This window comes from Pseudomonas sp. JH-2, from assembly GCF_036231725.1.
Classification (GTDB): Bacteria; Pseudomonadota; Gammaproteobacteria; order Pseudomonadales; family Pseudomonadaceae; genus Pseudomonas; species Pseudomonas delhiensis.
Genome location: NZ_JAZAQP010000050.1, coordinates 1 through 48,720, shown reverse-complemented (window position 1 = coordinate 48,720; position 48,720 = coordinate 1). Strand labels below are relative to the sequence as shown.

Here is a 48,720-nt window from a genome sequence, read left to right as displayed (position 1 = left end):
GCAAGCCTTTTTGGTTCCTTTTTGCGGGGGTGGCCTTCCACCGTTTGACAAAAGGGACTCGCCCGAGGGGGCGAAACGAGAGACATCAACGCACTCGGAGCGGCGCGCTACACCCAAACCTGACATCTTTTTTGGGGCCCGCGTTCGCGGGAGTGACAAGGTCAAGGGAGGAGCGAGAGGGCAAGGTTCGCGAGCAAGCTCGCTCCTACAGGGGCTTTTGTTCCAGCCGGGTACGAAAACGCCGTTCCCCCCTCACGGAAGAAACGGCGTTCTCGCCTAGCCCACCCGCGCCAGGCGGGGTCAGCGCCTCAGGCGCCGTGGCACTTCTTGAACTTGGCGCCGCTGCCGCAGGGGCAGGGATCGTTGCGGCCAACGTCCTTCAGCGGGTTGCGCACCGGCTCGTGGCTGTGGTTGCAGTGCGGGCCGTGCACGTGGTGGTGATGGTCATGATCATGGTCGTGGTTGCAGTCGGGACCATGCACATGGGGTTCCTGGCTCATGGGTGCCTCACTCCGGGATGAAATCGCCGGGGATTATCTCGCCATTGCGCGCGATATGCACGGTGCGGCCGAACAGCAGGCCGGTCTTCACCTCGCCTTCGAGGCGGTACTTGATCGGCTTGTCGGGGGTTTCCAGCAGCTTGACGATGTACTTCATGTGCCGCCAGAGGTTGGTGTTCACCGGCACCTCGAAGTTCTGCCGGCCGTTGGCGGGCACGGTGAACCACAGGCTGGACTCGCCTTCGGCCAGGTCGACGTCGTTGAGCTTGACCTTGTAGGCCAGGCCGCGCACCGGCAGGCTGAAGTCGTTCGGATTGTCGATACGGAAGTGCAGTGTGAATTGTTGCTCGAGCAGGCGGGCCTTCACCACGTCCACTTTCATCAGCTTCACGTCGGGGCTTTCGAAGCTGCCGGTCATCCAGCTGCAGCCGGAGAGAAGCGCGAAAACCCAGACTAGGCTGATAATTCTTATCGTTTGCGCCTGATAATTCATGTCAGTCCCCCAAGACGCCCCAGTGTACCAAGCGGCTGCTTGGCCGCAAGTTGTTGTTACGTTAAAAGAAGTTGTCCCATACTGGGCCGGCCCTCGGCAGACGGGCAAACACAGGAGTGTGATGGATGAGCCGTTACGAAATCGTCTTTTCCGGTCAGACGCTTCCAGGCGCCGATCCGGAAGCGGTGAAGGCCAACCTGGCCAAGCTGTTCCAGGCCGATGCGCAACGCATCGCCCTGCTGTTTTCCGGCCGCCGCCTGGTGCTGAAGAATAACCTCGACGCGGCCGCTGCCGACAAGTACCGCGGCGCTCTGGAACGGGCCGGCGCGCAGGTCGAGGTGGTGGACATGGCCCCCGCGGTGGAGGAGATCGAGCTGGCTCCGCCGCCGGCCGAGCCCGCAGCAGCACCGGCCGCGGCCACCCCGGGGCGCCTGAAGGTGGCCCCGCGCGACGAATACATGGCGGCTTTCGCCGAGGTGGACGCACCGGACTTCGGCCTGGCCCCCGTGGGCGCGGACCTGCAGGACGACAGGGCCGAGCCGCGAGCGCCGCAGGTCGACCTCAGCCAGTTCAGCCTGGCCCCGGTGGGCAGCGACATGGGCCAGGCCAAGCCGGACCCCGCCGCGCCCGCGCCCGACACCAGCCACCTGAAGCTGGCCGACTGAGCGCGCTCAGCCGTTCTGCTGGGGATCGTCCTTGTAGACGAACTTGGGCATTTCCCAGTGGAAACGGATCGCCAGCAGGCGGAACAGGAAGCCGGCGAACAGGGTGATCAGCATGGCCTGCTCGTTGGGCAGCTCCAGCTGGATGCAGATCAGGTAGCACCAGGCGCTGGCGAAGGACACGCTGGCGTACAGCTCGCGGCGGAAGATCAGCGGCACGTCGTTGCAGAAGATGTCGCGCAGGATGCCGCCGAACACTCCGGTGATCACCCCGCTGACCGCGGCGATCAGCAGGCTGTGGCCCACTTCCAGGCCGACCTGGCAGCCGATCAGGGTGAAGGCCACCAGGCCAATGGCGTCGAGCACCAGGAACAGCGAGCGCAGGTGGCGCATCAGCGGTGCGATGAACACCGTGACCAGTGCAGCACCGGCGGTGAGTACCAGGTACTCCGGGTGGCGCACCCAGGTCAGCGGGTAGTGCCCCAGCAGCATGTCGCGCATCGAGCCGCCGCCCAGCGCAGTGACGCAGGCCACCAGCACCACGCCGAACAGGTCCATGCTGCGGCGCCCGGCGGAAAGCGCGCCGGTCATGGCCTCGGCGGTGATGGCGATGATGTAGAGAACGGTCAGCAGCATGGCGGGGCCCGCGAAAAAGCGCGCATTCTAGCCGAAGGGGAACATGCACCCAATGGGTGCACGCCGTGTCGCTCGTTGGTAGGGCGTACAACCGTTCGCGATCGTACGCCCTACGCTCCCTTCAGCCGATCCACGGCCCGCAGCATTTCTTCAGCTTGCCGCCGGCACCGCACGGGCAGGGATCGTTGCGCCCGAGCTTGAGCGGCACCGTCGGGTCGAGGAAGTACCAGCGCCCGTCGCGCTGGACGAAGCCAGAGCACTCGCGGTGGCTGTGCTCGCCGTTGGCGTCGTGCCAGCGCGCGGTGAAGGTCACCCGCGCATGCTCCGGCGTGCCGCCGAGCACCTCGTGGCCTTCCACCTCCAGGCCCAGCCAGGTGCTGCCCAGGCTCCAGGCACGGATGGCGTCCAGGTCCAGGCCGGCCTGCTGGGCCGGCAGCGTGGTGTCGCGCAGGTAGTCCACCAGGCCCAGGGCGTAGGCGCTGTAGCGCGAGCGCATCAGCGCCTCGGCGGTGGCCGCCGGCTGGCCGGCGTGCAGGCGGCCGCAGCAGTCCGCCAGGGGCAGGCCGCTTCCGCAGGGGCAGCTGGGCTCGGTCATGGTCACCACCAGTACTTGCCGAAGTTTTCCGGGTTGGCCCAGAACTTGGCGTTCAGCCAATCCGGGACCTGCTTGTATTCACGCAGATCATAGGTGAACAGCGTGAGTGTCTGATCGTCGCGCTGGAAGCGTTCGCTGGCCTGCATGCCCAGGGCATAGAAGTCGATCTCGGCGACGCCGGCCTCGGCCAGGTCGACCAGCACGGCGACGCGGCTGCTGTTGAGGTTGCGGATGCCGCCGACCAGTTGCAGCGCCGCGCGGCGCTCCAGGTGTTCCAGGCAGTCGGCCAGCAGCGCCAGGTCGTAGCGCTGCGCCGCCAGTTCCGCCGGCAGGGCGCCCGCGGCGGCGCCGTGCACCTGGCAGTCGGGGTGGGCCTGGCGGAAGGCTTCCACGGCGGGGATGCCTTGGGCGCCTACCAGCAGCAGGCGTTGCGGGGCGTAGCGGTCGAGCAGGGCGGCCAGCGCCTGCTGGGGCGTGCGATCGGAAATCATCGGTGTGCGCAAACTCTCGTTCGGAATGCGCAGAGACTAGCCTGTGAACCCCTTCATGGCCTAGTGCTGGCGTATTCGTGCATCGCCGTCTTTACTCGGTAATTGTCGGTTCAGACCCATCTCACAGGAGAGACTGATATATGAGCATCAAAAGGACCGCTTTACCCCTGCTGCTGGTAAGCACGCTGCTCACCGGTTGCGCAGGGTTGCAGAAGTCCGACTGGCCGACCTGCGCTTTGGTCGGCGGTGTAGGGGGCGCTGGCCTGGGCTCCATCGAGAGCAGTGCCTGGGCGGGCTGGGGCGCGCTGATCGGTGGCGTGCTCGGCGCGTCCTACTGCTGGGTTCATGGCGAAGGCGAGAAGGTGGTCGAAGCGCCGCCGCCCGCACCGGCTCCCGAACCGGCTCCGTTGCCGAAGGAAGAGACCATCGTGGTCAGGGACCTGCACTTCGCCTTCGACTCGTCGAAGATCGACAACCGTGACAAGGACAAGCTCGACACCATCGCCACCCGCCTGAAAGGCGAGGCTTCCACCACCACGCTGGACATCTCCGGCCACACCGACAGCGTCGGCACCGACGCCTACAACCAGAAACTGTCCGAACGCCGCGCCCACGCGGTGGCCGACTACCTGGTCGATGCCGGTGTATCCGCCAGCAGCATCAAGTCGGTGGAAGGTTACGGCGAAAGCAAACCGGTCGCCGACAACAAGACCAAGGAAGGCCGCGCGGAAAACCGTCGCGTGGAGATCCTGATCAAGCGCCAGTGACATCCGGCGTGCGTTGAAGCGAAGGGGGCCGTTGGGCCCCCTTCGTGTTTGCGCGGCAGGCTATGGCATCGTCACCCGCCTCCGGGGTATGGTGCCGGCACAAGAAATCGGGGGAGCATCTTCATGAAGGCTTTCGTAGGGCTGGGCAAGGTCGTTGCCCTGTTGTTCTGGCTGGCGGTTCTGGCCAATCTGCTGCATTCCTTCGCCCATCCGTTCGCGACCCTGCTGCAGGTCGCCGGGGGCCTCGTCCTGCTGATCCACATTGTCGAACTGCTGGCGCTCGGCGCGCGCCTGAAGGGGCGGGCGCACCCCTGGCTGGACCGCATCCAGGTCCTGCTGTTCGGCGTCTTCCATTTCCTCTCGCTGCCGGCCCAGGCCAAGGAGGGCAGCCATGCGTAAGCTGCTGCTGGGCCTGATGCTGCTGGCGCCGATCGAGGCCGCCAGCGCGGCTTCCGTGCAGGTGGAGGCCAATACCGTGCTGCGCCTGCCGGTGAAGGGTGAGTCCCTGAGCCTGGAGCGCGTCCGCGTGGCGGAGGGCGGCGCGCTGCTGATCCCGTCGCGGGTGAAGGTGCTGCACATCGACGAACTCGACCTGCAGAAGAATGCCCGACTGGGTGTGTTCCCCGGCGAGCAGCCGCTGCGTATCGAGGTCGTCCACGGCACCCTGGCCGACGGCAGCGTGATCGCCGCCCAGGGCGCTTCCGGCAGCTTCCACCGCCCGGCCAGCCCGGGGCGCACCCTGACCCTGCGCCTGCAGGACGTGCAGGTGGAGAACCTGATGGTCGACGTACGGGGCGGCGTCGGTGCGCCGGGCTACGACGGCCTCGACGGCGCCAGCGCGCGCAGCGGCGGCTGCCTGTGGGGTGGCGCGCAGCAGGGCGGCGACGGCCAGGATGCCGGTGATGGCCAGACCGGCGGCGCCGGCGGCGTGGTGCGCCTGGAGGTGCCCCAGCAATTCCCCGTGGAACAGGTGAAGGTGCGCCTGGAAGGCGGCGCCGGCGGTGCCCCGGGCAAGCCGGGCAAGGCCGGCGCGCGCAGCGGCGAGAAGGGTTGCTTGCTGTACTCGGTGGACGGCGGCAAGGCCGGCCACGACGGCGGGGCCGGCAAGGCCGGCCCCGGTGGTGCCCAGGGCCGCCTGGACGTGGTGCGCTTCTGAACCCGGCCGGCGCGGGCCCGGCCCGCGCCAGTACCTACCAGTGCGGGCGCGCGGCGACTATCGCCACCAGCGCCAGGCCCAGCAGCAGGTTGCTGCCCACGGTGCGGCGGATGCGCCCCAGCACCGCGCCGCCGGCGGGCCAGTCGGCCGCCTCGATGGCGCGGCGCAGCTCCGGCAACTGCAGCGCCTGCACCCGCAGGAACAGCGCCAGCATGGCCACGTACAGCCCCATCATTACCTGCACGTAGCGCGGCGCGCCGGCCACGCCGTTGAAGCTCAGCTGCAACATGCCGATACCGGTTACCGGCAGCACCAGCACCGCCACCCAGACCCACGCGAAGAAGCGCCGGAACACCTCGCTCCACAGCTTCAGCCGCGCCGGCGCATCCAGCGCGGCGACGGCCGCCGGGCGCAGGATCACCCAGGCGAAGAACATGCCTCCGACCCAGACCAGGGCGGCCAGGACGTGCAGGGCGTAGACGGGGGCAAAGGCGGTCATTCGGCGATCTCCGCTGGCGGTTGGAAATAAGCGCGCTATGATAGCGGCCCAATCGAACCACTGAAAATTTATCCAGCATCGGAATGTGTTCCGATGCCCGGGAACTCCATGCTCAGCAACGAACTCAAGGCCACCATCCAGGGCGCCTACACGCGCTTCCTGGAAGCCAAGGAACTCAAGCCGCGCTATGGCCAGCGCCTGATGATCGCCGAAGTGGCCAAGGTCCTGGGCACCATCCAGGCCGACGAGGAAGGCCACCGCACCGGCGAGGCCGCGGTGGTCGCCGTGGAAGCCGGCACCGGCACCGGCAAGACCGTGGCCTACAGCCTGGCCGCCATCGCCTGCGCCAAGGCCGCCGGCAAGCGCCTGGTGGTCGCCACCGCCACCGTGGCGCTGCAGGAGCAGATCGTCCACAAGGACCTGCCCGACCTGCTGCGCAACAGCGGCCTGGCCTTCAGCTTCGCCCTGGCCAAGGGCCGCGGCCGCTACCTGTGTCTGTCCAAGCTCGACCACCTGCTGCAGGAGGGCCAGGCGCAGAACGCCACCGCCCAGCTGTTCGAGGAAGAGGGCTTTCGCATCGACGTCGACGAGAGCGGCACCAAGCTGTTCAACCAGATGATCGAGCGCCTGGCCGGCAACCGCTGGGACGGCGACCGCGACTCCTGGCCGGAAGCCATCGAGGACGCCCACTGGGCACAGTTGACCACCGACCACAGCCAGTGCACCAACCGCCACTGCCCGAACTTCCAGCAGTGCGCCTTCTACAAGGCGCGCGAGGGCATGACCAAGGTCGACGTCATCGTCACCAACCACGATCTGGTGCTGGCCGACCTGGCCCTGGGTGGCGGCGCCATCCTGCCCGACCCGCGGGAAACCCTCTACGTCTTCGACGAAGGCCACCACCTGCCGGACAAGGCCATCGGCCACTTCGCCCACTTCACCCGCCTGCGCGCCACCGCCGACTGGCTGGGGCAGGTGGAGAAGAACCTCACCAAGCTGCTGGCGCAGAACCCGCTGCCCGGCGACCTCGGCCGGCTGATCGAGCAGGTGCCGGAGCTGGCCCGCGAGCTACGCACCCACCAGCAGTTCATGTTCACCGCCTGCGAGGAGATCGGCGACTTCCGCGCCGGCGAGGACATGGAGGGCCGCGAACGGCCGCGCCACCGCTTCGAGGGCGGGGTGGTCCCCGAGCACATCCGCGAGATGGGCATCGAGCTGAAGAAGGGCTTCGCCAAGCTCACCGACCTCTTCACCCGCCTCACCGAACTGCTCAAGCAGGCCATGGACGGCGAGGGCACCGCCGGCGTCGCCAGCTACCAGGCCGAGGAGTGGTACCCGCTGTTCGGCAGCCTGCTGTCCCGCGCCCAGGGCAACTGGGAACTGTGGACCGCCTTCACCTGCGAGGACCCTGAAGACAGCCCGCCCATGGCGCGCTGGCTGACCCTGGCCGAGAGTGGCACCTTCTACGACATCGAGGCCAACGCCAGCCCGATCCTCGCCGCCGAGACCCTGCGCCGCAACCTGTGGAACGTCGCCTACGGCGTGCTGGTGACCTCCGCCACCCTGACCGCCCTGGGCACCTTCGACCGCTACCGCATGCGCGCCGGCCTGCCGCGCGCGGCGGTCACCGCCGTGGTGCCCAGCCCCTTCCACCATGCCGAGGCCGGCGTGCTGCGGGTGCCGGACCTGAAGGCCGACCCGCGCGACGCCGCCGCCCACACCGCGGCCATCGTCCGCGAGCTGCCGGCCATGGTCGAGGGCGCGCGCGGCACCCTGGTGCTGTTCGCCTCGCGCAAGCAGATGCAGGAAGTCTTCGACGGCCTGGAGCGCGACTGGCGCAAGCGCGTGCTCATCCAGGGCAACCTGTCCAAGCAGGAGACCCTCAACAAGCACAAGGCCCGCGTGGACGACGGCGAGCCCAGCGTGCTCTTCGGCCTGGCCAGCTTCGCCGAGGGCGTCGACCTGCCGGGGGCCTACTGCGAGCACGTGGTGATCGCCAAGATCCCCTTCGCGGTGCCGGACGACCCGGTGGAGGCGGCGCTGTCGGAGTGGATCGAGGCGCGCGGCGGCAACCCCTTCATGGAGATCGCCGTGCCCGACGCCTCGCTGCGCCTGGTGCAGGCCTGCGGGCGCCTGCTGCGCACCGAGCAGGACCGCGGCACCATCACCCTGCTGGACCGTCGGGTGGTGACGCAGCGCTACGGCAAGGCCATCCTCAACGCCCTGCCGCCGTTCCGCCGCGAGATCGCGTAGGGCGCGGCACCCGGTACAGGGGGGCGGCGCGCCGTCCCCGCTCGCAAACCCCGGCGGCGCCCGGCGCCGCCCCAAGGACAAGGTTGCATGCGTTCACTCCGTTGGCATCTGCCCCTGCTGTTCAGCCTGAGCCTCGCCAGCGCCCCGCTGTGGGCCGCGCCCAGCGACGACACCCTGTTCAACTTCGTCAAGCCGATGGCCGTGGTCAACGTCGGTTTGCAGGACGCCGACCTGCCCAGCGCCACCGCCGAGGCCACGCCCGAGGGCGAGGTCCTGCGGCGGGTGAAGTTCCACCCGGCGGCCCGCCCCACGCTCACCCTCAAGCCCGCCAGCGGCAGCTGGGACTGGTCCCGGGCCGACGCCATGAGCCTGCGCATCCAGAGCGCCATGGGCTGGGCGCTGACCCTGGAGATCGACATCGACAACCTCGACGGCACGCCCGGCCTGCATGCCAGCGTCGCGCTGCCCGCAGGCCCGGCGCAGACACTGCTGGTGCCGCTGCAGGCCACCGCGCCGCAACTGTTCGGCATGCGCGCCGGGGTGCCGATGCCGATGACCCTGGATGGCCAGCGCGTCATCGTCGCCCCGGTGGTCACCGGCGAGCTGCAGCGCAACAAGGTCGGCGCGGTGCGCATCTACCTGAGCGGCCCGAAGGCGGCCCAGGACATCCTCGTCGGCCGCTTCGGCACCCGTTCCGGCGGCGACGAGCTGCGCCGGGCCTACACCGGCATCATCGACGCCTACGGCCAGTCCACCCGCAGCGACTGGCCGGAGAAGGTGAAGAGCGTCGAGCAGCTGGCCAACGCCTGGAAGGCCGAAGGCGAGCAACTGAAGAAATGGCAGGCCCAGGCGCAGCCCAGCGACACCTTCGGCGGCCTGCTGGAGGGCCCGGACTTCCAGGCCACCGGCTTCTTCCGCACGGAGAAGCGCAACGGCCGCTGGTGGCTGGTGACGCCGGACGGGCACCCGTACTGGTCCCTGGGCGTGAACACGGTGAACAGCGAAAGCAGCCAGACCTACGTCGAGGGCCGCGAGTACATGTTCACCGAGCTGCCCGCCGAGGGTGAACCGCTGGCCGACTTCTACGGCCAGAGCGACGACCGCGACGGCGTTGGCGCCCAGCAGGGCAGGGCCTTCGGCCACGGCCGCTGGTACGACTTCTACGCTGCCAACCGCTACCGCGCCACCGCCGGGCTGAGCGGCCAGCAGGCCGCCGACGCCTGGCTGGAGCGCACCCTGGCGCGCCTCGACGCCTGGGGCTTCAACGGCCTGGGCAACTGGAGCCAGCCGGCCTTCGCCGGCGCCTCGCGCATCCCCTACAGCCTGCCGCTGGCCATCGGCGGCGACTACGCTACCGTCAGCACCGGCTACGACTGGTGGGGCGCCATGCCCGACCCCTTCGACCCGAAGTTCGCCATGGCCGCCGAGCGCGCCATCGCCATCGCCACCCGCGACCACCGCGAAGACCCCTGGCTGCTCGGCTACTACGCCGACAACGAGCTGGCCTGGGCCGGGCAGGGCAGCGACCCGCGCAACCACTACGCCCTGGCCTTCGGCGCGCTGGCGCTGTCCACCGACAGCCCGGCCAAGCGCGCCTTCATCAAGCAGCTCAAGGACAAGTACCACGAGCACGAGGCCCTGGCCGAAGCCTGGGGCGTCGAGCTGGGCGCCTGGGAAGACCTGGACGCGCCGGGCTACCAGGCCCCCGCGGTGCAGGCGGAACACCCGGCCATCGAGCAGGACTACAGCGCCTTCCTGCGCCTGTACGCCGACCAGTACTTCAGGACCCTGCGCGACTCCCTGAGCTGGCACGACCCCAACCACCTGCTGCTGGGCGGGCGCTTCTCGGTGAACACCCCGGAGGCCCTGGCTTCCTGCGCGCAGTACTGCGACCTGCTGAGCTTCAACCTCTACGCGCCGACGCCACAGCAGGGCTACGACGCCGCCTACGTGCGCAGCCTCGACAAGCCGGTGCTGATCAGCGAGTTCCACTTCGGCTCGCGCGACCGCGGCCCGTTCTGGGGCGGGGTTTCCGAGGTGTACAACGAACAGCAGCGCGGCGAGCGCTACCAGCAGTTCCTCGCCGCCGCGGTGAAGGACCCGCAGATCGTCGGCGCGCACTGGTTCCAGTACCTCGACCAGCCCGCCAGCGGCCGCCTGCTCGACGGCGAGAACGGCCACATCGGCCTGGTCGGCATCACCGACCTGCCGTTCGCCGGCTTCATCGACGCGGTGCGCAAGGGCAACCAGCAGGTGATGAAGGCCATGCTGGAAGAGGCCCGCGCCGCCGCCAAGGCAGCGCCCGAGGCGCCCACCCCGCGGGTCGATCCGGACGCCACCGCCAGCGCCGCGCAGCAGGCGCCGGCGGTGCAATAGAACGGCATTCGCCGCGGCCATGATGGCCGCGGCCCTACCCTGGTCGGGTTCACAAGCCGGCGGGGTGCTGGAAGAATGCGCCTTTCGTCCCCAGCCTGGAGTGCCCCATGTCCCTGCAAGGCCATTGCGACAGCCGCTTCACCCCCGTAGCCGACGCCTTCGCCGCGCTCTTCGAGGACCCGCAGGAGCGGGGCGCCGCGCTGTGCATCCAGGTCGGCGGCGAGACCCTGGTGGACCTCTGGGCCGGCAACGCCGGCAAGGACGAGGGCCAGGCCTGGCAGGCCGACACCCTTCTCAACCTGTTCTCCTGCACCAAGACCTTCGCCGCCGTGGCCGCCCTGCAACTGGTGGGCGAGGGCCGCCTGGAGCTGGACGCCCCGGTGGCGCGCTACTGGCCGGAGTTCGCCGCCGCCGGCAAGCAGGCCATCACCGTGCGCCAGTTGCTCTGCCATCGCGCCGGGCTGCCGGCGCTGCACGAGATGCTGCCCGCCGAGGCGCTGTACGACTGGCAGGCGATGACCGCCGCGCTGGCCGCCGATACACCCTGGTGGGCGCCGGGCAGCGAGCATGGCTACGCGCCCATCACCTACGGCTGGCTGATCGGCGAGGTGATCCGCCGGGTGGATGGCCGCGAGCCCGGCACCGCCATCGTCGAGCGCACCGCCAGGCCCCTGGGGCTGGACTTCCACATCGGCCTGGACGACGCCGAGTTCCCCCGCGTGGCGCACATCGCCCGGGCCAAGGGCAACCTCGGCGACGCCGCGGCGCAGCGCCTGCTGCGCACCCTGATGAGCGAGCCGACCGCCCTGAGCACCCGCGCCTTCACCAACCCGCCGTCGATCCTCACCAGCACCAACAAGCCCGAGTGGCGGCGCATGCAGCAGCCGGCGGCCAACGGCCACGGCAATGCCCGCGCCCTGGCCGGCTTCTACGACGGCCTGCTGCAGGGCAAGCTGCTGGATGCCGCGCTGCTCGCCGAGCTGACCTGCGAGCACGCCCGCGGCGAGGACCGCACCCTGCTCACCAGCACCCGCTTCGGCCTGGGCTGCATGCTCGACCAGCCGGAACTGGCCAACGCCACCTACGGCCTCGGCCCGCAGGCCTTCGGCCACCCCGGCGCCGGTGGCTCGGTGGGCTTCGCCGACCCCGAGCGCGGCCTGGCCTTCGGCTTCGTCACCAACACCCTCGGCCCCTACGTGCTGATGGACCCGCGCGCGCAGAAACTGGCGCGCATCGCCGGCGACTGCCTGTGAAAGCCGCAGGCCAGGCACCCTGCGGCGCCTGGCCGACGAAGCGGCGGAACCTTCCGCCGCGGCTCCGCTCGAATGGCGACTTCATGGGGAAATACCGCCGGCGTTGGCCGCGGTTTTCCCCCCGCTGATAGGGCCGGGGTTTCACCGCTCGTCAGTTGAAGAGCAAAATACCTATTTCCCTTAGTAAGTTATGTTCGAATCCTGATTCGCGACATTAACTTGTGTCCGCCCCTGTTGCCCCAAGACCGTCCAATGGAAGTCCGCCCATGAGACTGCTCAAGCTTTTCACCCTGTCCCTCTGCGTCGCCCTGGGCGCCTGCAGCCACTTCCAGTCCCAGGACGCCGCCGCGCCGGCGCCCAGCCAGGCCAAGGCCGAGGGCGGCAGCCACTGGTGGTGGCCGTTCGGCGATTCCGCGGCCAGCGCCCGGGCCGAGGCCAAGGCCCCCGCCGAGGCGCCCCGTCCGGTGGTGGCCCAGGTGGATGCGGCCACCGACAAGTCGGCCGGCGGCCACTGGTGGTGGCCCTTCGGCGATTCCGCCTCGGCCCAGGCCAAGGCGGAAAACCCGGTTGCCGCGCCCAGCGCCCAGGACACCAAGGCCTGGCTGGACCAGTACGAAGCCTCGGTGCGTGCCGCCGTGGCCGGCAGCAAGTTCAGCGTCGAACGCCGCGACAACGCCCTGGTGCTGACCGCGCCGGTGGACGGCTCCTTCAATCCCAAGCGCCCGGAACTGCTGCTGCCGATCACCCTGGCGCCGCTGGCCAATGTCGCCAAGGTGGTCGAGAAGGACCAGCAGGCCGGCGTGTTCATCCTCGGCCACAGCGACAGCAGCGGCGACAAGGCGACCAACGACAAGGTCAGCCAGCAGCGCGCCGTGGCCATCGCCGCGATCTTCCGCCTCAGCGGCCTGGGCAACGACCGCCTGCGCTACAAGGGCGTCGGCGACGCACAGCCCATCGCCGACGAGAAGACCAAGGCCGGCCGCGCCAAGAACCGCCGCGTCGAAGTCATGCTGACCCCCCGCGGCGGCCTGCTGGCCCTGGCCCAAAGCAACTGAAGCCACGCGGCGCTTGTCGCCGGTCAAGCAATCCCGCTTTCCACTGGTTAAGCTATGGCACTGGCTTTCCTGAGGAGACGACGATGGCCCAGACCCTGGCCGACATGCGCCGCGAATACACCCGGGACGGACTCTGCGAGACCCAGGCGCCCGCAGAGCCCTTCGTCCTGTTCCAGCAATGGTTCGAGGACGCGGTGAAGACCGAGCAGTTGCCGGTCGAACCCAACGCCATGACCCTGGCCACGGTGGACGCCGACGGCCAGCCGCATTGCCGCGTGCTCCTGCTCAAGGGGCTGGACGACCGCGGCTTCACCTTCTTCAGCAACTACGACAGCGCCAAGGGCGAGCAGCTCGCGGCCAACCCGCGCGCGGCCATGACCTTCTTCTGGCCGGCGCTGGAGCGCCAGGTGCGTATCGAGGGCCGCGTGGAGAAGGTCTCGGTGGAAGAGTCCGACGCCTACTACCGGGTGCGCCCGCTGGGCAGCCGCCTGGGCGCCTGGGCCTCGCCGCAAAGCCGGGTGATCAGCGGCCGCGAGGAACTGGAGCGGATGCTGGCGGAGACCGAGAAGCGCTTCATGGACGTCGCCCCGCACTGCCCGGACCACTGGGGCGGCTACCGCCTGCTGCCGCAGCGCCTCGAGTTCTGGCAGGGCCGCCCGAGCCGCCTGCACGACCGCCTGAACTACCGCCTGGTGGATGGCGCCTGGCAACGCGAGCGCCTGGCGCCCTGATCTCCGCACGGCACTTTTCGTAGGATGGGTTGAACTTGCGAAACCCATGCGGTCACGGTGACGGGTATCGCTTCGCTCAACGCCATCCTACGCCGGCTCGTACAAAGCTCCGCGCCCTCCTACAATTTGCCGTGAAGCACGGGCTCTCCGTAGGAGCGGACTCTGTCCGCGATTTGGCGGATAACGCCGTAGGCGTTATGCGCCCTACGAACTATCGCGAACACGGGGAGCCAGGGTTCGCGAGCAAGCTCGCTCCTACGAAAAGCAAAAGCGGCTCTTGCTCTGGCGTTTGGGATTTCCAGAGAAACCTCCGCGCGCACCGGAACGCCCCTTCAGAAGGCCGAGCGAAACCGGCGCTCAGGAGGTCATGCGACATGGATGTCGCGAGAGCCCCGATGGGCTACAGGGACGTACCCTCGGGGCGGGCCTCCGTGGCGGGGGAGTTCGCGAGGGTAGCCCGGCTCCATCGGGCCCGTATGTCGGGGCAAGCCTTCTTGGTTACTTCTTTGGCGTTTGAAAGAAGTGACTCGCCCGAGGGGGCGAAACGAGAGACATCCGAGCACTCGGAGCGGCGCGCTACACCCAAGCCCAATAGACAGTTGCTCCTACGAAGAGCGCTCCGGCGCAGCCTGCAAGACAGTTGCTCCTACAGGCGTAGGGCGTACAACCGTTCGCGGTTGTACGCCGTTACACCCATCCCATCCCGCCCCGGTTCCCGGCATGAGTCCGAGTGGGATACGGCCAAGGTCAAGCGGCGGATAACCGCGAACGGTTATCCGCCCTACGCCAATCGTTTCCTCCGCTGCACGGCGTTGTAGGATGCCCCCTACATACCGACACCGGACCCGCCCATGAAACTCGTCATCGCCCCCGACTCCTTCAAGGAAAGCCTGTCCGCCCCCGAGGTCGCTGCCGCCATCGCCCGAGGCTGGTCGCGGGCGCGGCCGCTCGACGAGATCCTGCTGCGGCCCATGGCCGACGGCGGCGAGGGCACCGTGGACGCAGTGTTGGCGGCCACCGGCGGCGAACGCCGCGAGTGCGAGGTGCGCGGGCCGCTGGGGGCGCCGGTGCGGGCCCACTGGGGTTGGCTGGAGGAGGGCACCGCGGTGATCGAGATGGCCGCCGCCAGTGGCCTGCACTGGGTGGCGCCGGCGCAGCGCGATGCGACGCGCACCACCAGCTACGGCACCGGCGAACTGATCCGCGCGGCGCTGGATGCCGGGGCGCGCAAGGTCATCCTCGGGCTCGGCGGCAGCGCCACCAACGATGGCGGCATGGGCCTGCTGCAGGCCCTGGGCGCGCGTTTCCTCGCCACAAGCGGCGAGCCCCTGGGCGACGGCGGCGCGGCCCTGGCCGAACTGCATGAGATCGACCTGGCGGGCCTCGACCCGCGCCTGGCCGAGGTCGAGGTGGAAGTCGCCGCCGACGTGAACAACCCGCTGTGCGGCGAGCACGGCGCCTCGGCGGTGTTCGGCCCGCAGAAGGGCGCCAGCCCCGAGCAGGTCCGCCAGCTCGACGCCGCGTTGGCGCGCTATGCCGAAGTCACCGCCCGCACCCTGGGCCAGGATCACAGCCTGTTCCCCGGCGTCGGCGCGGCGGGAGGCCTGGGCTTCGCCGCGCGGGCCTTCCTCAAGGCGCGCTTCCGTCCCGGTGTGGAACTGGTGGCCGAGGTTTCCGGTCTGGCAGAGGCACTGCATGGCGCCGACCTCGCGATCACCGGCGAAGGCCGCCTGGACGAGCAGAGCCTGCATGGCAAGACGCCGATCGGCGTGGCCCGGGCGGCGCATGCCGCGGGCGTCCCGCTGATCGCCCTGGCCGGCAGCCTGGGGCCGGGTTACGGGCGCTTGCACGAGGCCGGCATCGCCGCGGCCTTCAGTTTGGTGCCGGGGCCCGTCAGCCTGGCCGAGGCCATGGCGGGCGCCGCGGAGGAACTGGAGGCGCGCGCCGAGGAGCTGGCGCGCCTGTGGAGCCTGGCTCAGCCGGCGCGGTAGTCGTCGGCGGCGCGCTGCAGCCACGCCGGCAGGTCGCTGCGCGACACGCCTTCGTCACGGGCCAGTTGCAGGCAGTGCAGCAGGTATTCGCGCTTTTGCGGATCGTCGCCGGCCAGCGACAGCGCCAGGTCGCGGTCCATCCAGCGGCGGATGCGCACGAACAGCCACCAGTGGAAGTACAGGCCGGCGGCGGTGGTGACGACGATGATGAAGTAGTCCATGGGGCCTTCCTCGCGGGGACGCTGACCTTACCCCAAGCGGAATCGGGGATGAACGTGCGCTTTTGCCGCAGCTGTAGGAAGAAGCTGTACGGTGGCTGAATCGAACGAAAACTTTGATTTGGCCGGCGTGACAGCAAGGGGCGCGGCAGAGTCTAATATTCACATATCTATTCGGAGGTTTCCGTATGCGTAAATCCGCCTTCCTGCTCGCCGGTTTCACTGCAGTGGCCCTGGCCCTCGGCGGCTGCCAGTCCAGCCTGACCGGCGATACCTACAGCCGTGACGAGGCCCGCACCGTGCAGAACGTACGCTGGGGCACCATCGAAGCCCTGCGCCCGGTGAAGATCGAGGGCACCAAGACGCCGATCGGCGCCGCGGCGGGTGCTGCCGTGGGCGGTATCGGCGGCAGCGCCATCGGTGGCGGCAAGGGCAGCTACGTGACCGCCATCATCGGTGCCGTGGCCGGCGGCCTGCTGGGCGCGGCCACCGAGGAAGGCCTGACCCGCACCCAGGGCGTGGAGATCACCGTGCGTGAAGACGACGGCAGTTCCCGCGCCTACGTGCAGGAAGTCGACCAGGGCGCCATCTTCCGCGTCGGCGAGCGCGTGCGCATCCTGACCGTCAACGGCACCAGCCGCGTTTCCCACTGATCGCTCCGCCCATCCGGGCGGCAACGGCTCCTGGCGCGCGACCCCGGTTTCCGGTGTCGCGCGCTATCGTTTCCGGACAGCGCTTTTTCTCGTTCCCAGCCTTTCGTAATAGTTCTATCCAAGACGCGCGTTCGATAGATATGGATAATCGCTCGGCTCCACGGCTTTCCTGGTAAGTCAGCCGTGTCTGAAAGATTAAGGAGAAGGTCATGATGCTGGCGCTGTTGATCGCGCTGCCTTTCCTGGGCTGTTGCCTGCCGGTCCTGTTCGAACGCCTGGGCCGCAATGCCTGCGCCGCGGCGGCGGCCGTCGCCCCGTTGCTGGGCCTGGGGCTGCTGTTCGCCCAGCGCGGCGTGCTCGGCGGCGAACGGCTGCTGGCGCGCTACGACTGGCTGCCGGAACTGGGCCTGAACCTCAGCCTGCGCCTGGACGGCCTGGGCTTCCTGTTCGCCCTGCTGATCCTCGGCATCGGCCTGCTGGTGATCCTCTACGCCCGCTACTACCTCTCCGAGCGTGAGCCCACCGGGCGCTTCTACGGTTTCCTGCTGCTGTTCATGGGCGCCATGCTCGGCGTGGTGCTCAGCGAGAACCTGCTGCTGATGCTGGTGTTCTGGGAACTCACCAGCCTGTCGTCGTTCCTTCTGATCGGCTTCTGGAACCACCGCTCGGACGCCCGCCGCGGCGCGCGCATGGCCCTGGCGGTCACCGGTGGCGGCGGCCTTGCGCTGCTCGCCGGCATTCTGCTGATCGGCCAGGTGGTGGGCAGCTTCGAGCTGAGCGACGTGCTCGCCGCGCGCGGGGTGCTGCAGGCCAGCGCGCTGTTCCCGCTGATCCTGGTGCTGGTGCTGCTGGGCGTGTTCACCAAGTCGGCGCAGTTCCCCTTCCATTTCTGGCTGCCCCACGCCATGGCGGCGCCCACGCCGGTGTCGGCCTACCTGCACTCGGCGACCATGGTGAAGGCCGGCGTGTTCCTGCTGGCGCGCCTGTACCCTGCGCTGGCCGGCAACGACCTGTGGTTCTACCTGGTCGGCCTGACGGGCCTGGCGACGCTGCTGCTGGGCGCCTTCCTGGCGCTGTTCCAGAACGACCTCAAGGGCCTGCTGGCCTACTCGACCATCAGCCACCTGGGCCTGATCACCCTGCTGTTCGGCCTGGACTCGCCCATGGCCAACGTCGCGGCGATCTTCCACATCATCAACCACGCCACCTTCAAGGCCTCGCTGTTCATGGCCGCGGGGATCATCGACCACGAGACCGGCAGCCGCGACATGCGCCGCATCAACGGGCTGTGGAAGTACATGCCGCACACCGCGGTGCTGGCCATGGTGGCCTCGGCATCCATGGCCGGGGTGCCGCTGCTCAACGGCTTCCTCAGCAAGGAGATGTTCTTCGGCGAGACCCTCTCGCAGAACATGGCCGGCGCCTTCAACTGGCTGATCCCGACCCTGGCCACCGTCGCCACGCTGTTCTCGGTGAGCTACTCGGTGCGCTTCATCCACGACGTGTTCTTCAACGGCGAGCCGGTCGACCTGCCGAAGACGCCCCACGAGCCGCCGCGCTACATGAAGGTGCCGGTGGAGATACTGGTGGGCCTGTGCCTGCTGGTCGGCATGGCCCCGGCCTGGACGGTGGCGCCGCTGCTGGCGGCGGCCGCCTCGGCGAGCCTGAACGGCGCGCTGCCGGCCTACAGCCTGGCGATCTGGCACGGTTTCAACGCGCCGCTGGCGATGAGCCTGATCGCCCTGGTCGGCGGCATCGCCCTGTACCTGCAGCGCCGGCCGCTGTTCGCCTGGTTCGCCGGCCTGCCGGCGGTGGACGCCAAGGAGGTGTTCGAGGCGCAGGTGCAACGGCTGGCGGGCTTCGCCAGCGGCCTCACCGCCCTGCTGGAGAACGGCTCGCTGCAACGCTACGTGCTCTGGCTGCTGCTGGCCGCGCTGGTGGTGGTCTGCACCGGCCTGGCGGGCCTGCCCGCGCTGGCCGGAAGCCGCGCCTTCGTCGAGGTCGACCCGGTCACCGCGCTGTGCCTGGCGCTGCTGGCCCTGGCCGGGCCGCTGACCGCGGTCTTCCACCGCCAGCGCCTGGTGGCGCTGGTGGTGTTGAGCATCGCCGGGCTGCTGGTGGCCCTGGCCTTCGCCCGCTTCGCCGCGCCGGACCTGGCGCTGACGCAACTGGCGGTGGAAGTGGTGACCATGGTGTTGCTGATGCTCGCGCTCTACTACCTGCCGCAGCGCACGCCGAAGGAAAGCAGCAGCCTGCGCGGCCTGCGCGACTTCCTGGTGGCCGTCGCCTGCGGGGTGATGGTGGCGCTGCTGGCCTACGCGGTGTTCAGCCGGCCCTACGACAGCATCGCCGGCTACTACCTGCAGCACAGCGTTTCCGGGGGCGGCGGGCACAACGTGGTGAACGTCATCCTGGTCGACTTCCGCGGCTTCGACACCCTGGGCGAGATCAGCGTGCTGGCCATCGCCGCGGTGGGCATCTTCGCCCTGCTCGACGGCCTGTGCCTGCCGCGCCGCGCGCGCGACGCCGAGGGCCTGGCCTGGTCGGCCGACGCCCACCCGCCGATTCTCGCCACCCTGGCCCGGCTGCTGCTGCCGCTGGCGCTGCTGGTGGCGGTGTTCATCTTCCTGCGCGGGCACAACCTGCCGGGCGGCGGCTTCATCGCCGGGCTGGTCACCGCGGTGGCGCTGATCCTCCAGTACATCGCCTGCGGCAGCCGCTGGGTGCATACCCGCCTGCCGCTGAGCTATTCACGCGGGGCGGGGCTGGGGGTGTTCGTCGCCGGCCTCACCGGCCTGGGCAGCTGGGCCTTCGGCTATCCGTTCCTGACCTCGTCCTTCGGCCACTTCCAACTGCCGCTGGTGGGCGAGTTCGAGCTGGCCACGGCCATGCTCTTCGACCTGGGCGTCTACCTCACGGTGGTGGGCGCGACCCTGTTGATCCTCGCCGGCCTCGGCGAGCTGAACGCGCCGCCTGAGCCGGCGCCGGCCAAGGAGGCCCGCTGATGGAAGCGCTGTTCGCCATCACCCTCGGCCTGCTCACCGCCAGTGGCGTGTACCTGCTGCTGCGCGCGCGCACCTTCCCGGTGGTGCTGGGCCTGACCCTGATCTCCTACGCGGTGAACCTGTTCCTCTTCGCCATGGGCCGCCTGGCCGGCGAGCCGGCGGTGCTGGGCCAGGTGGCCCATCCCGGCGACCCGATCCCGCAGGCGCTGGTGCTGACCGCCATCGTCATCGGCTTCGCCATGACCTCCTTCGTCATCGTCCTGGCCCTGCGCGGGCTGGCCGAGACCGGTGACGACCACGTCGACGGCAAGGCGCGGGAGGAGGGCGAATGAACCATCTGCTGATCGCCCCGGTCCTGCTGCCGCTGTTCGCCGGCTGCCTGCTGCTGCTCGTCGGGCACGCCTCGCGCGCCGCGCGGGGGCTTTCGCTGCTGGCCACCCTGGCGCTGTTGCCGCTGAGCGTGCTGCTGCTGCAACAGGCCGCCGGTGGCCAGGTGCAGTTCTACGCCCTGGGCAACTGGCAGCCGCCGTTCGGCATCATCCTGGTGCTCGACCGCCTGAGCGCGCTGATGCTGCTGGCCAATGCGCTGCTGGCCAGCTTCGCGCTGCTGTATGCGCTGCGCGGCGACGACCGCCGCGGCAAGCACTTCCACGCGCTGTTCCAGTTCCAGTTGCTGGGCCTCAACGGCGCCTTCCTCACCGGCGACCTGTTCAACCTCTTCGTGTTCTTCGAGATCCTGCTGATCGCCTCCTACGCGCTGCTGCTGCACGGCGGCGGGGCAGGGCGGGTGCGCGCCGGGGTGCACTACGTGGTGCTCAACCTGGTGGGCTCGGCGTTCTTCCTGATCGCCGTGGGCGTGCTCTACGGCGTGACCGGCACCCTGAACATGGCCGACATGGCTGGCCGCGTGGCCCAGCTGGGTATGGCCGATGCGCCCCTGGTGCGCGCCGCGGCGCTGCTGTTGCTGGTGGTGTTCGGCCTCAAGGCGGCGCTGCTGCCGCTGTACTTCTGGCTGCCGCGCGCCTACGCCGAGGCCAGTGCGCCGGTGGCGGCGCTGTTCTCGATCATGACCAAGGTGGGCATCTACTCCATCCTGCGGGTGTACACGCTGATCTTCGGCGACCACGCCGGCGAGCTGGCCAACCTGGCCCAGGCCTGGCTGTGGCCGCTGGCCCTGGCGGGCATCCTGGCCGGCACCTTCGGGGCGCTGGCGGCCACCCGCCTGCAGGGCCTGCTGGCCTACCTGGTGGTGGTGTCCGCCGGCACCCAGCTGGCGGTGCTGGCGCTGGGCTCGGCGCAGTCCCTGGCGGCGCTGCTGTTCTACCTGCTGCACAGCACCTGGGTGGTGGGCGGGCTGTTCCTGCTCGCCGACCTGATCGCCCGCCAGCGCGGCGACAAGGCCGGCCTGCTGGTGCAGGGCCCGGCGCTGCTGCAGCCGCAGCTGCTGGGCACATTGTTCTTCGTCGGCGCCATCGCGGTGGCCGGCCTGCCGCCGTTCTCCGGCTTCTTCGCCAAGCTGCTGATCCTGCGTTCGGCCAGCGGCGGCGAGGCCCTGGCGCTGTGGGCCATCGTTCTGAGCAGCGGCCTGCTGGTCACCGTGGCCCTCAGCCGCGCCGGCAGCACGCTGTTCTGGAATACCGGGCGCACCGTCCTCGGCAGCGCCGAGCGTGACCCGCTGCGCCTGCTGGCGGCGGTGGCGCTGCTGGCCTCGGCGGTGCTCCTGGTGCTGTTCGCCAAGCCGCTGCAGGCCTACCTGCAGGCCACGGCGGAACAGTTGCTGGACGTCGACCTCTACCGCCGGGCGATCCTGGCCGGAGGTGGCGCATGATCCGCCGCCTGCTGCCGCACCCGCTGCTCAGCCTGTGCCTGCTGCTGGGCTGGGTGCTGCTGGTCGACGACTTCTCCTTCGGCCACTGGCTGCTCGGCGCCGTGCTCGGCCTGGCGTTGCCGCTGCTGTGCCGCGACATGCTGCTGGCGCCGCTGCGCATCCAGCGCCCGGGCCTGCTGCTGCGTTTCATCGGCCTGGTGCTGTACGACATCGTCATGGCCAACCTGCAGGTGGCGCGCCTGGTACTCGGGCCGACTCGCGACCTGCGCCCGGGCTTCGTCGAGGTGCCGCTGGAGCTGCGCGAGGACCTGCCCATCGCCATCCTCGCCAGTGTCATCACCCTGACCCCCGGCACGGTCTCCGCCGACCTCAGCGCCGACCGCCGCAGCCTGCTGGTGCACGGCCTCGACGTGCCCGACGCGCAGGCCCTGGTGGCGGACATCAAGGCGCGCTACGAGGCGCCGCTGAAGGAGGTGTTCGAATGCTCGCCTACGTGATCCCGCTGTGCCTGGCGCTGATCGCCCTGGCCCTGCTGCTGACGGTGGCGCGCCTGGTGCGCGGGCCGAGCGCGGCCGACCGCATCCTGGCGCTGGACACCCTGTCGGTGGAGGCCATCGCGCTGATCCTGCTGTTCGGCATCTGGCGCGGCAGCGGCCTGTACTTCGAGGCGGCGCTGCTGATCGCGGTGATGGGCTTCGTCAGCACCGTGGCGCTGTGCAAGTTCCTGCTGCGCGGAGACATCATCGAATGAACCTGTTCGTGGAAATCCTCGTCAGCGCGCTGCTGCTGGGCGGCAGCCTGTTCGCCCTGCTCGGCGCCGTGGGCCTGTACCGCCTGCCGGACTTCTACACGCGCCTGCACGCGCCGACCAAGGCCTCGACCCTCGGCGTGGGCGGCGTGGCGCTGGGCTCGCTGCTGTACTTCAGCAGCGGCAGCGGCGTGAGCCTGCACGAGGTGCTGATCACCCTGTTCCTGTTCATCACCGCGCCGGTCAGCGCCCACCTGCTGGCCAAGGCCGCCATGCAGGCGCGCCTGCCGCGCACGCCGCGTACCCGCGGGGAGCCTTGGGAGTAGGACCACTCCTTGGGGGGGGGGAGCGGATTTATCCGCGATCATCCGTCGCTGGGAACGGGGCAGGTGAACGCGTAGGGCGAATAGCCGTTCGCGGTTATCCGCCGTTGGCCCGAGCACCGAGGCCGAGGGCAACGGCGGATAACGCCGTAGGCGTTATGCGCCCTACGAAGAGCCTTGGCGGGGCCATTACAGTTTTCCCCCGGCGCTGTGCCTGTCGGCCACCCGCGGCGCGCTTCTATACTGCGGGGATTCATTTCTCGGAGCGTCCCGTGCAGCAGTCCCGGCCCTTCGCCCTGGCATGCCTGGTCCTGGCCATGGCGCTGTGGGGCAGTTCCTTCATCGCCCTGAAGCTGGCCTTCGCCGAATGGCCGGCGATGTGGGTGATCTTCGCCCGCATGGCCATCGGCAGCCTGATCTTCCTCGCCGCCTGGCGTTGGCGCGGGCGCATGGAGTACCGGCGCGGCGACTGGAAGTACCTGGTGGGCCTGGCGGTGTGCGAGCCGTGCCTGTACTTCGTCTGCGAATCTTTCGCCCTGCAGTACACCAGCGCCGCCCAGGCCGGGATGATCACCGCGCTGCTGCCGTTGCTGGTGGCGGTCGGCGCCTTCCTCCTGCTGCACGAGCGGGTGGCGCGCAACACCTGGGCCGGCTTCGCCCTGGCGGTGCTCGGCGCGCTCTGGCTGACCCTCGCCGGCGAGCCCGACCAGCACGCGCCGCAGCCGCTGCTGGGCAACTTCTTCGAGCTGCTGGCGATGGTCTGCGCCACCGGCTACACGCTGCTGCTCAAGCACCTGTCGGCGCGCTACTCGCCGTTCATCCTGACCGCCATGCAGGCCTTCATCGGCTCGGTCTTCTTCCTGCCGCTGGCGGCCGTCGGCTCGGGCCTGCCGCCGGCGCCCAGCGGCCAGGGGCTGTTCGCCCTGGTGTACCTGGGCAGCGTGGTCACCGTCGGCGCCTACGGCCTGTACAACTTCGGCGTCAGCCGGCTGCCGGCGAGCCAGGCCACCGGCTTCATCAACCTGATCCCGGTGTTCACCCTGGTGTTCGCCTGGCTGCTGCTGGGCGAGCGCCTAAACGGCCAGCAACTGCTGGCCACCGCCCTGGTGTTCGCCGGCGTCGCCCTCAGCCAGTGGCGCAGCGCCACGCCCGCGCCCGCCGGGGTGCTCGACTGACCGAACGAGGAAACGCCCCATGTCCATCGACATCCGCGACTGGACCCGCGAAGCCATCCGCATCATCGAGGCGGACTTCCAGCGCAGCGCCGACACCCACCTGATCCCCCTGGAGGCGCCGGGCCTGCCCGGTGTCGACCTGTACTTCAAGGACGAGTCCAGCCACCCCACCGGCAGCCTCAAGCACCGCCTGGCGCGCTCGCTGTTCCTCTATGCGCTGTGCAACGGCTGGCTGAAGCCGGGGGCGCCGGTGATCGAGGCCTCCAGCGGCTCCACGGCGATTTCCGAAGCCTATTTCGCGCGCCTGCTAGGGCTGCCCTTCATCGCCGTGGTGCCGGCCAGCACCTCGAAGGAGAAGATCGCCCAGATCGCCTTCTACGGCGGCCGCAGCCACCTGGTGGACGACCCCACGCAGATCTACGCCGAATCCGAGCGCCTGGCCCGCGAGAGCGGCGGCCACTTCATGGACCAGTTCACCTACGCCGAGCGCGCCACCGACTGGCGGGCGAACAACAACATCGCCGAATCGATCTTCCAGCAGCTGCGCCACGAGCGCTTCCCCGAGCCGGCCTGGCTGGTCTCCAGCCCCGGCACCGGCGGCACCCTGGCCACCCTCGGGCGCTTCGCCCGCTACCGCCGGCACCAGACCCGCGTGCTCTGCGCCGACGCCGAGCGCTCGGTGTTCTTCGACGCCTACCGCACCGGCGACCGCAGCCTGACCCTGGACTGCGGCTCGCGCATCGAGGGCATCGGCCGGCCGCGGGTGGAGGCTTCTTTCCTGCCGGCGGTGCTCGACGCCATGGTCAAGGTGCCCGATGCCTGGTCGCTGGCGGCCATGCATTACCTGGCGCAGCGCCTGGGGCGGCGCGTCGGCGGCTCCAGCGGGACCAACCTGGTGGGCGCGCTGCTGGCGGCGCAGGGCATGATCGCGCGCGGCGAATCCGGCTCGGTGGTGGCGATCCTCTGCGACGGCGGCGAACGCTATGCCACCAGCTACTACGACCCGCTGTGGCTGATCCAGCAGGGCTTCCAGCTGGAGCCGCTGATCGACGCGGTGCGCGCCTGCGTGGAGCAGGGCAGCGCACTGCCCGAGGCGCTGCCGACGCTGGGGTTGTGACGGGCCGGCCTACTCCTGGTAGGCGGCGCCGGGGTAGGCGCAGCCGCGCATGACCTTGTCGTCCAGGCGCAGCTCGGCGGTGAGGCTGCTCACCGCGCCGCTCATGTCGTTGACGCAGCGTGCCGGGGCTACCCACAGCTCGAGTTTCTCGCCGTTGGCCTCGGTGGAGTAGCTGCTGCTGCCGCCGGGCACGCTTTCCACCACGTAGGGCAGCACCTGGTCCGCCTGGCCCGGGCGCTGCAGCAGCAGGCCCTGGGCGTTGACCATCACGCTCCAGCCCGGCTCGTTGCCGCCGGCCTGGACGATGGTCTGGCGGAAGTTGGGGTCGTCGCAGCCATGGCCCTCGTTCTGCAGGCGGTACAGCGAGCGCACCTCGAACTTGCCGTCGGTGTTGCTGGCCTGGCCGCCGGAGTAGGCGCCGCGCGCATCGATGAACAGCTTGCCGGCGCCATCGGCGAACAGGTCGCGGGACTCGCGGGCCACGGCGCTGTCGGGGCCGTCCACCAGGTTGAACTGGCGCTGCTCGTTGCACGGCCGCAGCACCAGGCCGCCGTCCTGGTGGGTGATCTCGCCCTGGACCCGCGTCGGCGCATCCTGGCGGGTGGGCTCGGGCTTCCACACCTGGCAGGCGGCGAACAGGGGTAGCAGGGCATAAAGGAAGAGGCGGGCTGGACGCATGAGGTAGGGCTCCCGGAAAAATGCGCCCACGTTACCGAGCCGGGGGCACCCGCTCAAGGGCTACAGTGGTAGGGACTGTCGCAAAAGGAGGCATCCGATGATTCGTTACAAGCGGGCCTACGAGGCCCCGGCCGCGGAAGACGGCTACCGGGTACTGGTGGACCGGCTCTGGCCGCGGGGCATCAGCAAGGAGGAATTGCACCTGGACGAATGGCTCAAGGCGGTGGCGCCGTCCAACGAACTGCGCCAGCGCTTCCACCACGATCCCAGCCTGTTCGACGAATTCCGCCGCGCCTACCACGCCGAGCTGGCGGCGCACCCGGAGCACTGGTGGAAGCTGCTGGGCATCGCCGGCAAGGGCGACCTGACGCTGCTCTACGCGGCGAAGGACACCGAGCACAACAACGCGCTGGTGCTGGCGGAGTTCCTCGAGGACGAGATGGAAAGGGTGGGGGAGGGGAGTTCGCCGGTTTGCTATGCGGGGAAGAAGGAGTGAGGGTGTGTGGGCTTCTTGCAGGAGCGAGGGGGACGCCTAGTTCTTGCTCGCGAATGGAGTTCTACCGGGTAGCATCGATGCGCACTCTCAAGAGCGCCCTCTCCCTAACCCTCTTCCTGAAGGGAGAGGGGACCGTTGGGCAGGGCTGGATGTTCTGGCGTTAGCCGGCAACACCGCAGATTTCCAGCTGAAACCATTCCTTTTCTCAGCACGGACAAGCCCCCTCTCCCTGAAGGGAGAGGGGGCCGTTGGGTAGGGCTGGATGTTCTGGTGTTAGCCGGCAACACCGCAGGTTTCCAGCTGAAACCATTCCTTTTCTCGGCACGGACAAGCCCCCTCTCCCTTCAGGGAGAGGGCTGGGGAGAGGGGGCGGCGTGATCCCGAAACACCGTAGTCACCGGGTAACTCCATTCGCGAGCAAGCTCGCTCCTACGAAAAGCCAGCCGCCCCTACACTCACCAAACCTTGTAAACCCGCCCCGTCTCCGCCCCTTCCACACTCCGCGCGAAGCCCAGCGCCGCGTCCACCGCCGGCACCGGCTTGAAGCCGCGGAAGAAGGGCCCGTAGCCCTCCATGGACTCCACCAGCACGTTCGGGCTCACCGCGTTGATCCGCTGCCCGCGGGGCAGTTCGATGGCGGCGCTGCGCACGAAGCCTTCCACCGCCGCGTTGACCATCGTGGCCGAGCTGCCCTGGCGGATCGGCTCCTCGCTGAGGATGCCGGTGGTCAGGGTGAAGGAGGCACCGTCGTTGGCGTAGCGGCTGCCGATCAGCACCAGGTTGACCTGGCCCATCAGCTTGTCGCGCAGGCCGACGGCGTACTCGGCTTCGCCCATCTCGGCGAGTGGGCCGAAGTGCACCTTGCCGGCGGCGCTGACCAGGGCGTCGAAGGGGCCGACCTGCTCGAACAGGGCGCGGATCGAGGCGCTGTCGGTGATGTCCACGCGCAGGTCGCCGCTACTGCGGCCGACGCGGACGATCTCATGGCGCTGGCCCAGTTCGCTGGCCACGGCCTGGCCGAGGGTACCGCTGGCGCCGACGAGGATGATCTTCATGCTGACTCCGGGAACGGGTGGGTGACGGAGCCAGTCTAGGGACGTATTTTGTTTGGATAACCAGGCCAATCGGCAACCTTCCGTTTTCGTGGGGAAACAATCATGGGCGAGCTGGAAGACCTCTCGGCTTTCGCCGTGCTGCTGGAATGCGGCAGCTTCACCCGCGCCGCCGAGCGTTTGGGGTGCAGCAAGGGGCAGTTGTCCAAGCGCATCAGCGCCCTGGAGCAGGCCCTGGGCGTGACCCTGCTGCACCGCACCACGAGGCGCCTGGCGCTGACCGCCGCCGGCCAGGCCCTGCTGCCCGAGGCCCAGGCGCTCAACGCCCAGGCGGCGCGGGCGCGGCAGGCGGTGGCGCGGCTGCAGGAGGAGGCGCGCGGCACGGTGCGCATGAGCGTGCCGGTGTCCCTGGGCGAGACTTTCTTCGATGCCTGGCTGGTGGAGTTCTCCCGCAGCCACCCGGGCATCCGCCTGGAGCTGGACCTGGCCAACGAGCGCCGCGACCTGGTGGCCGAGGGCTTCGACCTGGCGATCCGCTCTGGCCTCGCCGGCGACGAACGCCTGGTGGCGCGCCCGCTGTTCGCCCTGCAGGAGCTGACCTGCGCTACGCCGGGCTATCTCGCCGCCCACGGCGAGCCGAGCAGCCCGGCCGAGCTGGCGCGGCACAACTGCCTGCTCAACACCCACTACCCGGACCCCGACCAGTGGCTGTACCAGCGCGAGCACGAGCTGTTCCGCGTGGAGGTCGGTGGTGGGCTGGCGAGCAACCACTACACCCTGCTGAAGAAGGCCGCGCTGGCCGGCGTCGGTATCGCCCGGCTGCCGTCCTACATGCTCCAGGACGAGTTGGCCGACGGCCGCCTGCGCTGGCTGCTGTGCGACTACCAGACGCGCAGCACGCCGGTGTTCCTGGTGCATCCGTACCAGGGTGGGTTGCCACGGCGCACGCAGCTGCTGGTGGACTACCTGCTGGCCTGGTTCGAGCGCGCGCGCCAGCGCCTGCTGCGCTTGCAGGGCTGAAACCGGCGCCGTTCAGCTTCGTTCAGTTTCGTTCAGCGAAGGTTCAGATGGGGTTCAGGAGAGGTTCAGGGGGTGGTCGATAGGCTTTGCCCATTCCCTTGGCAACCCTCCGCGAGTGTCCGTCCATGAAAGCTTCGACCCTGAAAAGCCCCCGCTCCCTGCTGCTGGCCGCCTTCGTCGGCAGTGCCCTGGCGCTTTCCGGCTGTGCCTCCGACCTGTCCGGCAGCAGCTATTCCCGCGCCGACGCCCGCGCGGTGCAGACCGTGCGCATGGGCACCGTGGAGTCGCTGCGGGCGGTGCGGATCGAAGGCACCAAGACGCCGATCGGCACCCTGGCCGGCGCCGCCGTCGGCGGCATCGCCGGCAGTGGCATCGGGGGTGGCCGTGGCGCGGCCATCGCCACCATCCTCGGCGGGGTGGCCGGCGGCGCCGCCGGCTCGGCCATCGAGGAGGGCGTCACCCGCACCCAGGGCGTGGAAATCGTGGTCCGCGAGGACGACGGCATCTCCCGCGCCTACGTGCAGGCCGTGGACCCTGCGCAGGTGTTCCGCGTCGGCGACCGCGTGCGCGTCATGAGCGTCAACGGCGCCAGCCGCGTCACGCTCTGAGGCATAGTCATGAGGAAGCCGATCATCGCGCTCGTCGCGCTGCTGCTGGCGCCCCTCGCCTGGGCGGGCGAGGGTGACTCCTGGTACCTGCAGACCAGCGTCATCACCCGGCACTGGAACCACGACCCGGAACACAACAACCACCAGGACCTGGTCGGCCTGGAGCGCAACCGCGCCGATGGCTGGGTGTGGGGCGGGGCGACCTTCCGCAACTCGTTCCGCCAGCGCTCCAACTACGCATACGCTGGCAAGCGCTTCGACCTGGACGGCTCGCCGTTCTACTTCAAGGTCACCGGTGGCGCGCTGCAGGGCTACCACGGCGAGTACCGCGACAAGATCCCGCTGAACCGCTACGGCGTGGCGCCGGCCGTCATTCCCTCGATCGGCGCGCAGGTCGGCCGCTTCGCCAGCGAGTTCGTGGTGCTGGGCAACTCGGCCGGGATGATCAACGTCGGGGTGCACCTGTAGCGGTGCGCCCCGCTCAGCCGGCGACCTCGCCCAGGGCCGCGTCCAGCGTCTCGATCAGCAGGTCGGCGTGCTCCTGCTGGAAGGCCAGCAGCGGGCGGATCTTGAGGATGTTCTCCTGCGGGCCGGCGGCGCTGATCAGCACGCCGCGCTCGCGCATGGCGTTGACCACCCGGCGCGTCTGGGCGGCGGCCGGGGCCTTGGTCGCGCGGTCGGCGACCAGCTCGACGCCGAGGAACAGGCCGGCGCCGCGCACGTCGCCGATCAGCTCGTGGCGCTGGGCCAGGCGCTGGAAGCCTTCGCGCAGGTAGCTGCCGAGCCGTTCCGAGCGTTGCTGCAGGCCTTCGTCGCGGATCACGTCGAGCACCGCCTGGCCGGCGGCGCAGCTCACCGGGTTGCCGCCGAAGGTGTTGAAGTAGCGCACGCTGCGGCCGAAGCTCTCCAGTACCTGCGGGCGCGCCACCACGCCGGCGATGGGCTGGCCGTTGCCCATGGGCTTGCCCAGGGTGACCAGGTCCGGCTGCACGCCATGGCGCTGGAAGCCCCACATGTGCTCGCCGGTGCGGGCGAAGCCGGATTGCACTTCGTCGGCGATGTACAGCAGGCCCTCGGCGCGGGCCACGGCCACGGCTTCGGCGAGGAGGCCCGCGGGGCCGGCGAACACGCCGTCGCTGGCGAAGATGCCGTCCACCAGCAGCGCGGCGGGCTTGATGCCGTGGGCGCGCAGGTCGGCGATGGCGGCGCGCACGTCCTCGGCGAGCAGGCGGGCGACGTTCTCCGCGCCCAGGCGGTAGGCGTCCGGTGCGCGCACGGTGCGCGCATGGGCGGGCAGGGTGATGCCGCTGCCCAGCGCCGGCGAGAGTTCGGAGATGTCGCCGGTGACGCCATGGTAGGCGAAGCGGGTGACGATCACCCCGCTGCCGCCGGTGTGGTGGCGGGCGATGCGCAGGGCCAGGTCGTTGGCCTCGCTGCCGGTGCAGGTGAACATAACCTGGGACAGGTCGGCGGGGAAGGTGCCGAGCAGGTCCTCGGCGTAGTCGAGGATGCCTTCCTGCAGGTAGCGGGTGTGGGTGTTCAGCACCGCCGCCTGGCGGGCGATGGCCTCGACCACCCGCGGGTGGCAGTGACCGACCGAGGCGACGTTGTTGTAGGCGTCCAGGTACTGCCGGCCCTGCTCGTCATAGAGCCACACGCCCTCGCCGCGCACGGTGTGCAGCGGGCGTTCGTAGAACAGCCGGTAGGCCGGGCCGAGCAGGCGCTCGCGGCGCTCGATCAGGCTGCGTTCCTTGTCGCTCAGGCGCTCGGCGTCGGCCGGGCTGTAGCCGTTGGTCATGGTCATGCGGGGGACTCCTCGTGGCAGGCGCGGGCGATGCGCTCGCGCGCCTCGGATCGGGACAGCCCGGCCAGGCCCTGCAGGCTGGCGCGGGCCTGGCGGGCGTTGCGCAGGATGTAGTCACGGTTCTCCGGGTGCAGGCTGGCGCGCCAGGCGGTGATGCCCAGGGTGAGCACCAGGCGGGTGGCCATGAGGTCGCAGAGGATGTCCTGCTCGGCTTCCTGCAGCGGGTTGCGGGCGTGGTAGGCGGCGATGAATTCCAGGGCCGGGGCGAGCACGTCGCCCTCGCTGCCCAACTGGTAGGCGGCGGCCACGCCGAGGTCGTTGACCAGCGGGGCGTGGACCATGTCGCCGAAGTCGAGGATGTTGCGCAGCCGCTCGGGGTGCGCGGCGTCGACTATCACGTTGTGCGGGTTGAGGTCGTTGTGGATCACCTGGGCACGCAGTGTCGGCAGGCGCGGCAGGGCGTGTTCCTCGAAGTTGTCCAGGGCGCGCTCGACCAGCTCGCGCAGGCTGGCTTCCTCGATGTGGCGCAGCAGCGGGCGCAGGCGCTGGGCGTGCTGCAGGTCCCAGAGCAACTCGTGGCCGGAGGCGGGGTGCTGGTAGCCGTGCAGGGCCAGGTCCAGGCGCGCCAGTGCCTCGCCCAGGTTGCGCCGCAGGGCTGGCGAGCGCTGCGGGACGCGGTGCAGCGGCAGGCCTTCGACGAAGGACATCAGCCGCGCCAGCATGCGCTGGCCGTCCACTTCCACCCAGGTCTGGTACTGGCCGTCGAGGGCCGGGTAGACGCGCTGCACTGGCAGGTTCGGGTCGGCCTGCTGCACCCGCAGCAGGGCGCGGTTCTGGAAGTCCACCACCTGCGGGTCCTCCAGCGGGTGGGACAGCTTGAGCAGGCGGCTGGCGCTGTCGTGGGCGCCGACCTGGAAGTTCAGGTCGCGCTCGCCGGCCAGGCGTTGCAGCGGGCCCTGCAGGCCGAAAAGGTCGCGGGCGATGGCCGCGGCCTGTTCCGCGGTGACCTGGGCGGGCGCGGCTTCCAGCAGGGGGTCGTGGGCGAGGGCGGTCAGCGGCATGCGCTTGGACTCCGGTTCTTGTCGTTCTGGGTTGTGCTGGCGGCCATTAGATCACAAATAAAATATGATGCATCATATTTTCAATGTGCATCGTTTGAGCCATGATCCAGCCTACTCCCTCGAGCCCGAAACGGACGGATACCCGCATGAGCGAACCCAGGACCCTGCTGCTCACCGGCGCCAGCCGCGGCATCGGCCACGCCACCGTGAAGCACTTCAATGCCGCCGGCTGGCGGGTGTTCACCGCCTCGCGCCAGGACTGGGTGGCCGAATGCCCCTGGGCCGAGGGGCTGCTCAACCACATCCACCTGGACCTGGAGGACATCGCCAGCGTCGAGGCCACGCTGCCGGCGATCCGCGAGAAGCTCGGCGGGCGCCTGGACGCCCTGGTGAACAACGCCGGCATCTCGCCCAAGGGCCCGGAGGGGCAGCGCATGGGCGTGCTGGAAAGCGACTACGGCACCTGGCTGAAGGTGTTCAACGTCAACCTGTTCTCCACCGCGCTGCTGGCCCGCGGGCTGTTCGAGGAACTGAAGGCGGCCCAGGGCAGCATCATCAACGTCACTTCCATCGCCGGTTCCCGGGTGCACCCCTTCGCCGGCGTGGCCTACGCCTCGTCCAAGGCGGCGCTGGCGGCGCTGACCCGCGAGATGGCCTACGACTTCGGCCGCCATGGCGTGCGGGTGAACGCCATCGCGCCGGGGGAGATCGATACCTCGATCCTGTCCTCGGGCACCGAACTGATCGTCGAGCGCGACATTCCCATGCACCGCCTGGGCAAGCCGGAGGAGGTGGCCTCGCTGATCCACTTCCTCTGCACCCAGGGGGCGTCCTACGTGAACGGCGCGGAGATCCACGTCAACGGCGGCCAGCACGTCTGAGCGGGTGGCTGGCAATTCGCCGGCCAGCACCGCATCATCGCGCCCGGACCCACGAGGAAGCCATGAACTACCCCATCGACGACCTCAACCATGCCTACCTGGGCAGCGGTGTCTACGCGCTGCTGCGCGAGGCGCTGATCACCGGGCGCTTCCAGCCCGACGACCGCCTGCGCATCCGCGACCTGGCGCAGCAACTGGGCACCAGCGTGACGCCGGTGCGCGACGCCATCCTGCAACTGGCCAAGGAGCAGGCGCTGGTGCTCCGCACGCCGCGAGACATCCGCGTGCCGGTGCTGAGCCGCGAGCAGTACCTGGAAATCCGCAGCATCCGCGTGGCCCTGGAGGGCCTGGCCGCCGAGACCGCGGCCGGTCGCGTCACGCCCGAGCAACTGGCGATGCTGGAGAAGAACATCCGCGACAACCTCGCGGCCATCCATGCCGACGACCTGGTGGCAGCGCTCAAGTTCAACCAGGCCTTCCACTTCGCCCTCGCCGAGATCGCCGGCATGCCGCTGCTCAAGGGCTTCCTCGACAGCCTGTGGATGCGCACCGGGCCGCTGATCGCGCGGACCTACGGCAGCTTCAACGAACGCATGGCGGTGGAGCACCACTGGGAAGTGCTGCATGCCTTGCAGAAAGGTGATGGCGCCGCGGCCCGCGCGGCCATCTGCGCCGACCTCACCGATGGCAGCCAGAAGATGCTGGAGTTTCTTGCCCAGCTGGAAGGGGACGAGGCGCGGGCGAGCCAGGTTTCCTGAGCAAAGAAAAACGCCCCCGAAGGGGTCGCTAAAGCAGTGGGTTCGTCCTGCTGTCAGACCTTTCGAACCGGGCCGGGATACTGCGCAACCAGGGCATCGGACGTCAGCAGGGTGATGCCTTCGACCATGGCCTGGGCGACCAGGATGCGGTCGAACGGGTCCTTGTGGATCGGCGGCAGGCTGTCGGTTTCCACTGCATGCCCGCTGCCAATGGGCAGTTCGCCATAGCCGTTGTCCAGCAGGCCCCTGCGCAGGAGCCGTGGGTCCACCTGGAAGTCATTGCGGCCCAGGCCCCGTTTTATGGCTATTTCCCACAGGCTGGCCGGGCTGAAGAACAGCTCGTTCTCCGGCGCCTCGATCAAGGCGCGGGTTTCCCCCGACAGGCGCTCCGGCTCGCTGGCTGCCCACAGCAGCAGATGGGTATCCAGCAGCAGTTTCATGCGTCGTCGCCGAAAAGCTGCTCGATTTCAGCCTGGCCCATGCGGTCGAAATCGTCCGGGACGCTGAATTGGCCGGCCATGAAGCCCAGTCGCTTCGATTGACCCGCGTCCGGCGCGTTCAGCGGAACGACCTTGACCATGGGCTTGCCCGCCTTGGCTATCACGAAGGATTCGCCTTTGGCGGCCTGCTCGACGAGCCGGGACAGATGGGTCTTGGCTTCGTGGATGTTGACGGTTTGCATGGCAGGGCTCGCTGGACTAAGTTCGGTTAGTCTAGTCCAGTGCGAGTTACGCCACAAGTCGGTGTTGAGAGCTGCTGCATCGGCCCCCGCGTGGGTGAGCAGGCGGGGGCGGCCTGCGGCCAGGCTGCGGTCGTTCTGCAATACGGTGCCTCTTTCCATGTTTGGCCTCCTTGAGTGGGAGGTTCCAGGCTAGGAAGAATGCGGGCCGCTGGATGTAGGAGCGAGCTTGCTCGCGAACGGTGTTTTCCGGCAATTGCGGAGCCTTGGGCTGACGCCATTTCTGTCCCCTGCGCGGTTGTCGAAAACAGGGGAGGGGCTGCAAAGCCAGGTTTCCTCATGATGGAGTTCCGGTTCGCGGGCAAGCTCGCTGCTGCCAGGCCGACGGGCAAAGAAAAACGGCCCCGAAGGGCCGTTTTGCATTACCGCCAGGGGCTCAACCGCCCAGGTAGGCGTCGCGTACCTTGGGGTTGACCAGCAGGTTGGCGCCGGTGTCCTGCATCACGATCCGGCCGTTCTCCAGCACGTAGCCGCGGTCGGCGAGCCGCAGCGCCTGGTTGGCGTTCTGCTCGACGAGGAAGACGGTCACGCCTTCGCTGCGCAGCTGTTCGATGATGTCGAAGATCTGCTGGATGATGATCGGCGCCAGGCCCAGGGACGGCTCGTCGAGCAGCAGCAGCTTGGGCTTGCTCATCAGCGCGCGGCCGATGGCGAGCATCTGCTGCTCGCCGCCGGACATGGTGCCGCCGCGCTGGCTGAAGCGCTCCTTCAGGCGCGGGAACAGGCCCAGGACGCGGTCCATCTGCTCCTGGTAGTCGCCCTTGCTGGTGAAGAAGCCGCCCATGGCCAGGTTTTCCTCGACGGTCAGGCGGGCGAACACCCGGCGGCCTTCGGGGACCACCGCGATGCTCTTGCGCATGATGTGCGAGGATTCCTGGCCGACCAGTTCCTCGCCGAGGTACCTGATGCTGCCGGAGGCCGCCCGCGGCGAGCCGCAGAGGGTCATCAGCAGGGTCGACTTGCCGGCGCCGTTGGCGCCGATCAGGGTGACGATCTCGCCCTGCTGCACCTCCAGGCTGACCTCGTGCAGGGCCTGGATCTTGCCGTAGAAGGTGGAGACCTTGTCGAACTTCAGCATGGCTCAGGCCTCCCCCAGATAGGCTTTGATCACGTCCGGGTTGTCGCGGATCTGCTCCGGGGTACCGTCGGCCAGGGGCGTGCCCTGGTTGATCACGTAGATGTGGTCGGAAATGCTCATCACCAGCTTCATGTCGTGCTCGATCAGCAGCACGGTCACGCCGTGCTCGGCGCGCAGCATGGCGATCAGCGCCTTGAGGTCCTCGGTCTCGCGCGGGTTGAGGCCGGCCGCCGGCTCGTCGAGCATCAGCAGTTGCGGGCGCGTCATCATGCAGCGGGCGATTTCCAGGCGGCGCTGCTGGCCGTAGGCCAGGGTGCCGGCCGGGCGGTTGGCCACGTCCTTCAGGTTGACCACTTCCAGCCAGTGCGCCGCATAGTCCAGCGCCTCGGCCTCGGCACGGCGGAACGCCGGGGTCTTCAGCAGGCCGGCGAAGAAGTTGGTGTTGATGTGCCGGTGCTGGGCCACCAGCAGGTTCTCCACCGCGGTCATTTCCTTGAACAGGCGGACGTTCTGGAAGGTGCGCACCACGCCGCGGTGGGCGATCTTGTGCCCCGGCAGGCCCTGGATGGGCTCGCCGCGCAGCAGGATCTGGCCACCGGTGGGCTGGTAGAAGCCGGTCAGGCAGTTGAACACGGTGGTCTTGCCGGCGCCATTGGGGCCGATCATCGAGACCACCTGCTTTTCCTCGACCTCGAGCGCGACGCTGTTGACGGCCAGCAGGCCGCCGAAGCGCATGGTCAGGCCGGATACTTCAAGAATCGGTCGACTCATTTACGCAACTCCAGGTGCGGGCGCTGCATCGGCAGCAGGCCCTGCGGACGCCAGATCATCATCAGCACCATGATGGCGCCGAACATCAACATGCGGTATTCGCTGAACTCGCGCATCAGCTCGGGCAGCAGGATCATCACCACGGCGGCGAGGATCACGCCCAGCTGCGAGCCCATGCCGCCGAGGACGACGATGGCGAGGATGGTCGCCGACTCGATGAAGGTGAACGACTCCGGAGTCACCAGGCCCTGGCGCGCGGCGAAGAAGCTGCCGGCGAAACCGGCGAAGCAGGCGCCCAGGGTGAAGGCCGAGAGCTTGATGATGGTCGGGTTCAGGCCCAGCGCGCGGCAGGCGATCTCGTCCTCGCGCAGCGCTTCCCAGGCGCGGCCCAGGGGCATGCGCAGCAGGCGGTTGATGACGAACAGCACCAGCAGCACCAGCAGTAGCGCCACCAGGTAGAGGAACACGACCTTGTAGTTCGAGTTGTAGGCGATGCCGAAGAACTCGTGGAAGGTCTGCATGCCCTCGGGGGCGCGGCGCTCGAAGGTCAGGCCGAGCAGGCTGGGCTTCTCGATGCCGCTGATGCCGTTGGGGCCGCCGGTGAGGTCGGTGAAGTTGCGCAGCAGCACGCGGATGATCTCGCCGAAGCCCAGGGTCACGATCGCCAGGTAGTCGCCGCGCAGGCGCAGCACCGGGAAACCGAGCAGGAAGCCGAACAGCGCGGCCATCGCCCCGGCGATCGGCAGGCAGGTCCAGAAGCCCAGGCCGTAGTAGTGGGAGAGCAAGGCATAGCTGTAGGCGCCCACGGCGTAGAAGCCGACGTAGCCGAGGTCGAGCAGGCCGGCCAGGCCCACCACGATGTTCAGGCCCAGGCCCAGCAGCACGTAGATCAGCACCAGGGTGGCGATGTCCACCGCGCCGCGCGAGCCCCAGAAGGGCCAGACCAGGGCGACCAGGATCATCAGGACGATCACCTGGCGCTGCACCGAGGGCCGCGTCAGGGAGCGGTACAGGAAGTTGTTCTCGCCCAGGTGCAGGGTACGGCCGCGGCTGAGGCTGAAGCGGTCGCGCACCAGTTGCCAGACGAACATGCCCACGGCGCACGCGGCGATGATCCACAGGGTGGTCGGGCTGACGCCTTCCAGCTGCAGGCCGATGCCGATGACGCTGAGTTTCACCCCGAGGATCGGGTAGGCCACCGCCAGTACCAGCAGGGCGCTGAAGAAGGCCGTCTTGAGTCGCTTGTTCATACCTTCTCCACCTCCGGACGACCGAGCAGGCCGGTGGGGCGGAACAGCAGCACCAGCACCAGCAGGCTGAAGGCCACCACGTCCTTGTACTGGTTGCCGAACACGTCGGCGCCGAAGGCTTCGGCCACGCCCAGCACCAGGCCGCCGAGCATGGCGCCCGGGATGCTGCCGATGCCGCCGAGCACCGCGGCGGTGAAGGCCTTGATGCCGGCGAGGAAGCCGATGTTCGGGTTGATCACGCCGTACTGCATGCCCAGCAGCACCGCGGCCACGGCGGCCAGGGTGGCGCCGATGACGAAGGTCAGGGCGATGATGTTGTTGGTGTTGATCCCCAGCAGGTTGGCCATCTTGATGTCCTCGGCGCAGGCGCGGCAGGCGCGGCCCAGTCGGGAACGGGAGATGAACATGCTCAGGCCGTACATGGCCAGCAGGGTGACGACGAAGATCAGCACCTGCATGTACGAGATGGTCACGCCCGCGTCGCCGCCGAAGACGAAGTTGCCCGGCAGCAGGTTGGGGATGGCCTTGTCCTTGGAATCCTGGGCGAGCAGGACCTCGTTCTGCAGGAAGATCGACATGCCGATGGCGGAGATCAGCGGGATCAGCCGGTTGCTGCCGCGCAGCGGGCGGTAGGCGATCCGTTCGATGCTGTAGCCGTAGGCACTGGTGACGATGATGGCGGCGGCGAAGGTGCAGAAGATGACGATCGGCAGGCTGACGATCCCCATCATGGCCAGGCCGGTGATCACGATGAAGGCTACGTACGAGCCGATCATGTAGACCTCGCCATGGGCGAAGTTGATCATGCCGATGATGCCATAGACCATGGTGTAGCCGATGGCGATCAGGGCATAGGTGCTGCCAACGGTCAGGCCGTTGATCAGCTGTTGCAGGTAGTGATAGAGCTCAGGCATCACCTAACTCCTCGGGCGTCGCGTGAAGCGGCGCTTGTGGCGCGACGGACCCCCGGAATACGCGGAATAAACAAAGCCCACTGCTGGTGCAGTGGGCTCTGGACTCAGGCGGCAGACCTTATTTGACTTCGGTCTTGGTGCCGTCCTTGTGCCACTGGTAGACCACGAAGTTGAAGTTCTTCAGGTCGCCCTTCTCGTCGAAGGCCAGGGCACCGGTGGGGGTGTCGAAGGTATTGGCGCGCAGGGCGGCGGCGACCTTGTCGGTGTCCTCGCTGCCGGCTTTCTTGATGCTGTCGGCGATGACCTGCACGGCGGCGTAGGCCGGGAACACGAACGGGCCGCTCGGATCCTGGTTCTTGGCCTTGAAGGCGGCGACCAGGGCCTGGTTCTTCGGATCCTGGTCGAAGGATTTCGGCAGGGTCACGTAGAGGCCTTCGGAAGCCGGGCCGGCAATTGCGGAAATTTCCTTGTTGCCCACGCCTTCCGGACCCATGAAGCCGACCTTCAGGCCCTTCTCGGAGGTCTGGCGCAGCAGCAGGCCCAGTTCCGGGTGGTAGCCGCCGTAGTAGACGAAGTCGACGTTGGCCTGCTTGAGCTTGGCGATCAGCGAGGAGAAGTCCTTGTCGCCGGCGTTGATGCCTTCGAAGACGGCGACTTTCACGCCGGCGTTTTCCAGGGTCTTCTTGACCGCGGTGGCGATGCCTTCGCCGTACTGCTGCTTGTCGTGGATGACGGCGACGATCTTCGGCTTGACGTGCTCGGCGATGAACTTGCCGGCGGTCGGGCCCTGCATGTTGTCCAGGCCGATGGTGCGGAAGATCAGCTTGTAGCCGCGGCTGGTGATGTCCGGGCTGGTGGAGGCCGGGGAGATCATCAGGACGCCTTCGTCCTCGTAGATGTCCGATGCCGGTTGAGTGGAGCTGGAGCACAGGTGGCCGACGACGAACTTGACGCCATCGTTGACGATCTTGTTGGCGACCGCCACGGCCTGCTTCGGATCGCAGGCGTCATCGTAGACCACGCCTTCGAGCTGCTTGCCGTCGACGCCACCGGCCTTGTTGATCTGTTCGATGGCCATCTTGGCGCCGACGAACTCCATCTCCCCGTACTGGGCGACCGCGCCGGTCACCGGACCGGCCAGGGCGATCTTGATGGTATCGGCGGCCATCGAATAGCTGGCGACGCCGGCCAGGGCCATGGCGGTCAACAGTTGGGAAAGACGTTGAGTACCCTTTTTCATAATGCTCCACTCATTCTTGTGTTTTCGTTCTTGTGGTTCGTGGCCGCGGTTCGCCGGGTTCTGCGCCCGGGGCGGAATCCGCCGGCAACTGTACCGGTACAGTGTAGAGTGCCGCTTCGCCGCTTGAAAAGCGGGTGGCGGCGGGGCGTTTCGACCCATGTCGCAAAGACGAAACAAACGTATAGAAAAACGGCGTTGTGCCAGTACCCCTCCTTTGGTCCATCCACCCCCACGCGGCTCCCGGGAAACTTGCCTGGCGCCGGCCGGGCGGTATCATGGCGCCGCCTGATTTCCCGGTGAGTACCATGACTGAACAAACTAGCACCCTCTATGCCAAGCTGCTCGGCGAGACCGCGATGATTTCCTGGCAGGAGCTGCAGCCGTTCTTCGCCCGCGGCGCCCTGTTGCAGGTGGCCGAGGCCGTCGACCTGGTGGAGGCCGCGCAGGCCGTGGCCGAGGACGACCGCCAGAAAGTCGCCGCCTGGCTGGCCAGCGGCGGCCTGGCCAAGGTCGACGAGGCCCGCGCCCGCGACTTCCTCGAGCGCGACCCGCAGCTGTGGGCGGTGGTGGTGGCGCCCTGGGTGCTGGTCCAGGAGCGTGCGGAAAAAAACCGCCTGCATTGATCCGGGGCCCCTTGCGTTACCCACAGGCGAGCTAGACTTGCGGGACCACTGCAAGGAGTTACGTCATGTTCGAGCCTGGTCACCTGCATCTCCACGCCCTGCCGGGCCTTGACCAGCAAGCGCTGGATATCAACCTGTACTACGAGATTCGCCACGACGCCGGGAAGGGCGCCTATGTCCACTTCACCATGGACGGCAGCATCGACGGCAATGCCTTCAAGGAAGAGTTCGACATGCCCAAGGACCAGGCCTTCAACTTCGCCAGCGACGCCACCCGCATCGCCCAGAAGCATGGCCTGCACCCGCGCTTCGGGCCCATCGTGCGCATCCACAAGGAATACGACGCGATGTTCGAGGACATCCGCGTCAAGCTGGGGACCCACCCGGGGGACCCGGTGGACCTGGACAAGGTGATCCATGGCGACGAGTGAGCCCTGATACGAAGAAGCCCGGCAGATCAGGCTGTGTGAAAAACCGAGCGGCTCTTCGAAGAGCGCGTTCCTACGTGAAATCTGAAGAGGCTTGGCTATTCAGCCAATCCAGAATCCACGTAGAAACGCGAAATCCAGGTTGTTTTTTAACCAGTGGGACCGATCCTGAGGTTTTCACACAGCCTGAGATGCCGGGCTTTTTCATGCGTGTGAAGCGGAGGTTTCTGTCGCAGGGGCGAGAGAAACCCGGCAGCCTTGCATTATGGCCAGTGCTGGGCTTCTTCATTTCCGGACAGCGATGGCTACCCAAGTGATGATCGTTTCGCCTGAAAGAACAGCAGGCTCCTACATCCCTTGACGTATTCGGGCGATTCTTTCCTGAAGTCTGTACGACCAACCTAGGCATCACTCTTCCCACCGCCGTGGTTTTCCGGAAGTGGGAGCGGATGGATTGCTCAGGTGATGCAGGCATGCCCGTTTATTGCTCGTTCGAACTCAATGGCAAGTTCTTCAGTGATCTGGAGTGTGGTGGGGTGGGGCGATTTCCGGCCTTTTCCGGTGACGGCGCGACTCGCAACGACCCGAGATTCGTTTCCCGGATGGACGAAGGCCCTCTGCCCAGGGGGCGTTACTACATATTCGATCGCCAGTCCGGTGGACGTCTCGGCTGGCTATACAACAAGGCAAGCCGTGTATTCGGCGTCGATCAGGAGCGCTGGTTTTCGTTCTACAGGGATGACGAGGTGATTGATGACTGGACGTTTGTCCGGCACATCCGTCGAGGCAATTTCAGATTGCATCCGATAGGCCCTGGCGCACTTAGCAAGGGGTGTGTGGTGTTGCAATACCAGGTTCAGTTCGATTGGCTATCGGCGGCTTTGAAATGTACTTTGCCGATGGTGCTTGCCGATGGAAGTCGTGCCTATGGCGTGCTGCAGGTAAGATGAAAAAGACAGCTCTCGTCCTTCTGTATATCGCTGCTACTGCAGGTCTCACTTATTTCTTCGCGCCCTTTGTGGGGGGCATCCTGTATCGCCCGTTGCCCGTGAAGGCATTGGATTGGGCAAGCGGTGCGCTGGGCCTGCATGGGATGGAGAGCTTCGTGAACCTCCATGCCACCGTGGCCTTTGCCGTGTCTCTGCTATTGGCCATGTTCGCCATGCGATATGTGAGACGCATTGCCCATCTGCTGTATCTGCTCTGGAAATATCGCTCCCGCTGATGCGCCACTTCGATGGTTGGTGTGCCGGGGTCCTCCTACGAAGAGCACCTCGGCGCGAATAGAAAATAACGTAGGAGCAACTGTCTTCTGGGCTCCCTCGTTCGCGGGAGTGACTGGATCGAAATTCGTGTCTCCCATGTCGCCCCATTGTAGGAGCGGGCCCTGCCCGCGAATCGCGCGCAGGGCGCGCTCCTACAGGTGGGACAGCGGTGGCGGGGTAGGATCTCATTCGCGAATCGCACCGATATTTCCGGCTATCGCGGAAAAGTTCGGTGGGAATGCCATGTCTCACAGCAACCTGTAGGAGCGGACTCCGTCCGCGATTGGACTCATTGGCGACTCCGGACTATACCGGCGTCAACCCAACGCCAATGCCACCGACAAACCCATTCACCGGCGCGGCTCAGGCGCTGACCCACCGCTGCCTCGCCCAGGCGCTGAGGCTGTCGACGCCCAGCACCAGCACCAACATGACGAGGATCACCGTGGCTGCCTGGGCCTGCTGGAACAGGCTGAGGCTGAAGTAGAGCATCTGCCCCAGGCCGCCGGCGCCGACGAAGCCGAGCACGCTGGCCATGCGGATGTTGTTCTCCCAGCGGTAGAGGATGTAGGCCACCAGTTGTGGCCAGACCGCCGGCAGGGTGCCGTAGGCGAAGGCCGCGACCCGCCCGCTGCCGCCCAGGCGCAGGGCCTCGGCAGGTTCCGCCGGGGTGTTTTCCAGGGCCTCGGCGAACAGCCGGCCGAGCACGCCGCCGGTGTGCAGGGCCAGGGCCAGGGTGCCGGCGTTCGGGCCCAGGCCGGCGGCCAGCACCATCAGCGCGCCCCACACCAGTTCCGGCACCGCGCGCAGGGCGTTGAGGACGAAGCGCGCCAGGCTCTGCGCGGCGGCGCCGAAGCGGCCGGCGGCCGGCAGGGCGAAGAGCATGCCCAGCAGCGCCGCGAGCAGCGTGCCCAGGGCCGACATGGCGAGGGTTTCCAGGGCGCCGCGGCCCACCGCCCGCAGGTGCGTGGCGGACAGGTCCGGCGGGAAGAAGTCGCGGGCGTAGCCGAGCATCTGGCGCAGGCCTTCGCCGCTGAGCAGGCCTTCGCTGTCGATCTGCAGGTAGATGAAGGAGGCCGCCACCGCGGCCAGGATCGCCAGGCTCCAGCCCAGGCTGCGCAGCAGGCCTGCGCGGGCGCGGTTCATTCCAGCCTCCGGCGCAGGAAGCGGCTGAGCTGGTCGGCGCCCAGCACCAGCAGCAGGAAGGTCAGCAGGATGCTGGCCACCTCGCCGCCGGCGAACATGCGCAGCGACAGGTCGACCTGCTGGCCGAGCCCGCCGGCGCCGACGAAGCCCATGACCACCGAGGCGCGGATCGCGCATTCCCAGCGGTACACGGTGTAGGAAATCATCTCGCTCGCCGCCTGGGGCAGCAGGCCGTAGGCGAAGGCGCCCAGGCGCGAGCCGCCGCCCAGCAGCAGGGCGCGGGTGGGGCGCGGGTCCACCGACTCGAAGATTTCCGCGTAGACCTTGCCGAGCATGCCGCCGTAGGTGATGGCGATGGCCATGACACCCGCCGTTGGGCCCAGGCCGACGGCGCGGACGAACAGCAGCGCCCAGACGATCTCCGGGATGCTGCGCAGCACGATCAGCAGCAGCCGCACCGGCCAGCGCAGGGCGCGCGCCCACCAGGCCGGCAGGCCGCCGCGGGGCAGGGCGGACAGCGACAGCGCGCGGGTGGCCAGCAGGGCCGCGGGGAAGGCGATCAGCCAGGCCAGGGCCATGCCGGCGGTGGCGATGGCCAGGGTTTCCAGGGTGGCGCGGCCGAGGACGGCGAGGAACTCGGCGTCGTGGGCCGGCGGCCAGAAGCCGGCGAGGAAGCCGGCCATGGTGCGGGCGTTGTCGCCAGTGAACAGGCCGGGGATGTCCAGCTCGCTCAGGCGCACGCCGGGCCACAGCAGGGCCAGGGCCAGCAGGGTCAGCAGCAGCCGCGGCAGGGCGGCGGGGTCGCGGGGTTTCAGCATCGCGGGATCTGCACCACGTGCAGCGGCTCGACCGGCGCCGGGGCATCCACGCTCAACTGCTCGTTGGCGTAGAGCTGCCGCAGGTCGTCCGGGCTTACGCTGGCGGACGGCTTGTCGAAGGCGATGCGGCCATCGCGCAGGCCGACGATGCGCGGGAAGTGCGCCAGGGCCAGTTCCACCGCGTGCAGGCTGGCCAGCAGGGTCAGGCCGCGGGCGTCGGCTTCGTGGTTGAGCTGGGCGAGGGTGTGCCCGGCGAGCACCGGGTCCATGGCCGAGACCGGCTCGTCGGCCAGCAGCAGTTCCGGCTGCTGGTACAACGCGCGGGCGATGCCGATACGCTGCAGCTGGCCGCCGGAAAGCTGGTCGCAGCGCTGGAACAGCTTGTCGCCCAGGTCCAGGCGCTGCAGGGCGGCGAGGGCGCCGTCGATGTCCAGCGGGTAGACCAGGCTGGCCAGGCTCTTCCACAGCGGCCACTGGCCGAGGCGCCCGGCCAATACGGCGTTGACCACCCGCTGCCGCGGTGGCAGTGGTGGCGCCTGGTGGATCAGGCCGATGCGCGCGCGCAGGCGCTGGCGGGCCCGGCTGCCCAGGCGCCAGGGCTGGCTGCCGAGCAGTTCGATCTCGCCGTGGCTGGGTTTCAGGGCGGTGGCCAGCACGCGCAGCAGGGTGGTCTTGCCGGCGCCCGAGGGGCCGATGATCGCCACCCGCTCGCCGGCCTCGACACGCAGGTCGATGCCGGCGAGGGCGCGCTGGCCATTGGCGTGGAGGTGCTCCACGCCGGTCAGGCGCAGGCTCACTTCAACAGGCCGGCGGCGCGGGCCGACTCCTCGATGCCCTTGTAGTTCTCGGGCTTGGTCTCGATGAAGCGGCTGGCCGCCTGCAGGTCGAGGATGGCCTTGTCGCGCGGCTTGCTCGGATCCAGGTCGAGGAAGGCCTGCTTGATCTTCTCGGCCAGGGCCGGGTCGAGGTTGCCGCGCACGGTCCAGTTGTAGTCGTAGTAGGTCGGGGTGGTGGCGAAGACCTTCACTTTGTCGGTGTCGACCTTGCCGGCGTCCACCAGCTTCTGCCAGACCGAGGCGTTGAGCACGCCGGCGTCCACCTTGCCGGCCTGGACCCAGGCCACGGTGGCGTCGTGGGCGCCGGAGTAGGCCACGCGGGAGAAGAACTGCTCGGGCACTATGCCGTCCTTCTGCATGAAGTAGCGCGGCATCAGGCTGCCGGAGGTGGAAGACACCGAGCCGAAGGCGAAGGTCTTGCCCTTGAGGTCCTGCAGCGACTTCACGCTGGCGTCGGCGGTGATGAATTTGCTGGTGAACTGCTGGTCCTGCTCGCGCTGCACCAGCGGGATGGCGTTGCCGGTCTTCAGGCGCGCCTGGACGAAGGTGAAGCCGCCCAGCCAGGCCATGTCCAGGCGGTCGGCGGCCAGCGCCTCGACCACCCCGGCGTAGTCGGACACCGGGATGAACTTCACCGGCATGCCCAGGCGTTCCTGCAGGTATTCGCCCAGCGGCTTGAACTTGCGCAGCAGCTCGGTGGGGGCTTCGTCGGGGATTGCCGAGACCTTCAGTTCCTTGAGGGTGTCGGCCTGGGTGAGGCTGGCGGAAAGGGACAGCGCAAAGCAGGCGGCGAGCGCCAGGGTGCGTTTCAGCATGGGAGCAGTCTCCGGTTCAATAGCGGAAAAAGCCTGGGAAGTATAGTGGCGGTCTGCCGGTGCGCGTGGAAATGACCACGGCGGCGGGCTCGCAGGCTCGGCGAAGGCGCTGGTGGGCGGTAAGATGGCCGCCCCCGTGCCCGCCATTTTGCCCGACAGGAGTCGTCCATGTCTGCCTTGCCCTCCATCGCCTTCGCCGGCCTCGGCCTGATGGGCGTGCCCATGAGCCGCCGGTTGCTCGCCGCCGGCTACCCGCTGAGCGTGTGGAACCGCTCCGCCGCCAAGCGCGAGCTGCTGGCCGGGGAGGGCGCCCGTGCTGTGACCAGCCCCGCGCAGCTGTGCGCGGGAGCCGAGATCGTCATGCTGTGTCTGGCCGACACCGCCGCCGTGCGCGAGGTGGTGTTCGGCCCCGCCGGCATCGTCGAAGGGGCGAAGCCCGGCCAACTGCTGGTGGACTTCTCCAGCCTGGAGCCGGCCGCTACCCGCGAGATGGCCGCCGAGCTGGAGGCGCGCAGCGGCATGCGCTGGGTCGACGCGCCGGTTTCCGGCGGCACGCCGGGCGCCGAGGCCGGCACCCTGGCGATCATGGCCGGCGGCCGGGTGGACGACATCGAGCGCATCCGCCCCGTTCTCGCCCACCTCGGCCAGCGCCTGACGCGCATGGGCGAGGTCGGCGCCGGCCAGGTGACCAAGGTGTGCAACCAGATGATCGTCGCCTGCAACGCCCTGGTGATCGCCGAAGTGGTGGCCCTGGCGGAGAGCGCCGGGGTCGACGCCAGCCTGATCGCCCCGGCCCTGGCCGGCGGCTTCGCCGACTCCAGGCCCTTGCAGATCCTCGCCCCGCAGATGGCCGAGAGCTGCTTCGAGCCCATCAAGTGGCACGTGCGCACCCTGCTCAAGGACCTGGATACCGCGGTGAAGCTGTCTCGCGAACAGGGCTCGGCCACGCCCATGAGCGGCCTGGCCGCGCAACTGATGCGCCTGCACGGCAGCCAGGGCCACCTGGAGCACGACCCGGCCACCCTGGTCGAGCAGTACCGCCAACCCCGCGATTGAGGACGCCGCCATGCCGATCTGCGCCAACCTGTCCCTGCTGTTCACCGAGCTGCCGCTGCTGGAGCGCGTGCGCGCCGCCGCCGAGGCCGGCTTCGCCGGGGTGGAGGTCCAGTTTCCCTACGAGGTGCCGGCCGAGGCACTGCAGGCCGAGCTGCAGCGCAGCGGCCTGCCGCTGGTGCTGTTCAACCTGCCGGCCGGCGACCTGATGCAGGGCGGCGCCGGGGTGGCCGCGGTGCCGGGGCGCGAGGCGCAGTTCGCCGCCGGGCTGCGCCAGGCCCTGGACTACGCCGAGGTGCTGCGCCCGCAGAAGATCAACGTGCTGGCCGGGCGCCTGGCCGAGGGCGTCGAACGCGAGCAGGCGCTGGCGCTGCTCGCCGAACACCTGGGGCAGGCCGCCGAGGCCTTCGCCGGCCGCGGCATCCCGCTGCTGATGGAGGCGATCAACCTGCACGACATGCCCGGCTTCCTGCTCAACACCCCGCAGCACCAGCTGGACATGCTGGCGCGCGTCGGCCACCCGAACCTGGCGGCGCAGCTGGACTTCTACCACATGGCGCGCATGGGCCTGGACCTGGCGGAATGCGTGCGCCAGCTGCAAGGGCACATCGGCCACGTGCAGTTCGCCGACGCCCCGGGGCGCGGCGAGCCGGGCAGCGGCGAACTGGACTTCGCGCCGGCGCTGGCGGCGCTGCGGGCCCAGGGCTACGACGGCTGGCTGGGCGCCGAATACCGTCCGCAAGGCGTCACCGCCGCCGGCCTGGGCTGGCTGCCGGTCTGGCGGGAGCAGCTGCGATCGGCCTGAGCCGACAAACGTTGTATCGATTCAGTGGCGAATTTGACACTTTTTTGACTAACTGATCAGTAGATTCGGCCCGCCCGCCGGGGACGGCGGGCTTTTCCGTTTTCCGCTGTACCGTCAAGGAGTGCCTCGATGTCCGAGGGCAACCGTCGCCTGCTACCCACGATCAGCTCCAACCGCCTGGTGCTGCTGTTTTCCCTGGCCCTGGTGCTGTTCTACAACCTAGCCACCTGGAAGGCGCTGGACGGCCTGGTGCCGTTGCAGGGGGCGTACCGCATCGCCTTCTTCGCGTCCTTCGGCGTCTTCCTCTGGGCCGCCTTCACCCTGCTGCTGACCCTGGTGTCCTTCCGCCCGCTGCTCAAGCCGGCGCTGACCCTGGTGGCGTTGTGCTCGGCGGCGGCCGCCTATTTCATGAACAGCTATGGCATCACCATCGACACGGTGATGGTGCAGAACGTCTTCGAGACCAACCCGGGCGAGGCCGAGGCGCTGTTCAGCGGCCGGCTGGTGGCCTACCTGCTGCTGCTCGGGGCGTTGCCGTCGGCGCTGGTCTGGGCGCTGCCGGTGGCCTACAAGCCCTTCCTGCGCGGGCTGCTGAACAAGGTGCTGGTGGTGTTCGCCTGCGTGGCCGCGGTGGCGGTCATGGTGGGCGGCTTCTATTCCACCTATGCGCCCATCTTCCGCGAGGAAGACAAGCTGACCCACTTCATCAACCCGACCAACTACATCTATGCCGTGAGCAAATACGGCAAGCAGCGCCTGGGCATCAAGAAGGCCGAGCTGGTGGTGCAGAAGGTCGGCGAGGACGCGGTGCAGGGCGCCAAGGCCTCGCAGCGGGCGAAGAAGTCGCTGTTCGTCTTCGTGGTCGGCGAGACCGCGCGGGCCGACCACTTCTCCCTCAACGGCTACGCCCGGCAGACCAACCCGGAACTGGCGAAGCTGGACATCCTCAACTTCACCCAGGTGCACTCCTGCGGTACCTCCACCGCGGTGTCGGTGCCCTGCATGTTCTCCAAGTTCCCCCGCGAGGACTACAGCGACAAGAAGGGCAAGACCTACGAGAGCCTGCTGGACGTGCTGCAGCGCGCCGGCCTGCAGGTGCTCTGGCTGGACAACAACAGCGACTGCAAGGGCACCTGCCTGCGCGTGCCGCACCGCGACATCCCGAAGAACCAGCCCGGCCCGTTCTGCGACGGCAACCGCTGCCTGGACGAGGCCCTGCTGCAGGACCTGCAGGCGTACATCGACGGCCTGAAGGACAACGCCATCATCGTCCTGCACGCCGACGGCAGCCACGGCCCGGAGTACTACGACCGCTACCCGGCGGACATGGAGCGCTTCAAGCCGGTGTGCCGCACCAACCAGCTGGGTAGCTGCTCGAAGGACGAGCTGGTGAACGTCTACGACAACACCATCCTCTACACCGACTTCTTCCTGGCGAAGGTCATCGAACTGCTGAACAAGAACAGCGACAGGTACGACACCTCGATGCTCTACGTCTCCGACCACGGCGAGTCGCTGGGCGAGAACGGCGTGTACCTGCACGCCGCGCCCTACGCCATCGCCCCGGCGGCGCAGACCCACGTGCCCATGGTGATGTGGTTCGGCCCCTCGACCCTGCGCGACCTGGGCATCGACCGTGGCTGCCTGGCCGGCAAGCGCGACGAGCAGGGCCTGAGCCATGACAACCTGTTCCACTCGGTGCTCGGCCTGATGGACGTGCGCACCAGCCTGTACCAGCCCGGCCTGGATATCTTCCACTCCTGCCGCGGCAATGCCGTGGCGGCGGGTGAATGACGCCGATGCTTTCGTAGGAGCGAGCTTGCTCGCGAACAGAGTCCGCAGCGGGGCTCGTTCGCGAGCAAGCTCGCTCCTACAGGGTGGGGGCAGGCGAAAAAAGGGTTCATCGCGCTTTCCCGGGGAAGGCGGCCTTGATTTTCAGGAAGAAGTAGGCGGAGTCCCTGAAGCCATAGGCCATGCGTTTGATCACCTTGATGCGGTTGTTTACCCCTTCCAGCAGGCTGGTGTGCATGGGGAAGCGAGCGCTGGCCAGGATGCC

The 48,720-nt window shown here is 68.5% G+C and carries 55 protein-coding genes; 32 read left to right on the top strand and 23 right to left on the bottom strand.

Going from position 1 to position 48,720, the window contains the following annotated elements:
• Positions 1–308 precede the first annotated feature (308 nt).
• Both VV867_RS25650 and VV867_RS25645 read right to left on the bottom strand, forming a co-directional pair.
• On the bottom strand, positions 309–500 hold the full coding sequence (locus VV867_RS25650) for an SEC-C metal-binding domain-containing protein (protein ID WP_009620699.1): 192 nt from the start codon (positions 498–500) through the stop codon (positions 309–311).
• Between the two features lie 7 nt (positions 501–507).
• Positions 508–993 (bottom strand): LEA type 2 family protein, encoded by a 486-nt coding sequence (locus VV867_RS25645; RefSeq protein ID WP_109936495.1) that lies wholly within the window; start codon positions 991–993, stop codon positions 508–510.
• Positions 994–1,118: 125 nt separating this feature from the next.
• Here VV867_RS25645 and VV867_RS25640 point away from each other — a divergent pair, with 125 nt between their 5' ends.
• On the top strand, positions 1,119–1,658 hold the full coding sequence (locus tag VV867_RS25640; RefSeq protein WP_109936496.1) for a hypothetical protein: 540 nt from the start codon (positions 1,119–1,121) through the stop codon (positions 1,656–1,658).
• Positions 1,659–1,664: 6 nt separating this feature from the next.
• On the opposite strand, the gene VV867_RS25635 is transcribed toward VV867_RS25640, so the two are convergent.
• The 3 genes from VV867_RS25635 to VV867_RS25625 all read right to left on the bottom strand — a co-directional run bounded on the left by VV867_RS25635 (position 1,665) and on the right by VV867_RS25625 (position 3,377).
• Positions 1,665–2,291, bottom strand: coding sequence for a trimeric intracellular cation channel family protein (locus tag VV867_RS25635; protein WP_109936497.1), 627 nt, complete (start codon positions 2,289–2,291; stop codon positions 1,665–1,667).
• A 121-nt stretch (positions 2,292–2,412) separates the two neighbouring features.
• Positions 2,413–2,886, bottom strand: a complete 474-nt coding sequence (locus VV867_RS25630) for a YchJ family protein (protein WP_109936498.1) — start codon at positions 2,884–2,886, stop codon at positions 2,413–2,415.
• 2 nt (positions 2,887–2,888) lie between these two features.
• Positions 2,889–3,377, bottom strand: a complete 489-nt coding sequence (locus VV867_RS25625; protein ID WP_275627403.1) for a DUF6231 family protein — start codon at positions 3,375–3,377, stop codon at positions 2,889–2,891.
• Between the two features lie 140 nt (positions 3,378–3,517).
• Between VV867_RS25625 and VV867_RS25620 the strand changes: the two genes are divergently transcribed.
• From VV867_RS25620 to VV867_RS25610, 3 genes are all read left to right on the top strand, one after another.
• Positions 3,518–4,144 (top strand): OmpA family protein, encoded by a 627-nt coding sequence (locus tag VV867_RS25620; protein ID WP_089394371.1) that lies wholly within the window; start codon positions 3,518–3,520, stop codon positions 4,142–4,144.
• Positions 4,145–4,267: 123 nt separating this feature from the next.
• Positions 4,268–4,543: a DUF1145 domain-containing protein gene (locus VV867_RS25615; RefSeq protein ID WP_109936500.1), complete on the top strand. Its 276-nt coding sequence runs from the start codon at positions 4,268–4,270 to the stop codon at positions 4,541–4,543.
• Entirely contained in the window at positions 4,536–5,300 is a 765-nt protein-coding gene (locus tag VV867_RS25610) for a hypothetical protein (RefSeq protein ID WP_109936501.1), read from the top strand. Before VV867_RS25615 ends, VV867_RS25610 begins: the two co-directional genes overlap by 8 nt.
• A 34-nt stretch (positions 5,301–5,334) precedes the next feature.
• Here the strand turns inward: VV867_RS25610 and VV867_RS25605 are convergent, their stop codons facing one another.
• The gene (locus VV867_RS25605) at positions 5,335–5,799 is read right to left on the bottom strand and encodes a CopD family protein (protein WP_275627401.1); all 465 of its coding nucleotides are present in this window, start codon (positions 5,797–5,799) and stop codon (positions 5,335–5,337) included.
• Positions 5,800–5,907: 108 nt separating this feature from the next.
• Between VV867_RS25605 and dinG the strand changes: the two genes are divergently transcribed.
• The 6 genes from dinG to VV867_RS25575 all read left to right on the top strand — a co-directional run bounded on the left by dinG (position 5,908) and on the right by VV867_RS25575 (position 15,458).
• Complete coding sequence (gene dinG / locus VV867_RS25600; RefSeq protein WP_109936502.1) at positions 5,908–8,052, top strand: ATP-dependent DNA helicase DinG; 2,145 nt, start codon at positions 5,908–5,910, stop codon at positions 8,050–8,052.
• Positions 8,053–8,139: 87 nt separating this feature from the next.
• Complete coding sequence (locus VV867_RS25595; RefSeq protein ID WP_328567912.1) at positions 8,140–10,428, top strand: beta-galactosidase; 2,289 nt, start codon at positions 8,140–8,142, stop codon at positions 10,426–10,428.
• Between the two features lie 107 nt (positions 10,429–10,535).
• A complete protein-coding gene (locus VV867_RS25590; protein ID WP_328567911.1) occupies positions 10,536–11,681 on the top strand; it encodes a serine hydrolase domain-containing protein in 1,146 nt (381 codons plus the stop codon).
• A gap of 266 nt (positions 11,682–11,947) precedes the next feature.
• Complete coding sequence (locus VV867_RS25585; protein ID WP_328567910.1) at positions 11,948–12,736, top strand: OmpA family protein; 789 nt, start codon at positions 11,948–11,950, stop codon at positions 12,734–12,736.
• Between the two features lie 83 nt (positions 12,737–12,819).
• Positions 12,820–13,467: a pyridoxamine 5'-phosphate oxidase gene (gene pdxH / locus VV867_RS25580; protein WP_089394379.1), complete on the top strand. Its 648-nt coding sequence runs from the start codon at positions 12,820–12,822 to the stop codon at positions 13,465–13,467.
• A gap of 851 nt (positions 13,468–14,318) precedes the next feature.
• Positions 14,319–15,458, top strand: a complete 1,140-nt coding sequence (locus VV867_RS25575; protein ID WP_109936505.1) for a glycerate kinase — start codon at positions 14,319–14,321, stop codon at positions 15,456–15,458.
• Here VV867_RS25575 and VV867_RS25570 read toward each other — a convergent pair.
• Positions 15,443–15,679, bottom strand: coding sequence for a hypothetical protein (locus VV867_RS25570; RefSeq protein ID WP_089394382.1), 237 nt, complete (start codon positions 15,677–15,679; stop codon positions 15,443–15,445). The two genes, VV867_RS25575 and VV867_RS25570, sit on opposite strands and share 16 nt — an antisense overlap.
• Before the next feature lie 185 nt (positions 15,680–15,864).
• On the opposite strand from VV867_RS25570, the gene VV867_RS25565 reads away from it, so the two are divergent.
• The 9 genes from VV867_RS25565 (at position 15,865) to VV867_RS25525 (ending at position 24,525) form a co-directional block, all read left to right on the top strand.
• Positions 15,865–16,329, top strand: coding sequence for a glycine zipper 2TM domain-containing protein (locus tag VV867_RS25565; protein WP_009620666.1), 465 nt, complete (start codon positions 15,865–15,867; stop codon positions 16,327–16,329).
• Between the two features lie 209 nt (positions 16,330–16,538).
• The gene (locus VV867_RS25560) at positions 16,539–19,334 is read left to right on the top strand and encodes a monovalent cation/H+ antiporter subunit A (protein WP_328567909.1); all 2,796 of its coding nucleotides are present in this window, start codon (positions 16,539–16,541) and stop codon (positions 19,332–19,334) included.
• Positions 19,334–19,666 (top strand): Na+/H+ antiporter subunit C, encoded by a 333-nt coding sequence (locus VV867_RS25555; RefSeq protein WP_328567908.1) that lies wholly within the window; start codon positions 19,334–19,336, stop codon positions 19,664–19,666. The genes VV867_RS25560 and VV867_RS25555 overlap by 1 nt, the downstream gene beginning before the upstream one ends.
• Positions 19,663–21,162, top strand: a complete 1,500-nt coding sequence (locus VV867_RS25550; protein ID WP_109936508.1) for a monovalent cation/H+ antiporter subunit D — start codon at positions 19,663–19,665, stop codon at positions 21,160–21,162. The genes VV867_RS25555 and VV867_RS25550 overlap by 4 nt, the downstream gene beginning before the upstream one ends.
• On the top strand, positions 21,159–21,659 hold the full coding sequence (locus VV867_RS25545) for a Na+/H+ antiporter subunit E (RefSeq protein WP_109936509.1): 501 nt from the start codon (positions 21,159–21,161) through the stop codon (positions 21,657–21,659). The genes VV867_RS25550 and VV867_RS25545 overlap by 4 nt, the downstream gene beginning before the upstream one ends.
• Entirely contained in the window at positions 21,644–21,913 is a 270-nt protein-coding gene (locus VV867_RS25540; protein ID WP_089394387.1) for a K+/H+ antiporter subunit F, read from the top strand. Before VV867_RS25545 ends, VV867_RS25540 begins: the two co-directional genes overlap by 16 nt.
• Positions 21,910–22,236, top strand: coding sequence for a Na+/H+ antiporter subunit G (locus tag VV867_RS25535; protein ID WP_328567907.1), 327 nt, complete (start codon positions 21,910–21,912; stop codon positions 22,234–22,236). Before VV867_RS25540 ends, VV867_RS25535 begins: the two co-directional genes overlap by 4 nt.
• A 269-nt stretch (positions 22,237–22,505) precedes the next feature.
• Positions 22,506–23,408, top strand: a complete 903-nt coding sequence (locus tag VV867_RS25530; RefSeq protein WP_109936511.1) for a DMT family transporter — start codon at positions 22,506–22,508, stop codon at positions 23,406–23,408.
• A gap of 19 nt (positions 23,409–23,427) precedes the next feature.
• Positions 23,428–24,525, top strand: coding sequence for a PLP-dependent cysteine synthase family protein (locus VV867_RS25525; protein ID WP_328567906.1), 1,098 nt, complete (start codon positions 23,428–23,430; stop codon positions 24,523–24,525).
• A 9-nt stretch (positions 24,526–24,534) separates the two neighbouring features.
• Here VV867_RS25525 and VV867_RS25520 read toward each other — a convergent pair whose 3' ends face one another.
• Positions 24,535–25,203, bottom strand: coding sequence for a COG3650 family protein (locus VV867_RS25520; RefSeq protein WP_328567905.1), 669 nt, complete (start codon positions 25,201–25,203; stop codon positions 24,535–24,537).
• 97 nt (positions 25,204–25,300) lie between these two features.
• Here VV867_RS25520 and VV867_RS25515 point away from each other — a divergent pair, with 97 nt between their 5' ends.
• Complete coding sequence (locus VV867_RS25515) at positions 25,301–25,699, top strand: DUF488 domain-containing protein (protein WP_328567904.1); 399 nt, start codon at positions 25,301–25,303, stop codon at positions 25,697–25,699.
• 455 nt (positions 25,700–26,154) lie between these two features.
• Here VV867_RS25515 and VV867_RS25510 read toward each other — a convergent pair whose 3' ends face one another.
• Positions 26,155–26,754 (bottom strand): short chain dehydrogenase, encoded by a 600-nt coding sequence (locus VV867_RS25510; RefSeq protein ID WP_328567903.1) that lies wholly within the window; start codon positions 26,752–26,754, stop codon positions 26,155–26,157.
• A gap of 102 nt (positions 26,755–26,856) precedes the next feature.
• Here VV867_RS25510 and VV867_RS25505 point away from each other — a divergent pair, with 102 nt between their 5' ends.
• From VV867_RS25505 to VV867_RS25495, 3 genes are all read left to right on the top strand, one after another.
• On the top strand, positions 26,857–27,771 hold the full coding sequence (locus tag VV867_RS25505; protein ID WP_328567902.1) for a LysR family transcriptional regulator: 915 nt from the start codon (positions 26,857–26,859) through the stop codon (positions 27,769–27,771).
• A gap of 125 nt (positions 27,772–27,896) precedes the next feature.
• A complete protein-coding gene (locus tag VV867_RS25500) occupies positions 27,897–28,379 on the top strand; it encodes a glycine zipper 2TM domain-containing protein (RefSeq protein ID WP_275627389.1) in 483 nt (160 codons plus the stop codon).
• A 9-nt stretch (positions 28,380–28,388) separates the two neighbouring features.
• Complete coding sequence (locus VV867_RS25495; protein WP_109936517.1) at positions 28,389–28,847, top strand: sn-glycerol-3-phosphate transporter; 459 nt, start codon at positions 28,389–28,391, stop codon at positions 28,845–28,847.
• Positions 28,848–28,860: 13 nt separating this feature from the next.
• On the opposite strand, the gene VV867_RS25490 is transcribed toward VV867_RS25495, so the two are convergent.
• The gene (locus VV867_RS25490) at positions 28,861–30,183 is read right to left on the bottom strand and encodes an aspartate aminotransferase family protein (RefSeq protein ID WP_328567901.1); all 1,323 of its coding nucleotides are present in this window, start codon (positions 30,181–30,183) and stop codon (positions 28,861–28,863) included.
• Positions 30,180–31,244: a phosphotransferase gene (locus tag VV867_RS25485; RefSeq protein WP_328567900.1), complete on the bottom strand. Its 1,065-nt coding sequence runs from the start codon at positions 31,242–31,244 to the stop codon at positions 30,180–30,182. Before VV867_RS25485 ends, VV867_RS25490 begins: the two co-directional genes overlap by 4 nt.
• Positions 31,245–31,390: 146 nt before the next feature.
• Here VV867_RS25485 and VV867_RS25480 point away from each other — a divergent pair, with 146 nt between their 5' ends.
• Both VV867_RS25480 and VV867_RS25475 read left to right on the top strand, forming a co-directional pair.
• Positions 31,391–32,125, top strand: coding sequence for an SDR family NAD(P)-dependent oxidoreductase (locus tag VV867_RS25480; protein ID WP_089394399.1), 735 nt, complete (start codon positions 31,391–31,393; stop codon positions 32,123–32,125).
• 62 nt (positions 32,126–32,187) lie between these two features.
• Entirely contained in the window at positions 32,188–32,883 is a 696-nt protein-coding gene (locus tag VV867_RS25475) for a GntR family transcriptional regulator (protein ID WP_328567899.1), read from the top strand.
• A 53-nt stretch (positions 32,884–32,936) separates the two neighbouring features.
• Here the strand turns inward: VV867_RS25475 and VV867_RS25470 are convergent, their stop codons facing one another.
• The 7 genes from VV867_RS25470 to VV867_RS25440 form a co-directional block, all read right to left on the bottom strand.
• Positions 32,937–33,323 (bottom strand): type II toxin-antitoxin system VapC family toxin, encoded by a 387-nt coding sequence (locus VV867_RS25470; RefSeq protein ID WP_328567898.1) that lies wholly within the window; start codon positions 33,321–33,323, stop codon positions 32,937–32,939.
• Positions 33,320–33,565, bottom strand: coding sequence for a type II toxin-antitoxin system Phd/YefM family antitoxin (locus tag VV867_RS25465; protein WP_328567897.1), 246 nt, complete (start codon positions 33,563–33,565; stop codon positions 33,320–33,322). Before VV867_RS25465 ends, VV867_RS25470 begins: the two co-directional genes overlap by 4 nt.
• A gap of 433 nt (positions 33,566–33,998) precedes the next feature.
• Positions 33,999–34,700: an ATP-binding cassette domain-containing protein gene (locus VV867_RS25460; protein WP_089394403.1), complete on the bottom strand. Its 702-nt coding sequence runs from the start codon at positions 34,698–34,700 to the stop codon at positions 33,999–34,001.
• Between the two features lie 3 nt (positions 34,701–34,703).
• On the bottom strand, positions 34,704–35,471 hold the full coding sequence (livG, locus tag VV867_RS25455) for a high-affinity branched-chain amino acid ABC transporter ATP-binding protein LivG (protein ID WP_089394404.1): 768 nt from the start codon (positions 35,469–35,471) through the stop codon (positions 34,704–34,706).
• A complete protein-coding gene (locus VV867_RS25450) occupies positions 35,468–36,721 on the bottom strand; it encodes a high-affinity branched-chain amino acid ABC transporter permease LivM (RefSeq protein WP_089394405.1) in 1,254 nt (417 codons plus the stop codon). The genes livG and VV867_RS25450 overlap by 4 nt, the downstream gene beginning before the upstream one ends.
• Positions 36,718–37,635, bottom strand: a complete 918-nt coding sequence (livH, locus tag VV867_RS25445) for a high-affinity branched-chain amino acid ABC transporter permease LivH (protein WP_089394406.1) — start codon at positions 37,633–37,635, stop codon at positions 36,718–36,720. Before livH ends, VV867_RS25450 begins: the two co-directional genes overlap by 4 nt.
• Positions 37,636–37,753: 118 nt before the next feature.
• Complete coding sequence (locus tag VV867_RS25440) at positions 37,754–38,875, bottom strand: branched-chain amino acid ABC transporter substrate-binding protein (RefSeq protein ID WP_109936527.1); 1,122 nt, start codon at positions 38,873–38,875, stop codon at positions 37,754–37,756.
• Positions 38,876–39,180: 305 nt separating this feature from the next.
• Between VV867_RS25440 and VV867_RS25435 the strand changes: the two genes are divergently transcribed.
• The 4 genes from VV867_RS25435 (at position 39,181) to VV867_RS25420 (ending at position 41,151) form a co-directional block, all read left to right on the top strand.
• Positions 39,181–39,498, top strand: a complete 318-nt coding sequence (locus VV867_RS25435) for a DUF2288 domain-containing protein (RefSeq protein ID WP_328567896.1) — start codon at positions 39,181–39,183, stop codon at positions 39,496–39,498.
• Between the two features lie 65 nt (positions 39,499–39,563).
• Positions 39,564–39,929 carry a DUF5064 family protein gene (locus tag VV867_RS25430; RefSeq protein ID WP_109936529.1) on the top strand — a complete coding sequence of 122 codons (366 nt, stop codon included), beginning with the start codon at positions 39,564–39,566 and terminating at the stop codon, positions 39,927–39,929.
• A 470-nt stretch (positions 39,930–40,399) separates the two neighbouring features.
• Positions 40,400–40,876 carry a DUF2778 domain-containing protein gene (locus VV867_RS25425; protein WP_328567895.1) on the top strand — a complete coding sequence of 159 codons (477 nt, stop codon included), beginning with the start codon at positions 40,400–40,402 and terminating at the stop codon, positions 40,874–40,876.
• Entirely contained in the window at positions 40,873–41,151 is a 279-nt protein-coding gene (locus tag VV867_RS25420) for a hypothetical protein (RefSeq protein ID WP_109936531.1), read from the top strand. The genes VV867_RS25425 and VV867_RS25420 overlap by 4 nt, the downstream gene beginning before the upstream one ends.
• A gap of 403 nt (positions 41,152–41,554) precedes the next feature.
• Here VV867_RS25420 and phnE read toward each other — a convergent pair whose 3' ends face one another.
• Genes phnE through VV867_RS25400 form a run of 4 tightly spaced genes read right to left on the bottom strand, consistent with a single transcriptional unit; the run spans position 41,555 to position 44,806 of the window.
• Positions 41,555–42,337 carry a phosphonate ABC transporter, permease protein PhnE gene (gene phnE, locus VV867_RS25415; protein ID WP_328567894.1) on the bottom strand — a complete coding sequence of 261 codons (783 nt, stop codon included), beginning with the start codon at positions 42,335–42,337 and terminating at the stop codon, positions 41,555–41,557.
• Positions 42,334–43,155 carry a PhnE/PtxC family ABC transporter permease gene (locus tag VV867_RS25410; RefSeq protein WP_089394413.1) on the bottom strand — a complete coding sequence of 274 codons (822 nt, stop codon included), beginning with the start codon at positions 43,153–43,155 and terminating at the stop codon, positions 42,334–42,336. Before VV867_RS25410 ends, phnE begins: the two co-directional genes overlap by 4 nt.
• Positions 43,149–43,952 carry a phosphonate ABC transporter ATP-binding protein gene (locus VV867_RS25405; protein ID WP_275627381.1) on the bottom strand — a complete coding sequence of 268 codons (804 nt, stop codon included), beginning with the start codon at positions 43,950–43,952 and terminating at the stop codon, positions 43,149–43,151. Before VV867_RS25405 ends, VV867_RS25410 begins: the two co-directional genes overlap by 7 nt.
• A complete protein-coding gene (locus tag VV867_RS25400) occupies positions 43,949–44,806 on the bottom strand; it encodes a putative selenate ABC transporter substrate-binding protein (protein ID WP_109936535.1) in 858 nt (285 codons plus the stop codon). The genes VV867_RS25405 and VV867_RS25400 overlap by 4 nt, the downstream gene beginning before the upstream one ends.
• A gap of 168 nt (positions 44,807–44,974) precedes the next feature.
• Here VV867_RS25400 and VV867_RS25395 point away from each other — a divergent pair, with 168 nt between their 5' ends.
• The 3 genes from VV867_RS25395 (at position 44,975) to VV867_RS25385 (ending at position 48,458) form a co-directional block, all read left to right on the top strand.
• Positions 44,975–45,862, top strand: a complete 888-nt coding sequence (locus VV867_RS25395) for an NAD(P)-dependent oxidoreductase (RefSeq protein WP_328567893.1) — start codon at positions 44,975–44,977, stop codon at positions 45,860–45,862.
• A gap of 10 nt (positions 45,863–45,872) precedes the next feature.
• Positions 45,873–46,664 carry a hydroxypyruvate isomerase family protein gene (locus VV867_RS25390; protein ID WP_275627380.1) on the top strand — a complete coding sequence of 264 codons (792 nt, stop codon included), beginning with the start codon at positions 45,873–45,875 and terminating at the stop codon, positions 46,662–46,664.
• Positions 46,665–46,793: 129 nt separating this feature from the next.
• Positions 46,794–48,458, top strand: a complete 1,665-nt coding sequence (locus VV867_RS25385; protein ID WP_275627379.1) for a phosphoethanolamine transferase — start codon at positions 46,794–46,796, stop codon at positions 48,456–48,458.
• Positions 48,459–48,564: 106 nt separating this feature from the next.
• On the opposite strand, the gene VV867_RS25380 is transcribed toward VV867_RS25385, so the two are convergent.
• The coding region (locus tag VV867_RS25380) for a transposase (RefSeq protein ID WP_328567913.1) at positions 48,565–48,720 on the bottom strand (156 nt) is incomplete at its 5' end.

What these genes read in the sequence shown, in the direction of transcription:
- VV867_RS25540 (WP_089394387.1), top strand. Translation starts at nt 21,644, where the DNA reads ATGCTCGCCTACGTGATCCCGCTGTGCCTGGCGCTGATCGCCCTGGCC.
- VV867_RS25585 (WP_328567910.1), top strand. Translation starts at nt 11,948, where the DNA reads ATGAGACTGCTCAAGCTTTTCACCCTGTCCCTCTGCGTCGCCCTGGGC.
- VV867_RS25650 (WP_009620699.1), bottom strand. Translation starts at nt 500, where the DNA reads ATGAGCCAGGAACCCCATGTGCATGGTCCCGACTGCAACCACGACCAT.
- VV867_RS25475 (WP_328567899.1), top strand. Translation starts at nt 32,188, where the DNA reads ATGAACTACCCCATCGACGACCTCAACCATGCCTACCTGGGCAGCGGT.
- VV867_RS25465 (WP_328567897.1), bottom strand. Translation starts at nt 33,565, where the DNA reads ATGCAAACCGTCAACATCCACGAAGCCAAGACCCATCTGTCCCGGCTC.
- VV867_RS25620 (WP_089394371.1), top strand. Translation starts at nt 3,518, where the DNA reads ATGAGCATCAAAAGGACCGCTTTACCCCTGCTGCTGGTAAGCACGCTG.
- VV867_RS25435 (WP_328567896.1), top strand. Translation starts at nt 39,181, where the DNA reads ATGACTGAACAAACTAGCACCCTCTATGCCAAGCTGCTCGGCGAGACC.
- VV867_RS25610 (WP_109936501.1), top strand. Translation starts at nt 4,536, where the DNA reads ATGCGTAAGCTGCTGCTGGGCCTGATGCTGCTGGCGCCGATCGAGGCC.
- pdxH (WP_089394379.1), top strand. Translation starts at nt 12,820, where the DNA reads ATGGCCCAGACCCTGGCCGACATGCGCCGCGAATACACCCGGGACGGA.
- VV867_RS25385 (WP_275627379.1), top strand. Translation starts at nt 46,794, where the DNA reads ATGTCCGAGGGCAACCGTCGCCTGCTACCCACGATCAGCTCCAACCGC.
- VV867_RS25570 (WP_089394382.1), bottom strand. Translation starts at nt 15,679, where the DNA reads ATGGACTACTTCATCATCGTCGTCACCACCGCCGCCGGCCTGTACTTC.
- VV867_RS25545 (WP_109936509.1), top strand. Translation starts at nt 21,159, where the DNA reads ATGATCCGCCGCCTGCTGCCGCACCCGCTGCTCAGCCTGTGCCTGCTG.
- VV867_RS25395 (WP_328567893.1), top strand. Translation starts at nt 44,975, where the DNA reads ATGTCTGCCTTGCCCTCCATCGCCTTCGCCGGCCTCGGCCTGATGGGC.
- VV867_RS25425 (WP_328567895.1), top strand. Translation starts at nt 40,400, where the DNA reads ATGCCCGTTTATTGCTCGTTCGAACTCAATGGCAAGTTCTTCAGTGAT.
- VV867_RS25505 (WP_328567902.1), top strand. Translation starts at nt 26,857, where the DNA reads ATGGGCGAGCTGGAAGACCTCTCGGCTTTCGCCGTGCTGCTGGAATGC.
- VV867_RS25550 (WP_109936508.1), top strand. Translation starts at nt 19,663, where the DNA reads ATGAACCATCTGCTGATCGCCCCGGTCCTGCTGCCGCTGTTCGCCGGC.
- VV867_RS25470 (WP_328567898.1), bottom strand. Translation starts at nt 33,323, where the DNA reads ATGAAACTGCTGCTGGATACCCATCTGCTGCTGTGGGCAGCCAGCGAG.
- VV867_RS25420 (WP_109936531.1), top strand. Translation starts at nt 40,873, where the DNA reads ATGAAAAAGACAGCTCTCGTCCTTCTGTATATCGCTGCTACTGCAGGT.
- VV867_RS25495 (WP_109936517.1), top strand. Translation starts at nt 28,389, where the DNA reads ATGAGGAAGCCGATCATCGCGCTCGTCGCGCTGCTGCTGGCGCCCCTC.
- VV867_RS25525 (WP_328567906.1), top strand. Translation starts at nt 23,428, where the DNA reads ATGTCCATCGACATCCGCGACTGGACCCGCGAAGCCATCCGCATCATC.
- VV867_RS25430 (WP_109936529.1), top strand. Translation starts at nt 39,564, where the DNA reads ATGTTCGAGCCTGGTCACCTGCATCTCCACGCCCTGCCGGGCCTTGAC.
- VV867_RS25485 (WP_328567900.1), bottom strand. Translation starts at nt 31,244, where the DNA reads ATGCCGCTGACCGCCCTCGCCCACGACCCCCTGCTGGAAGCCGCGCCC.
- VV867_RS25575 (WP_109936505.1), top strand. Translation starts at nt 14,319, where the DNA reads ATGAAACTCGTCATCGCCCCCGACTCCTTCAAGGAAAGCCTGTCCGCC.
- livH (WP_089394406.1), bottom strand. Translation starts at nt 37,635, where the DNA reads ATGCCTGAGCTCTATCACTACCTGCAACAGCTGATCAACGGCCTGACC.
- VV867_RS25555 (WP_328567908.1), top strand. Translation starts at nt 19,334, where the DNA reads ATGGAAGCGCTGTTCGCCATCACCCTCGGCCTGCTCACCGCCAGTGGC.
- livG (WP_089394404.1), bottom strand. Translation starts at nt 35,471, where the DNA reads ATGAGTCGACCGATTCTTGAAGTATCCGGCCTGACCATGCGCTTCGGC.
- VV867_RS25535 (WP_328567907.1), top strand. Translation starts at nt 21,910, where the DNA reads ATGAACCTGTTCGTGGAAATCCTCGTCAGCGCGCTGCTGCTGGGCGGC.
- VV867_RS25390 (WP_275627380.1), top strand. Translation starts at nt 45,873, where the DNA reads ATGCCGATCTGCGCCAACCTGTCCCTGCTGTTCACCGAGCTGCCGCTG.
- VV867_RS25645 (WP_109936495.1), bottom strand. Translation starts at nt 993, where the DNA reads ATGAATTATCAGGCGCAAACGATAAGAATTATCAGCCTAGTCTGGGTT.
- VV867_RS25440 (WP_109936527.1), bottom strand. Translation starts at nt 38,875, where the DNA reads ATGAAAAAGGGTACTCAACGTCTTTCCCAACTGTTGACCGCCATGGCC.
- VV867_RS25560 (WP_328567909.1), top strand. Translation starts at nt 16,539, where the DNA reads ATGATGCTGGCGCTGTTGATCGCGCTGCCTTTCCTGGGCTGTTGCCTG.
- VV867_RS25595 (WP_328567912.1), top strand. Translation starts at nt 8,140, where the DNA reads ATGCGTTCACTCCGTTGGCATCTGCCCCTGCTGTTCAGCCTGAGCCTC.
- dinG (WP_109936502.1), top strand. Translation starts at nt 5,908, where the DNA reads ATGCTCAGCAACGAACTCAAGGCCACCATCCAGGGCGCCTACACGCGC.
- VV867_RS25480 (WP_089394399.1), top strand. Translation starts at nt 31,391, where the DNA reads ATGAGCGAACCCAGGACCCTGCTGCTCACCGGCGCCAGCCGCGGCATC.
- VV867_RS25515 (WP_328567904.1), top strand. Translation starts at nt 25,301, where the DNA reads ATGATTCGTTACAAGCGGGCCTACGAGGCCCCGGCCGCGGAAGACGGC.
- phnE (WP_328567894.1), bottom strand. Translation starts at nt 42,337, where the DNA reads ATGAACCGCGCCCGCGCAGGCCTGCTGCGCAGCCTGGGCTGGAGCCTG.
- VV867_RS25400 (WP_109936535.1), bottom strand. Translation starts at nt 44,806, where the DNA reads ATGCTGAAACGCACCCTGGCGCTCGCCGCCTGCTTTGCGCTGTCCCTT.
- VV867_RS25625 (WP_275627403.1), bottom strand. Translation starts at nt 3,377, where the DNA reads ATGATTTCCGATCGCACGCCCCAGCAGGCGCTGGCCGCCCTGCTCGAC.
- VV867_RS25640 (WP_109936496.1), top strand. Translation starts at nt 1,119, where the DNA reads ATGAGCCGTTACGAAATCGTCTTTTCCGGTCAGACGCTTCCAGGCGCC.
- VV867_RS25605 (WP_275627401.1), bottom strand. Translation starts at nt 5,799, where the DNA reads ATGACCGCCTTTGCCCCCGTCTACGCCCTGCACGTCCTGGCCGCCCTG.
- VV867_RS25450 (WP_089394405.1), bottom strand. Translation starts at nt 36,721, where the DNA reads ATGAACAAGCGACTCAAGACGGCCTTCTTCAGCGCCCTGCTGGTACTG.
- VV867_RS25635 (WP_109936497.1), bottom strand. Translation starts at nt 2,291, where the DNA reads ATGCTGCTGACCGTTCTCTACATCATCGCCATCACCGCCGAGGCCATG.
- VV867_RS25630 (WP_109936498.1), bottom strand. Translation starts at nt 2,886, where the DNA reads ATGACCGAGCCCAGCTGCCCCTGCGGAAGCGGCCTGCCCCTGGCGGAC.
- VV867_RS25520 (WP_328567905.1), bottom strand. Translation starts at nt 25,203, where the DNA reads ATGCGTCCAGCCCGCCTCTTCCTTTATGCCCTGCTACCCCTGTTCGCC.
- VV867_RS25565 (WP_009620666.1), top strand. Translation starts at nt 15,865, where the DNA reads ATGCGTAAATCCGCCTTCCTGCTCGCCGGTTTCACTGCAGTGGCCCTG.
- VV867_RS25500 (WP_275627389.1), top strand. Translation starts at nt 27,897, where the DNA reads ATGAAAGCTTCGACCCTGAAAAGCCCCCGCTCCCTGCTGCTGGCCGCC.
- VV867_RS25410 (WP_089394413.1), bottom strand. Translation starts at nt 43,155, where the DNA reads ATGCTGAAACCCCGCGACCCCGCCGCCCTGCCGCGGCTGCTGCTGACC.
- VV867_RS25590 (WP_328567911.1), top strand. Translation starts at nt 10,536, where the DNA reads ATGTCCCTGCAAGGCCATTGCGACAGCCGCTTCACCCCCGTAGCCGAC.
- VV867_RS25490 (WP_328567901.1), bottom strand. Translation starts at nt 30,183, where the DNA reads ATGACCATGACCAACGGCTACAGCCCGGCCGACGCCGAGCGCCTGAGC.
- VV867_RS25510 (WP_328567903.1), bottom strand. Translation starts at nt 26,754, where the DNA reads ATGAAGATCATCCTCGTCGGCGCCAGCGGTACCCTCGGCCAGGCCGTG.
- VV867_RS25615 (WP_109936500.1), top strand. Translation starts at nt 4,268, where the DNA reads ATGAAGGCTTTCGTAGGGCTGGGCAAGGTCGTTGCCCTGTTGTTCTGG.
- VV867_RS25460 (WP_089394403.1), bottom strand. Translation starts at nt 34,700, where the DNA reads ATGCTGAAGTTCGACAAGGTCTCCACCTTCTACGGCAAGATCCAGGCC.